General features: G+C 65.8%; 55 protein-coding genes, 2 tRNA genes and 1 other RNA gene (1 of these 58 cut by a window edge). 50 read left to right on the top strand and 8 right to left on the bottom strand.

Annotation, left to right across the window (positions count from 1 at the left end; genetic code table 11):
- Positions 1-668 carry the 5' portion of a glycosyltransferase family 9 protein gene (locus VGM71_RS08470; RefSeq protein WP_331543965.1) on the bottom strand. 412 nt of this gene lie to the left of the window's left edge, so only the first 668 of its 1,080 coding nucleotides appear in the window; its start codon is at positions 666-668; its stop codon lies off the left edge, out of view.
- Between the two features lie 44 nt (positions 669-712).
- Between VGM71_RS08470 and VGM71_RS08465 the strand changes: the two genes are divergently transcribed.
- The 8 genes from VGM71_RS08465 to VGM71_RS08430 all read left to right on the top strand — a co-directional run bounded on the left by VGM71_RS08465 (position 713) and on the right by VGM71_RS08430 (position 5,553).
- Positions 713-1,441: a 3-deoxy-D-manno-octulosonic acid kinase gene (locus VGM71_RS08465; protein ID WP_331543963.1), complete on the top strand. Its 729-nt coding sequence runs from the start codon at positions 713-715 to the stop codon at positions 1,439-1,441.
- The gene (locus VGM71_RS08460; RefSeq protein ID WP_331543961.1) at positions 1,438-2,196 is read left to right on the top strand and encodes an MBL fold metallo-hydrolase; all 759 of its coding nucleotides are present in this window, start codon (positions 1,438-1,440) and stop codon (positions 2,194-2,196) included. The genes VGM71_RS08465 and VGM71_RS08460 overlap by 4 nt, the downstream gene beginning before the upstream one ends.
- 80 nt (positions 2,197-2,276) lie before the next feature.
- Positions 2,277-2,367 (top strand) — tRNA-Ser (locus VGM71_RS08455).
- A gap of 24 nt (positions 2,368-2,391) precedes the next feature.
- Positions 2,392-2,488: signal recognition particle sRNA small type (gene ffs, locus VGM71_RS08450), an RNA gene on the top strand.
- A gap of 76 nt (positions 2,489-2,564) precedes the next feature.
- Positions 2,565-4,250: a DNA polymerase III subunit gamma/tau gene (gene dnaX / locus VGM71_RS08445; RefSeq protein WP_331543959.1), complete on the top strand. Its 1,686-nt coding sequence runs from the start codon at positions 2,565-2,567 to the stop codon at positions 4,248-4,250.
- Positions 4,247-4,570, top strand: a complete 324-nt coding sequence (locus VGM71_RS08440) for a YbaB/EbfC family nucleoid-associated protein (RefSeq protein WP_331543957.1) — start codon at positions 4,247-4,249, stop codon at positions 4,568-4,570. Before dnaX ends, VGM71_RS08440 begins: the two co-directional genes overlap by 4 nt.
- A gap of 16 nt (positions 4,571-4,586) precedes the next feature.
- Complete coding sequence (gene recR / locus VGM71_RS08435) at positions 4,587-5,189, top strand: recombination mediator RecR (protein WP_331543955.1); 603 nt, start codon at positions 4,587-4,589, stop codon at positions 5,187-5,189.
- 19 nt (positions 5,190-5,208) lie between these two features.
- Entirely contained in the window at positions 5,209-5,553 is a 345-nt protein-coding gene (locus VGM71_RS08430; protein WP_331543953.1) for a histidine triad nucleotide-binding protein, read from the top strand.
- Positions 5,554-5,577: 24 nt separating this feature from the next.
- Here the strand turns inward: VGM71_RS08430 and VGM71_RS08425 are convergent, their stop codons facing one another.
- From VGM71_RS08425 to VGM71_RS08410, 4 genes are read right to left on the bottom strand one after another with little or no spacing between them, the layout of a single operon-like run.
- Positions 5,578-6,177, bottom strand: a complete 600-nt coding sequence (locus VGM71_RS08425; RefSeq protein ID WP_331543951.1) for a Slp/YeaY family lipoprotein — start codon at positions 6,175-6,177, stop codon at positions 5,578-5,580.
- A 41-nt stretch (positions 6,178-6,218) separates the two neighbouring features.
- On the bottom strand, positions 6,219-8,213 hold the full coding sequence (locus VGM71_RS08420) for a DUF3488 and transglutaminase-like domain-containing protein (protein ID WP_331543949.1): 1,995 nt from the start codon (positions 8,211-8,213) through the stop codon (positions 6,219-6,221).
- Positions 8,210-9,166, bottom strand: coding sequence for a DUF58 domain-containing protein (locus VGM71_RS08415; protein WP_331543946.1), 957 nt, complete (start codon positions 9,164-9,166; stop codon positions 8,210-8,212). Before VGM71_RS08415 ends, VGM71_RS08420 begins: the two co-directional genes overlap by 4 nt.
- Positions 9,166-10,107 carry an AAA family ATPase gene (locus tag VGM71_RS08410; RefSeq protein WP_331543944.1) on the bottom strand — a complete coding sequence of 314 codons (942 nt, stop codon included), beginning with the start codon at positions 10,105-10,107 and terminating at the stop codon, positions 9,166-9,168. Before VGM71_RS08410 ends, VGM71_RS08415 begins: the two co-directional genes overlap by 1 nt.
- Positions 10,108-10,125: 18 nt before the next feature.
- On the opposite strand from VGM71_RS08410, the gene VGM71_RS08405 reads away from it, so the two are divergent.
- A complete protein-coding gene (locus VGM71_RS08405) occupies positions 10,126-11,715 on the top strand; it encodes a glycosyltransferase family 39 protein (RefSeq protein WP_331543942.1) in 1,590 nt (529 codons plus the stop codon).
- A gap of 185 nt (positions 11,716-11,900) precedes the next feature.
- Here the strand turns inward: VGM71_RS08405 and VGM71_RS08400 are convergent, their stop codons facing one another.
- Both VGM71_RS08400 and VGM71_RS08395 read right to left on the bottom strand, forming a co-directional pair.
- Positions 11,901-12,485 carry a Maf family protein gene (locus VGM71_RS08400; RefSeq protein ID WP_414675109.1) on the bottom strand — a complete coding sequence of 195 codons (585 nt, stop codon included), beginning with the start codon at positions 12,483-12,485 and terminating at the stop codon, positions 11,901-11,903.
- Between the two features lie 2 nt (positions 12,486-12,487).
- The gene (locus VGM71_RS08395; RefSeq protein WP_331543937.1) at positions 12,488-12,904 is read right to left on the bottom strand and encodes a hypothetical protein; all 417 of its coding nucleotides are present in this window, start codon (positions 12,902-12,904) and stop codon (positions 12,488-12,490) included.
- Between the two features lie 211 nt (positions 12,905-13,115).
- Between VGM71_RS08395 and VGM71_RS08390 the strand changes: the two genes are divergently transcribed.
- From VGM71_RS08390 to VGM71_RS08225, 34 genes are all read left to right on the top strand, one after another.
- On the top strand, positions 13,116-13,607 hold the full coding sequence (locus VGM71_RS08390) for a YceD family protein (protein ID WP_331543935.1): 492 nt from the start codon (positions 13,116-13,118) through the stop codon (positions 13,605-13,607).
- An 18-nt stretch (positions 13,608-13,625) separates the two neighbouring features.
- Positions 13,626-13,820 carry a 50S ribosomal protein L32 gene (gene rpmF / locus VGM71_RS08385; protein WP_331543933.1) on the top strand — a complete coding sequence of 65 codons (195 nt, stop codon included), beginning with the start codon at positions 13,626-13,628 and terminating at the stop codon, positions 13,818-13,820.
- Between the two features lie 87 nt (positions 13,821-13,907).
- A complete protein-coding gene (locus tag VGM71_RS08380; protein ID WP_331544007.1) occupies positions 13,908-14,876 on the top strand; it encodes a beta-ketoacyl-ACP synthase III in 969 nt (322 codons plus the stop codon).
- Positions 14,877-15,068: 192 nt separating this feature from the next.
- Positions 15,069-16,019, top strand: a complete 951-nt coding sequence (gene fabD / locus VGM71_RS08375; RefSeq protein WP_331543931.1) for an ACP S-malonyltransferase — start codon at positions 15,069-15,071, stop codon at positions 16,017-16,019.
- A gap of 28 nt (positions 16,020-16,047) precedes the next feature.
- Positions 16,048-16,791: a 3-oxoacyl-ACP reductase FabG gene (gene fabG / locus VGM71_RS08370; RefSeq protein ID WP_331543929.1), complete on the top strand. Its 744-nt coding sequence runs from the start codon at positions 16,048-16,050 to the stop codon at positions 16,789-16,791.
- 170 nt (positions 16,792-16,961) lie between these two features.
- Positions 16,962-17,201, top strand: a complete 240-nt coding sequence (acpP, locus tag VGM71_RS08365) for an acyl carrier protein (RefSeq protein WP_331543927.1) — start codon at positions 16,962-16,964, stop codon at positions 17,199-17,201.
- A gap of 150 nt (positions 17,202-17,351) precedes the next feature.
- Complete coding sequence (fabF, locus tag VGM71_RS08360) at positions 17,352-18,641, top strand: beta-ketoacyl-ACP synthase II (protein WP_331543925.1); 1,290 nt, start codon at positions 17,352-17,354, stop codon at positions 18,639-18,641.
- A 4-nt stretch (positions 18,642-18,645) separates the two neighbouring features.
- Positions 18,646-19,998 (top strand): aminodeoxychorismate synthase component I, encoded by a 1,353-nt coding sequence (locus tag VGM71_RS08355; RefSeq protein WP_414675108.1) that lies wholly within the window; start codon positions 18,646-18,648, stop codon positions 19,996-19,998.
- The gene (pabC, locus tag VGM71_RS08350; protein ID WP_331543923.1) at positions 19,995-20,834 is read left to right on the top strand and encodes an aminodeoxychorismate lyase; all 840 of its coding nucleotides are present in this window, start codon (positions 19,995-19,997) and stop codon (positions 20,832-20,834) included. Before VGM71_RS08355 ends, pabC begins: the two co-directional genes overlap by 4 nt.
- Complete coding sequence (mltG, locus tag VGM71_RS08345) at positions 20,831-21,859, top strand: endolytic transglycosylase MltG (protein WP_331543920.1); 1,029 nt, start codon at positions 20,831-20,833, stop codon at positions 21,857-21,859. Before pabC ends, mltG begins: the two co-directional genes overlap by 4 nt.
- Positions 21,850-22,500 (top strand): dTMP kinase, encoded by a 651-nt coding sequence (gene tmk, locus VGM71_RS08340; RefSeq protein WP_331543918.1) that lies wholly within the window; start codon positions 21,850-21,852, stop codon positions 22,498-22,500. Before mltG ends, tmk begins: the two co-directional genes overlap by 10 nt.
- Entirely contained in the window at positions 22,497-23,432 is a 936-nt protein-coding gene (holB, locus tag VGM71_RS08335) for a DNA polymerase III subunit delta' (RefSeq protein WP_331543916.1), read from the top strand. The genes tmk and holB overlap by 4 nt, the downstream gene beginning before the upstream one ends.
- Before the next feature lie 62 nt (positions 23,433-23,494).
- Positions 23,495-24,457 (top strand): PIG-L family deacetylase, encoded by a 963-nt coding sequence (locus VGM71_RS08330; RefSeq protein ID WP_331543914.1) that lies wholly within the window; start codon positions 23,495-23,497, stop codon positions 24,455-24,457.
- Positions 24,458-24,491: 34 nt separating this feature from the next.
- Entirely contained in the window at positions 24,492-24,851 is a 360-nt protein-coding gene (locus VGM71_RS08325; RefSeq protein ID WP_331543912.1) for a PilZ domain-containing protein, read from the top strand.
- Between the two features lie 301 nt (positions 24,852-25,152).
- The gene (locus VGM71_RS08320) at positions 25,153-25,509 is read left to right on the top strand and encodes an NADH-quinone oxidoreductase subunit A (protein ID WP_331543910.1); all 357 of its coding nucleotides are present in this window, start codon (positions 25,153-25,155) and stop codon (positions 25,507-25,509) included.
- Positions 25,500-26,054, top strand: coding sequence for an NADH-quinone oxidoreductase subunit B family protein (locus tag VGM71_RS08315; protein WP_331543908.1), 555 nt, complete (start codon positions 25,500-25,502; stop codon positions 26,052-26,054). The genes VGM71_RS08320 and VGM71_RS08315 overlap by 10 nt, the downstream gene beginning before the upstream one ends.
- Before the next feature lie 15 nt (positions 26,055-26,069).
- The gene (locus tag VGM71_RS08310) at positions 26,070-26,798 is read left to right on the top strand and encodes an NADH-quinone oxidoreductase subunit C (RefSeq protein ID WP_331543905.1); all 729 of its coding nucleotides are present in this window, start codon (positions 26,070-26,072) and stop codon (positions 26,796-26,798) included.
- 27 nt (positions 26,799-26,825) lie between these two features.
- Positions 26,826-28,055: an NADH-quinone oxidoreductase subunit D gene (locus VGM71_RS08305; protein WP_331544000.1), complete on the top strand. Its 1,230-nt coding sequence runs from the start codon at positions 26,826-26,828 to the stop codon at positions 28,053-28,055.
- Between the two features lie 21 nt (positions 28,056-28,076).
- The gene (gene nuoE, locus VGM71_RS08300; protein ID WP_331543903.1) at positions 28,077-28,604 is read left to right on the top strand and encodes an NADH-quinone oxidoreductase subunit NuoE; all 528 of its coding nucleotides are present in this window, start codon (positions 28,077-28,079) and stop codon (positions 28,602-28,604) included.
- Positions 28,605-28,614: 10 nt separating this feature from the next.
- The gene (nuoF, locus tag VGM71_RS08295; RefSeq protein WP_331543901.1) at positions 28,615-29,958 is read left to right on the top strand and encodes an NADH-quinone oxidoreductase subunit NuoF; all 1,344 of its coding nucleotides are present in this window, start codon (positions 28,615-28,617) and stop codon (positions 29,956-29,958) included.
- Positions 29,955-32,270, top strand: a complete 2,316-nt coding sequence (nuoG, locus tag VGM71_RS08290) for an NADH-quinone oxidoreductase subunit NuoG (protein WP_331543899.1) — start codon at positions 29,955-29,957, stop codon at positions 32,268-32,270. The genes nuoF and nuoG overlap by 4 nt, the downstream gene beginning before the upstream one ends.
- A 2-nt stretch (positions 32,271-32,272) precedes the next feature.
- Positions 32,273-33,295, top strand: a complete 1,023-nt coding sequence (gene nuoH / locus VGM71_RS08285; RefSeq protein WP_331543896.1) for an NADH-quinone oxidoreductase subunit NuoH — start codon at positions 32,273-32,275, stop codon at positions 33,293-33,295.
- Between the two features lie 5 nt (positions 33,296-33,300).
- Positions 33,301-33,792 (top strand): NADH-quinone oxidoreductase subunit NuoI, encoded by a 492-nt coding sequence (gene nuoI, locus VGM71_RS08280; protein ID WP_331543894.1) that lies wholly within the window; start codon positions 33,301-33,303, stop codon positions 33,790-33,792.
- Positions 33,793-33,811: 19 nt separating this feature from the next.
- Complete coding sequence (locus VGM71_RS08275) at positions 33,812-34,465, top strand: NADH-quinone oxidoreductase subunit J (RefSeq protein WP_331543891.1); 654 nt, start codon at positions 33,812-33,814, stop codon at positions 34,463-34,465.
- Entirely contained in the window at positions 34,462-34,767 is a 306-nt protein-coding gene (gene nuoK, locus VGM71_RS08270) for an NADH-quinone oxidoreductase subunit NuoK (RefSeq protein ID WP_036112219.1), read from the top strand. The genes VGM71_RS08275 and nuoK overlap by 4 nt, the downstream gene beginning before the upstream one ends.
- A 4-nt stretch (positions 34,768-34,771) precedes the next feature.
- Positions 34,772-36,817 carry an NADH-quinone oxidoreductase subunit L gene (nuoL, locus tag VGM71_RS08265; protein WP_331543882.1) on the top strand — a complete coding sequence of 682 codons (2,046 nt, stop codon included), beginning with the start codon at positions 34,772-34,774 and terminating at the stop codon, positions 36,815-36,817.
- Positions 36,818-36,831: 14 nt separating this feature from the next.
- Positions 36,832-38,343, top strand: a complete 1,512-nt coding sequence (locus VGM71_RS08260; protein ID WP_331543880.1) for an NADH-quinone oxidoreductase subunit M — start codon at positions 36,832-36,834, stop codon at positions 38,341-38,343.
- Between the two features lie 13 nt (positions 38,344-38,356).
- Entirely contained in the window at positions 38,357-39,817 is a 1,461-nt protein-coding gene (nuoN, locus tag VGM71_RS08255) for an NADH-quinone oxidoreductase subunit NuoN (RefSeq protein ID WP_331543878.1), read from the top strand.
- Between the two features lie 169 nt (positions 39,818-39,986).
- Positions 39,987-40,063, top strand: a tRNA-Met gene (locus tag VGM71_RS08250).
- Positions 40,064-40,126: 63 nt separating this feature from the next.
- Complete coding sequence (locus VGM71_RS08245) at positions 40,127-41,608, top strand: SulP family inorganic anion transporter (RefSeq protein WP_331543876.1); 1,482 nt, start codon at positions 40,127-40,129, stop codon at positions 41,606-41,608.
- Between the two features lie 73 nt (positions 41,609-41,681).
- Complete coding sequence (locus VGM71_RS08240; RefSeq protein ID WP_331543874.1) at positions 41,682-42,143, top strand: YccF domain-containing protein; 462 nt, start codon at positions 41,682-41,684, stop codon at positions 42,141-42,143.
- 281 nt (positions 42,144-42,424) lie between these two features.
- Complete coding sequence (locus tag VGM71_RS08235; RefSeq protein ID WP_331543872.1) at positions 42,425-42,910, top strand: GyrI-like domain-containing protein; 486 nt, start codon at positions 42,425-42,427, stop codon at positions 42,908-42,910.
- 339 nt (positions 42,911-43,249) lie between these two features.
- Entirely contained in the window at positions 43,250-45,742 is a 2,493-nt protein-coding gene (locus VGM71_RS08230; protein ID WP_331543870.1) for a protease pro-enzyme activation domain-containing protein, read from the top strand.
- Positions 45,743-45,885: 143 nt separating this feature from the next.
- Complete coding sequence (locus VGM71_RS08225) at positions 45,886-46,416, top strand: 2'-5' RNA ligase family protein (protein WP_331543868.1); 531 nt, start codon at positions 45,886-45,888, stop codon at positions 46,414-46,416.
- Between the two features lie 19 nt (positions 46,417-46,435).
- On the opposite strand, the gene VGM71_RS08220 is transcribed toward VGM71_RS08225, so the two are convergent.
- A complete protein-coding gene (locus VGM71_RS08220; RefSeq protein ID WP_331543866.1) occupies positions 46,436-47,080 on the bottom strand; it encodes a GIY-YIG nuclease family protein in 645 nt (214 codons plus the stop codon).
- Between the two features lie 306 nt (positions 47,081-47,386).
- Here VGM71_RS08220 and rimP point away from each other — a divergent pair, with 306 nt between their 5' ends.
- The 7 genes from rimP (at position 47,387) to pnp (ending at position 56,368) form a co-directional block, all read left to right on the top strand.
- A complete protein-coding gene (rimP, locus tag VGM71_RS08215) occupies positions 47,387-47,902 on the top strand; it encodes a ribosome maturation factor RimP (RefSeq protein WP_331543998.1) in 516 nt (171 codons plus the stop codon).
- 46 nt (positions 47,903-47,948) lie between these two features.
- Positions 47,949-49,463, top strand: coding sequence for a transcription termination factor NusA (nusA, locus tag VGM71_RS08210; RefSeq protein ID WP_331543864.1), 1,515 nt, complete (start codon positions 47,949-47,951; stop codon positions 49,461-49,463).
- Positions 49,464-49,596: 133 nt separating this feature from the next.
- The gene (infB, locus tag VGM71_RS08205; RefSeq protein WP_331543861.1) at positions 49,597-52,473 is read left to right on the top strand and encodes a translation initiation factor IF-2; all 2,877 of its coding nucleotides are present in this window, start codon (positions 49,597-49,599) and stop codon (positions 52,471-52,473) included.
- Between the two features lie 60 nt (positions 52,474-52,533).
- Positions 52,534-52,902, top strand: coding sequence for a 30S ribosome-binding factor RbfA (gene rbfA / locus VGM71_RS08200; protein WP_331543859.1), 369 nt, complete (start codon positions 52,534-52,536; stop codon positions 52,900-52,902).
- Complete coding sequence (gene truB, locus VGM71_RS08195) at positions 52,902-53,819, top strand: tRNA pseudouridine(55) synthase TruB (RefSeq protein ID WP_331543857.1); 918 nt, start codon at positions 52,902-52,904, stop codon at positions 53,817-53,819. Before rbfA ends, truB begins: the two co-directional genes overlap by 1 nt.
- 143 nt (positions 53,820-53,962) lie before the next feature.
- The gene (gene rpsO / locus VGM71_RS08190) at positions 53,963-54,232 is read left to right on the top strand and encodes a 30S ribosomal protein S15 (protein WP_331543855.1); all 270 of its coding nucleotides are present in this window, start codon (positions 53,963-53,965) and stop codon (positions 54,230-54,232) included.
- Between the two features lie 30 nt (positions 54,233-54,262).
- Positions 54,263-56,368 (top strand): polyribonucleotide nucleotidyltransferase, encoded by a 2,106-nt coding sequence (pnp, locus tag VGM71_RS08185; RefSeq protein WP_331543853.1) that lies wholly within the window; start codon positions 54,263-54,265, stop codon positions 56,366-56,368.
- Positions 56,369-56,641 lie beyond the last annotated feature (273 nt).

The raw sequence follows: 56,641 nt of genomic DNA, 5'->3' as shown, positions 1-56,641 counted from the left end.
GGACCGCCGACTAGCACCACACGCATGCCGCGCGCCGTGGCGTGGTCGATCAGGGCCGCATAGCGCTCGACGCGCCAGTTCCGCACGGCGTGGCTGGACATGGGGCTGACCAGGAGGGTGGCCGCGTCGCCAGGCAGCTGCTCCGCTGCCCATGCATGGGCCTCGTCCGGCACGGGGATGTCCCAGCGCACCTCGGTCTGCTTCAGGGCCAGCGGCTCGATGAAGCTCGCCATGGCATCCAGCACGTGTTCCCCGCTGCGCGCCGGAATCCGTTCGTTGATGAACATACCGTGCAAGTCCTTCGACCGCGCCGGGTCGTAGCCTATCCGTCGATCCGCCTTCACCGCGAGACTGAGGAGGTTGGAGCGCAGGGCCACCTGCATGTGCAGAAGGGCGTCGAAGCGGCGTCCGGCGAGTGCTTCACGCACGGCTTTCACGCCGGCGCGCCCCGCGCTCTTGTCGAATGTGACGAAATCGACGCCGGGAAGGTCGCCGACGAGGCGGCGCTCGAGCTTGCCGACGATCCAGGTGAGCCGCGTTTCCGGCGTCCTGGCCTGCAAGGTGCGGATCAGCGGCACCACATGGGTCACGTCGCCGATGGCGGACGTGCGCAGGATGCAGAGACTGGAATCTCCCGGCGGGAGGGGGCGGCTTGGTAGACTTGGCACGAAAGGGTTACCGGATGGGTGAGGCCGCATCAGGCGGCTGGCAAATGACTGAGCAACGAATAGAGGAGGGCGCGGGCGGCACGATTCTGTTCGACGCGACCCGTGTACCTCAAGTCGACGCCGACTGGTTCTCGCCCCATCGCTGGCGCGAGAAGGGCGGGCTGCGCACCCAGACCGGGGGCCGGGGCGGCGTGGCGATCATCGACACCCCCGCAGGCGAGGCCGTGCTCCGGCATTATCGCCGCGGTGGCATGGTCGCGCGCCTGTTTGGCGACCGCTACCTGTTCACAGGGGGGGAGCGTACCCGCAGCGTCCGTGAATTCCACCTCCTGGCCGAGCTTTCCCGGCGGGGCCTCCCCGTGCCCGCGCCGATCGCCTCGCGTTATGTACGCCATGGCCTTCGTTATTCCGCCGACCTCATCACCGCGTTCATTCCGGATGCCGCCACGCTGGCCGAACGCCTCGCCGACGGCGCCTTCAACGCTGTACTGGCCGGCCGCGTCGGCGCGATGGTCGCCCGCTTCCACCGCGTGGGGGCCTGGCATGCCGACCTCAACGCGCACAATATCCTGGTGGATGGCGAAGCCATCTACCTCATCGATTTCGACCGCGGCCGCCTGCGCAGGCCTGCGGCAGGCTGGCGCAAGGCGAATCTCGCCCGGCTCAAGCGTTCGTTGGTGAAACTCGGCGCGCGCGATGCCGCCGGCGACTCCTTCGACGCCGAGTGGTGGCCCGCGCTGGTCGATCGCTACGAAAGGAGCCTGAGCGAATGAGCTGGAACCTTCATTTCCTCGGCGCCGGTTCGTCGCACGCGATCGAGCTTGGTTCGTCGTCGGTCGTGCTCGAACGCGACGGGCAGCCGGTACTTCTGGTGGACTGTGGGCCCGATACGCTGCACCGCTACGTGGCGGTCTATGGCAGCCTGCCTCCCGCGCTGTATGTCACGCATGCGCATATGGACCACGTGGCCGGCATGGAAGGCCTGTTCCTGCGATCCTGGTTCGACGAGGCCCGGCGCGGGCGCATGAAGGTGTTCATGCATGCGGCTCTCCTGCCTTGGCTGCACGCACGGGTAGCGGACTATCCCGGGGCCCTGGCCGAAGGCGGCGTGAACTACTGGGATGCCTTTCACCTGATTCCATGCACACGCGGGTTCTGGCATGCGGGGCAGTGGTTCGACCTGTTTCCGACCCGCCACCACGTGCACGGCACCTCCTATGGCGTGGCCCTGCGCGGCAGCTTCGTCTTCACCGGCGACACGCGGCCGATTCCCGAGGTGATGGCCATCCACGGCGTCACCGGCGAACTCATCGCGCACGACTGCGGCGTGGTCGGCAACCCGTCGCATACCGGCGTCGACGACCTGGAACGGGAATACGACGAAGAGGTCAGGTTGCGGATGGCGCTCTACCACTACGGCAGTGTCGCGGACGGCGAGACGCTGGTATCGCGCGGCTACCGCATCGCCCGCCCCGGCGAACGCCTGGCCCTGCCGGAGCCGCACCCACCGCGCCCGGCGGCGGGTTAGGAGCTTGTCTCGCCAGCCTCATCCCGTTATTCTTCCGCTTCTTTGCCGGACCGGAAGCCGGGGAAGAGGTTGTACAGTGCGGAGAGGTGTCCGAGTGGTTTAAGGAGCACGCCTGGAAAGTGTGTATACGTTAATAGCGTATCGCGGGTTCGAATCCCGCCCTCTCCGCCATAACACAAGTCTTTATGGTGGCCCTGTCGGTCCCCCCGCGACGATAGTCTGTAAATCCCGCCAGGTCCGGAAGGAAGCAACGGTAGCGGACGATTCGGGTGCCGGGGTGTGGCTGGCAGGGTCATCGCCTTTTCGGGGCGAGCTTTCATGACCCCCCGGTCCTTGGCACAATCCACTGTCGTCCCAAGGTACTACGCATGTCCTATCAGGTCCTCGCACGCAAGTGGCGCCCCCGCAAGTTCGCCGAACTGGTGGGCCAGGAGCACGTGGTCCGCGCGCTCACCAACGCGCTCGACTCCGGGCGCATGCACCATGCCTACCTGTTCACCGGTACGCGTGGCGTCGGCAAGACCACCATCGCGCGCATCTTCGCCAAGTCGCTGAACTGCGAGCGCGGTGAATCGGCCGATCCCTGCGGCGAGTGCGCCGTCTGCACCGCGGTGGACGCCGGTCGCTTCGTCGACCTGCTCGAAATCGACGCAGCCAGCAACACCGGCGTGGACGATGTGCGCGAGGTGATCGAGAACGCGCAGTACGCACCCTCGCGCGGTCGCTTCAAGGTGTACCTGGTCGACGAGGTGCACATGCTCTCGAAGCCGGCGTTCAACGCCTTGCTGAAGACGCTGGAAGAGCCGCCGCCGCACGTGAAGTTCCTGCTCGCCACCACCGACCCGCAGAAGCTGCCGGTCACGGTGTTGTCGCGCTGCCTGAAGTTCAACCTGAAGCGCCTGCTGCCGGAGCAGATCTCCGGGCAGATGCGTCACATCCTCGGCGCCGAGGCCATCGAATACGAAGACGAGGCGATCGCTGAACTCGCGCATGGGGCCGACGGCTCGTTGCGCGATGGCCTGTCGCTGCTCGACCAGGCCATCGCCTACGGTGGTGGCTCGCTGCGCGCGGCCGACGTGCGCGCCATGCTCGGCAGCGTCGAGCGCGGCCAGGTGCTGGGCGTGCTCGAGGCGCTTGCCGGCGGCGACGGCGCGGCACTCATGGCAGAGTCCGATCGCATCGCTTCGTTCTCGCCCGATTTCGGCGGCGTGCTGGACGACCTCGCCACCGTGCTGCACCGCGTGCAGCTGATCCAGCTGGTGCCGGGCTATCGCGGCGAAGAGAGCGACGCGGGTCTCGCCGACCTGGCCGCGCGCCTCGCGCCCGAAGACGTCCAGCTCTACTACCAGATCGCCACTAACGGGCGGCGCGAACTGCCGATGGCGCCCGACGCGCGCATCGGCTTCGAGATGGTGCTGCTGCGCATGCATGCGTTCCGTCCGGCGGAAGCGGGGCAGGGCGCGCCCGCGCCGCGCGCGGCGGCTCCGGCAGCGCAGCCCGCCGCGGCACGCCCGGCACCGGCTGCGCCGGTATCGCGTGCCGCGCCCGCGCCCGCGCCGGCTCCACGTCCCGCGCCTGCACAGGCAGCGCCCGCCCCCGCACCGGCGCCGGCGCCGATCCCTGCACCGGCGGCACCACCGCGTCCCCTCGCGCTCGGCGCGAACGGCCTGCCGGATTGGCACGACGTCGTGGAGCGCGCCAACCTGCGGGGCCCTATCGGCCAGCTGGCGCAGAACTGCTCGCTGCGCGATATCGATGGCGAGAGCATGGTGCTGGCGCTCACGCCTTCGCACATGCACCTGGCCGTGGAACCCCTGACCAGTCAGATGGAAGAAAAGGTCTCGCAGGCCCTCGGCCGCCGTGTCCGCTTCCGCTTCGTCGCCGACCGGGGCAACCTGGGCACACCGGCAGAGCGCAGGGCGCAGGCGGCGAGCGACGCGCAGACCCATGCGGAGGCCTCGATGGAAGCCGACCCGTTCGTACAGACGCTCAAGCGTGAATTCGACGCACGCGTCATCCCGCAATCGATAAAACCCGTGGAGCCAGGAACGTGAAAGGTCAAATCGGTCAGCTGATGCAGCAGGCCCAGCGCATGCAGGACGAGATGAAGCGTGCGCAGGACGAACTCGCCAAGACGGAAATCACTGGCAGCGCCGGGGGTGGCCTCGTTACCGTGACGATGAGCGGCGGCCACGAGGTGCGCTCGGTGCACATCGATCGCCAGGCCTTCGCCGACGATCCGGAGATGGCGGAGGACCTCGTCGCCGCCGCCGTCAACGACGCGGTGAACAAGATCGCCGAACTGAGCCGCAGCCGCCTGGGTGGCGTCACCGCCGGGCTGAACCTGCCGCCCGGCTTCAAGATGCCGTTCTGACGGCTGACCGCCTGCGATGAGTAATGGCTCCCGCCTCCTCGGCGAACTGATCGACGCCTTGCGCTGCCTTCCCGGCGTGGGTGCCAAGAGCGCGCAGCGCATGGCCTTCCACTTGCTGGAGCGCGAGCGCCAGGGGGGTCTGCGCCTGGCCGCGGCGCTGGAATCCGCCATGCGCGACGTGGGTAACTGCACGCGCTGCCGCAACTTCAGCGAAACGCCGGTGTGCTCCCTGTGCGCTAGCGCCAGCCGAGACCGGCAGGTGCTGTGCGTGGTGGAGTCGCCTTCCGATCTCGCGGCGATCGAACAGGCTACCGGTTATCGCGGCCACTACTTCGTGTTGCTGGGCCGGCTATCGCCGCTGGACGGCCTCGGTCCCGATGAGCTGGGCCTGCCCTTGCTGGTAGAGCGGCTTGGTGAAGGCGAGATCGAGGAAATGATCATCGCCACCAACCCGACCGTGGAAGGCGAAGCGACCGCCCATTACATCGGCCAGCTGGCGAAGGCTGCCGGCATCCGCGCCTCACGTCTTGCCCATGGCGTACCGCTGGGTGGCGAACTCGAGTTCGTCGACCGCGGCACGCTGGCCCACGCTTTCGGCAGCCGGCAGTCGCTGGGCTGACCCGATAAAGGATTCCAGGATGACCGACACCCTTTTCGCCAAGATCGTTCGCCGCGAAATCCCGGCCGACATCGTCTACGAAGACGACGACGTGCTGGCCTTCCGCGACCTCAACCCGCAGGCGCCGGTGCATGTGCTGTTCATTCCGAAACGGTCGATCGCCACGCTGGACGACGCGGGTCCCGGCGACGCCGAACTCCTGGGTAAACTGCTTCTGGCAGCCGCGAGCTATGCGCGCGAGCAGGGGCTGGCAAAGGACGGCTACCGCACCGTCATCAATACGAACGCCCACGGCGGCCAGACCGTCTTCCACATCCATGTGCACTTCCTCGCGGGCAGGCAAATGACCTGGCCACCGGGCTGACCCCTTTTCTCGAAGCTTTTTTCCTTACCTATGCGGATGCCCGTGCGGCGCGCCGTGATAGATCGGCCGCGGCACGATGATGGTGCGCGGGCGGTACCAGAACGGATCACCCCATGGACCGTAACCGTACGGACCCCAGCCCGGACCCCAGAACGGGTCGTAGAAGCCTGGCGGGTAACGCGTGACCGGGACGCGCTTCGGCCACAGGTAGACCACGTCGGCCTCCACACGGGGATAGGCGTAGTCGAAGTCGCCTACCTTCTGAGTGACCGCGCCGTGCAGCGTACCGGTTACCGTGATCTCGCGACCGCGGATGAATACTTCCGGATCGTAGAAGCCGTCGCGGCAGGCGACGAAACGGCCCTGGCTTTCGGTCTTGCCGGCGGTGGGCCGCGCCTGGTCGTCCAGCGGTTCGGAGAGGACGAAGAAGCAGGTTTGCTGCGGGCCCGGTTCGGTCTTGATGATCTCACCGCCCCAACGAACCTTGGCGCCCGGCGCGCCACCCTGTTGGGCACCGGCCGTGGATACCTCGTTGAACTGGCCCTGTAGCGGCTGGGGCACCGTCGCGCAGGCGCCGAGTGCGAGAGCCGCCGCGGCGATGGCCAGCGGTTTGTACATGGACATGTCACGTCTCCTGAATACCGGGCACGGCCGATACCATGCCCTTATTTGACCACGCGGCGCGCCTTTAATTCCTTCACCCCGCGTCGGAACCGGAGTACCGATTCAGGCGGCGGTTCGTCATGCCCGTAGCGCGACCGCAAGTAAAGCTCGCTCAACCTTTCCAATGTATTTCTTTGCCCGGGCAGCGCGCGCGCGGCGCGTGCAAGGAAATGCCGGGGTCCCTCACCGGTCCTTCGCGATACGCCGACCTTGGCCAGTTTTCGTTGGAGCCGGTGCATCGACGCGTCCAGGGCATCGCCTTCGCGACGTTGGAACAAGGCCCAACCCAACGCCGCGGCGACCAGCAAGGCACAACCAAGGGCGAAGATCATGGCCAGGTCCGACACTTCGGCGCGGGCGATGCCGAACGGCTGCAGCAGCCCTTGCTGACGTAGCGCGTCGAAACCGATAACGCCGCGGTTCCACCATTGGTTGACGACATCCCAGCGGTCGCGAAGATCGCGCAGCCAGGGGAAGTCGAGCAGGCCTTCGTCACCGCCGTGCCCCGCGTTGGCCGCGGCGGCCCCGAGTTGCACGCGTTCCGGACGAACCGCGGCGGTGGGGTCGAAGCGGACCCAGCCGCGCCCCTCCAGCCATACCTCGGACCAGGCATGCGCATCCGAGCGGCGCACCAGCAGGTAGCTGCCCGTGGTGTTCCAGTAGCCCCCCTGGTAGCCGGTGACCACTCGAGCGGGAAGACCCGCCGCGCGCATGAGGAAGGTGAAGGCGGAGGCGTAGTGTTCGCAGTAGCCCTCGCGGGTCTCAAAGAGGAAGTCGTCGATGCGGTCGCGGCCGAGGGGTTCGGGAGCAAGCGTGTAGGAGAAGTTTGTGTGGAACAGCGCCAACGAGGCCCGGGCGATCGCGGCGCGGTCGTCGCCATAACGTTGAACCCATGACGCGGCAAGCGCCCGCGCGCGCGGGCCGATACCCATCGGCAACTGCAGGTTTTCGCGCCGCACGTCGTCGTCCAGCGTCGGTTCGAGGCGGTAGGTGGTGGCGGCGACGCCGGCGAACGAGGTCACCTCATCGATGCGATGCTTCGCCTGCACGGTATGGTCGGCCCGCATGACCGTATCCGCTGGAGCGGCCGTGGGGAGGTCGAGCAAGGGCACGACGCGATCGTGCGTGGGTTCGAGCGACAACTGGTAGACGACCTGACTACCGTAATCGGCCGGCGAAGGTGGGCGGCGCCCGTTGCGGAAACCGGGACTCCAGCCTTTGCCGTCGAACGACTGCATCGTGTACGCCCGGAAATAGCGGGCGGCGTTCGGCGGCGGATCACCGGCGAAGGTCACGCGCAGCGCCGGCGTGTCGTCGGTCATGAGGTCAAGCATGTCCCCCGGGGACAGCCGGTTCGACAACCCGGTAACGGCCTGGGAACTCTGCGGCGTGCCCCACAGTGGCGTGCTCAGGCGTGGCACGAAGAGGAAGGCGAACAGCGTCAGCGGCACGGCGGCCAGCAGGGCGAGCAATACCGGTGTGAATTCGCGAACCCAGGGCGTGGCCTGCGGCTCCACCTCTTCGAGCGAGCGCAGCGTCGCCAGCGCGGGGAGGATGCCCAGGCAAACGAAGAAGCTTGCCACCAGGCCCTGATCGAACAGCAGGGCGCTCATGAGGGCGAAGCAGGCGAACGCGATGCCTACGCGCGCATCGCGGCGGTGTTCGCTTTCCAGCAGCTTGAGCACGAGCAGGCCCACGGCGAACGCGCTGCCGGGCTCGCGTCCGAACAGCGTGCCGTTCTGCACGATCACGGCACCGAGCAACAGGCCGATGAGAGGCATCTTGAGCCACAGCGGCGCGTTCCGGCCGCCGCTACGGCGCTGGCGCCAGCGTGCGGCGAGGATGATCGCCAGCGCTGCGCTAAGCCACCAGGGCAGGTGTGCCGCATGCACCAGCAGCACGAAGCCCATGGTGAGGCAGAGCAGGTCGAATGGACGCTGGCCCAGTACCGGTTCACTTGACGGCTTGCGCCGCAGGGAAGGACGGAAGCGGGTCATGGACGCAGCGCCAGGGCGGTCATGCAACGGTGATAGTGCTCGTCGCCTTGCGCCACGTCGAAATAGCCGTCCGGAAGGCGGAGGCTCCAGCGCCGTCCCGCTTCCCTCGCCTCGTCGATCCAACGGGCGAGGCGCGCGATGCGCGATTCATCATCGAGCCCGTGCATCGCGTCCCAGTCCAGCCGCCAGTCTTCCTGCGGCGCAGGTTGCTCGAGGTCTTTCACCAGGAGGCCGTGATGGCGCGCACTGAGTTTCCAGGCGATCTGCCGGCGCGGATCGCCTGGACGGTATTCGCGCAACGCCGCCGGCTCGTCGCCGGGGCGCGGTCGGCCGCGGTCGGTATCGCCGCGCGGCTCGAACGGCTTCGGCCCGAGCGCTTCGGGCCGCGGATAGACGAGCACCGAGCGGTCCGGATGCAGCCAGCTCCATACCCGGAACAGGCCCAGCGGCCACCGGCTGTGCACGCGTATGCGCGGCAGGGGCAGCCAGCCGCGGAACTCCGTGGGCAGTTCGAATTCCACGGTCGTCGCGGCGCCGGCGGGAACGACGAACACGAATTCGCGGCCGCCGACGTCGAGCCTTACCGCCATGCGTTCGCGCTGGCTCGCACCGACGTCGAGCGACACGTGGATGGCTTCGCCCGCGCGTGCCGTGCCGGCGCGCACCCCGCCGATGGTGAGTCCGTTCAGCACGCGGAACGCGACGAGCATGCTGCCTGCCGCGGCGGCACCCAGCAGGCAGGTAAGCATCAGTGCCGCGTTGTTCGCGTAGTTCAACGCGCCGACGAGCATCACTGCAAGCAACACGGAGAAGCCGATGCCGAAGCCGGTGGGCACGATGTAGATGCGTCTTCGATGGAGCTGGATCGGCAACGGCTCCGGCCGGCGGTACCGGGTGAGCGAGGGCAGGCGGCGTTCTGCCCAGGCCACCAGCCGCTGGGGTGGCGGCCGCATCAGGGCACCGCGGTCTCGGCCAGGATGGCGCGCGCGATGGCGTCGCGGTGGCTGCCGCGCGCCGGCACCAGGCGATGGGCGGCAGTGGGCACGAACACGGTCTGCAGGTCTTCGGGGATCACATAGTCCCGGCCGCTGAGCAGCGCCCACGCACGGGCCGCGGCGAGCAGGGCAAGGCCAGCGCGTGGCGAGAGGCCCACTCGCACGTCGTTGTGTTTGCGGCTGGCGCTGAGCAGGGCCTGCAGGTAATCGAGCAGGGTTCCGCTGACCTTCACCGCGAAGGCCGCCGCATGCAACTGTCCGATGGATGCGATGTCGAGACGAGGCGTGAGCCCGGCCATCATGTCGCGGCGATCCTCGCCGGTCAGTAGCGCGCGTTCCGCGGCGGGGTCCGGATAATCCAGGCTCAGTCGCAGCATGAAGCGGTCGAGTTGCGAATCGGGCAGGGGGAAGGTACCCGCAAGATCCAGCGGATTCTGTGTGGCCACGACGAAGAACGGTTTCGGCAGTTCGCGGGTTACGCCGTCCACCGTGGTCTGGCCTTCGGCCATCGCTTCGAGCAGCGCGCTCTGCGACTTGGGCGTCGCGCGGTTGATCTCGTCGGCGAGAAGGAGGCTGGTGAAGATGGGCCCGGGGTGGAAACGGAACTCGCCCGTCTCGCGTTCGTACACGCTGACGCCGATAATGTCGGATGGCAGGAGATCGCTGGTGAACTGGATGCGCTGGAATTCGAGATCGAACGTGGCGGCCAGCGCATGCGCCAGCGTGGTCTTGCCCACACCGGGAACGTCCTCGAGCAGCAGGTGGCCGCCGGCGATCAGGCAGGTGAAGGCCAGCTTCACCTGGCGCGGCTTGCCCAGCAGCACGCCGTTGACCTGGGCCAGGGCGGCATCCAGCCGGTGCCGGAGCATTTCATCGTGGAGTGGATTCGTCGCGGACATGATCGATGCGTATGCCCCATGAGTGAGCCTTCGAGTGTAGCCGTGCACGCGCGATCCTGGCGAGGCATCTTTCTCGCCGTGTTCGTCGCGGCATGTCTCGCGAAGCTGGCGATAGCGTGCACCTTGTCGCCTTTCGGTGACGAGGCCTTCTACTGGCAGGAGAGCCTCACGCCGGCGTGGGGCTACAGCGACCTGCCACCACTCACCGCATGGCTGATCGCGCTTTCCGAAGGTCTGTTCGGTCATGGCCTGTTGCCCATGCGCCTGCCGTTCCTGCTCGTCGGCGCGTTACTGCCCTGGCAGGTGGGTGCGATGGCCGCGCGCTACGGCGACGCCGCTGCCCGCTGGCAGGCGGCCACGTTCGTGACACTGCTTCCGCTGGTGGGCAGTCTGGGCGTACTCGCGCTCCCGGACGTACCGCTGACCTTCGCCACCCTGCTCGCGTTCCAGGGCCTGCTGGGGGCCCTCGACCGGAACCGCATGCGCGACTGGTTCCTGCTGGGCGTTGGCCTCGCCATCGCCTGGATGACGCACTACCGTGCGGCGATGCCGATGCTTGGCGGCCTGCTGTTCCTCTCGCTCACGCCGCGCGGAAGGATGCAATGGCGGCGCCCCGGTTTCTGGATGGCGATGGGCGTAGCCGCACTCGGACTGCTGCCGATCGTGCTGTACAACCTGGGCGCGCACGGAGCGGGCGTAGCCTTCCAGCTTGTCGACCGGAATCCCTGGCAGTTTCATGCGGACGCCCTGGTGCAACCGATCGAGCAGGCATTGGCATGCACGCCACTGGCATGGGCGGCGATGTTGTGGGCGATCTGGCGCTCATGGCGCCGTCGCGCGGAATCGCCGTTCGACGTTGTCGCCGTCGTCGCGGGCACCTTTGTCATCGCTTACTTCGTCCTGGGCCTGTTCGCCGACGACCTCCGCTTCCGCGCGCATTGGCCGCTGCCGGGCTACCTCGTGGCGTGCGTGGCGCTTCCGTTGTTCCTGCGTGAGTCCGGGAAGGCGTGGCGGCGCACGGTCTGCGCAGGGTTCGTTCTGGCAGGCCTTGGCCTGGCTGCCGGGCTCGGTTACCTCGGCCTCGCCGCGTCCGCGCATGGCGCAACGACACTTGCCGGCCTGAAGGCGTTTCCCACCAATTTCACTGGATGGCGCGAAAGCGCCACGGCAATGGAAGCGCAACTCGCGACGCAGCCGGACGCCATCCTCGTCGCCGACAACTTCATGCTCGCCGCGGAACTGCGCTTCGCCCTCGGTGCGTCGCACACGGTGTATTCGCTGGACAGCCCGTTGAACGTAAAGCATGGCCGAGCGCCGCAGCTTGCAGCGTGGGGGCTCGACGAGGCCGGGCTTGCGACCCACGCGGGAAGCAAGGTCCTGCTGGTCGTCGACGAGTCGAAACGGCGTGACATCGAGGCACGGAACTGGCTCGGCTCGATCTGCGCACGCGTCGACATCGTGCGGCCGGTAGGGCGCGTGGAGGCGTTCGACAAGCGGCGCAGCTTTGCGTTGTACGAGGGCAGGGCGCGAGTATCTCGCGGTGCTCCGGGCAATCCGGACAATTGCGTCGTCTGGATGGCGGCGTACAAGGCGTCGCTCACTCCCTAAAGCTCCACCCGCGCGTAGGAGCGCGCCTTGCGCGCGACATCTTTTGAGGCCATGGCTAGGAACTGGCGCGAGAAGTTGAAGACTGAGCCGACAAGCTGTCGCGCGCAGGCGCGCTCCTACCCGAAGGTGGCGATACCCGAAGGTGGCGATATCCGAAGGTAGCGATATCCGAAGGTAGGCGATATTCAGGGGAGTTCTACCCCCGCGGCACGAAGCAATCGAGACGTCGCGATCAACGGCAATCCCACCAACGCCGTCGGGTCCTCGTTGTCGATGCGCTCGAACAGCACGATGCCCAGGCCTTCGCACTTGAAGCTACCTGCGCAATCCAGCGGCTGTTCGCGTTCCACATAGCGCACGATGTCCTCGGCCGAGAGTTCGCGGAAGCGGACCCGGGTCTCGTCGACGTGCGTGGTCGCATCCCCCTGCAGGTCGATCACGCAGACTGCCGTATGGAAGATGACGTCACGGCCGGAGCTGGCGGCCAACTGTGCGTGCGCGCCCTGCACGGTGCCCGGCTTGTCCAACACGCGGCCGTCCAGATCGGCCACCTGGTCCGATCCGATGACGATGGCGCCGGGGATACTCGCGGCGACATCCCGGGCCTTGGCCTCGGCCAGACGCGCCGCGCGGGTGGCAGGGTGCTCGTCGTGAAGAGGTGCTTCGTCCGTGCCGGGCGCGGCCTGTTCGAAGTGATCGAGGAGGCGACGCAGCAGGCCGGCCCGGTAGCGTGAGGTGGAGGCGAGGACGACGGTAGGTTGAGGGGACACGCTCAAAAATCCTTGTGGATATGTTCGCGGACGGCGGTGTCCAGGGCGGCCTGCGCATCGTCCAGCGCCCGCAGGCGCGGCTCGAGTTGATGGCGGGCCCGGACCAGGGCGTCCACCGCTTCGTCCAGTTCGCGCTGGGTGGCGCCCGGACCCCGGTCCCGGATCCAGAGGCGTTGCTGGAGCAGGGCCCGAAGGCCCGAATCCACTGCCTGCTGCGCTTCCACCTCGCCGGAAGCGGGGATGTCGGGGCTCACCGACATGACGGCATGTGCGCGCTGGAGCCGGTCGCGGCAGTCCTTTAGATCGGTCTCGAGACGGTCGGCATTGTCCATCAGGTCCTGCAGGGCGTCATGCCGCCGGCGCGACCGCTGATGGCGCAGCGTCCAGGCGCACAGGCCCAAGGCGATCGCGATCGTCACGGCAAGTGCATAATAAGCAAAGGAAAACACGCGGACTCTTCCCCTTTATGGTCGCGTGGCGGCAAACTGCCAGGATGAAAGGGAAGTCTGCCCGAAAGTCGCCACGCCGCGCAAAAGCGCGACGTGGCCGTGCGGCGACTCCTAACCGGTTGACTTCAGGGATGTTGATGCCTACCATTTCCCGATTATGTCCGTGACATTGCCATCGTCCGTGGACGCTTGGCGCGAGGTTCGTGCGCGGCGTTCGTTCCAGGGTCAACTCCCCGTATCGGCGTTTTCGCGCCTGGGTGAGGTGGTCGCGTCCACCGAAGGTGACGTAACCTATACGCTGGATTTCGGCCGCGACGACTTTGGCATCGCCTACGTGGCCGTACGCGCGCAGGCCGCATTGACCGTCATCTGTCAGCGATCGCTGGAGCCCTTCCAGCTGCCGGTGGAGGTCGATGCACGTCTCGGACTGATCGTCGAGGAAAGCGAGGAAGCGTCGCTGCCTCCCGGTTACGAGGCGTTGCTGGTCGAAGAAGACGGCAAGCTCGATCCGGTCGCGACGATCGAGGACGAACTGCTGTTGGCGCTGCCCCTGGTGCCGGTGAACCCGGACTACGAGTTGCCCGACGATGTAAATGGACCCGGCGAGGACGACATGCCCTCGCAGGAAAAATCTGAAAACCCGTTCGCGGCACTCCGCGGACTCATAAAGTAATTTCGCTGGAGATTTGTCATGGCCGTTGCCAAGAGCCGCAAGACCCCGTCCACCCGCGGCATGCGCCGTTCGCACGATGCGCTGAAGACCGTGCAGCTGTCGACCGATCCGACCAGCGGCGAAGTCCACCTGCGTCACCACGTGACCAAGGACGGCTTCTACCGTGGCAAGAAGGTCATCGACACCCGCGGCGCGGTCGACGCCGAGGATTGATCTCCCTGCCATAGGGACGATCGAGACGCAGGCGGCGCGGCAACGCGCCGCTTTGCGTTTGTGGCAATCACAACTGGGGATACGGTTCTGAAATACGCCCGCATCATCGGTACCGGCAGCGCGCTTCCCGAGAAAGTGCTGACCAATGCCGACCTCGAAAAGATCGTCGACACGAGCGACGAGTGGATCCGCACGCGCACGGGCATTACGCAGCGCCACGTCGCGGCGGAAGGTGAAACCACGGGCGATCTCGCCTTCCTCGCCGCGCAGCGCGCGCTCGAGGCAGCCGGCATCAAGGCGTCGGAAATCGATCTCATCGTGCTCGGCACGACCACGCCCGACATCGTCTTCCCGTCCACCGCCTGCCTCGTCCAGCATCGCCTGGGCGCGAACGGTTGTGCCGCGTTCGACGTCAATGCCGCCTGTTCCGGTTTCGTCTACGCCCTCGGCGTGGCCAATGCGTTCATCCGCAGCGGCCAGTCGAAGAAGGCCCTGGTGATCGGCGCCGAAACGCTGACCCGCATGGTCGACTGGACCGAACGCGAAACCTGCGTGCTGTTCGGCGACGGTGCCGGCGCTGTGGTGCTCGATGCCTCGGACGAGCCGGGCATCTTCACCACGCGCATTCGTGCCGACGGCGGCTTCAAGCACCTGCTGTTCAATCCGGTGGGCGTATCCGCCGGTTTCACGGACGAGCCCAACCACGGCGTGCGCATCAACATGCTGGGTCGCGAAGTCTTCAAGGTCGCGGTCAAGACGCTCGATTCCCTCGTGGGCGAGACGCTCGAAGACGCCGGCATGAAGGAAGACGAGATCGACTGGCTGATTCCGCACCAGGCGAACCTGCGCATCATCGAGGCGACGGCCAAGCGGCTGAACATGTCGATGGACCGTGTCATCGTCACCGTGGACAAGCACGCCAACACGTCGTCCGGTTCGGTGCCGCTGGCGCTCGACTACGCGGTGCGTTCGGGCAAGGTCCAGCGCGGCCAGAACCTGCTGCTGGAAGCCTTCGGTGGCGGCTTTACCTGGGCCTCGGCGCTGCTGCGCTACTAAGCAACCGCGGAATCGGTGTAGGAGCGCGCCCTGCGCGCGACAGATTTTCGCGAGGAGCAGCAGGTCCTGCTTCTCACGGCCTCAAAACATGTCGCGCGCAGGGCGCGCTCCTGCCACCAGACGCCCGCGAATGGTGCATTGCCTCCTGCCTTGCGGCACCATTCGCGGTTTGAAGTCCCGGAACCGTCTCGCATGACCTCATCCAGCGCCTCGCTCGCCTTCGTCTTTCCCGGCCAGGGATCGCAGTCCGTCGGCATGCTCGCCGAACTGGCGGCGGCCCATCCCGAAGTCCGCGCCGCCTTCGACGAGGCCTCCGAGGGCGCAGGCGTCGACCTCTGGTCGATCAGCCAGGAGGGGCCGAAGGACGCCCTCGACAGCACCGAGAACACCCAGCCCGCGCTGCTGGCCGCCAGTGTCGCGGCATGGCGTGTATGGGTGAAGCGGGGCGGGCAGGTGCCGGCCTTGCTTTCCGGACACAGCCTGGGCGAATACAGCGCCCTGGTTGCCGCTTCCGCCCTTTCCCTGAAGGACGCCGCCGGCCTCGTGGCCGAGCGTGGACGCCTGATGCAGGCGGCCGTGCCGCCGGGCGTCGGTGCCATGGCCGCCATCCTCGGTGGCGACGATGCCCAGATCGTCCAGGTGTGCGAAGAAGTGGCGCAGGGGCAGGTGGTTTCCCCTGCCAACTACAACTCGCCCGGGCAGCTGGTGATCGCCGGCCACGCCGAAGCCGTCGATCGCGCCCTTGCGCGCCTCGCCGAGCTTGGCGTGAAGAAGGTCGTGAAGCTTGCCGTTTCCGTGCCTTCGCACTGCATGCTCATGCGCGATGCGGCGGATCGCCTCGGTGAACGCATGGCGTCGCTGGACTGGTCGATGCCGTCGATTCCCGTGGTGCAGAACGCCGATGCGAAGGTGCACGCCTCTATCGAGGACATCCGCGGCGCGCTGATGCGCCAGCTTTATCTGCCCGTACGCTGGACCGAATGCATCCAGGCGCTCGCGGCGGCAGGAATCGTCCAGACATTGGAATGCGGTCCGGGCAAGGTGCTCACCGGCCTCATCAAGCGCATCGACAAGTCGATCGAAGGCAAGGCCATCGGCGCGCCGGACGAGCTCGAAGCGGCCCTGGTTCCGGCAGCCGTCTGACTTCCACAAAGCAGTACAGGATATCCCCATGAGCTCATCCCTGAAGGGTGAAATCGCCCTCGTCACCGGCGCCAGCCGCGGCATTGGCGCCGCCATCGCCGACCGTCTCGCCGCACTTGGCGCCACCGTCTACGGCACGGCTACCAGCGAAGGGGGTGCCACGGCCATCGGTGAGCGCCTCGCTCCGCACGGCGGCCATGGCCGCGTGCTGGACGTCACCGATGCCCCCGCGATCGAAACCCTCGTTGATGCCATCGCGAAAGAGGCCGGTGCGGTTTCCATCCTCGTGAACAACGCAGGCATCACGCGCGACCAGCTCCTCATGCGCATGAAGGAGGAGGACTGGAGCGCCATCATCGAAACCAACCTCACGTCCGTCTTCCGCACGTCAAAAGCCGTGATGCGCGGCATGATGAAAGCCCGCAAGGGCCGTATCGTCAGCATCGCGTCCGTGGTCGGCGTCACCGGTAACCCGGGCCAGGCCAATTACGCGGCGGCCAAGGCGGGCATCATCGCCTTCTCGAAATCGCTGGCCCGTGAGATCGGCTCGCGCGGCATCACGGTGAACGTGGTGGCGCCCGGTTTCATCGACACCGACATGACCCGCGCGCTGCCGGAAGAACAGCGCACCGCGCTGCTGTCCGGCATTGCCCTGGGCCACCTGGGCGAGCCCAACGACATCGCCGAGGCGGTGGCCTTCCTGGCCTCGCCGGCCGCCCGCTACATCACGGGCGAGACACTGCACGTCAACGGCGGCATGTACATGCCCTGATCACGCCGGGCAGGTGGCAGTCGCCACCGGCCCGGATTTGAGAGACAATCGTCATTTCGCGCCCTGCCGGCATTCGGCCGGGCGTCATCAACGTGACGGTGGCATGCTGGCGGGCCCGGTCCTTAGCCACTACAATGCCGCCGGATTTTCCCTCGGGAGGTAAAGGCAACATGAGCACCATCGAAGAACGCGTCAAGAAGATCGTCGTCGAGCAGCTGGGCGTCAAGGAAGATGAAGTCACCACCAACGCGTCGTTCGTTGACGATCTGGGCGCCGATTCCCTGGATACGGTCGAGCTCGTGATGGCCCTCGAAGAAGAGTTCGAGTGCGAGATCCCGGACGAGGAAGCTGAGAAGATCACCACGGTTCAGCAGGCGATCGATTACATCAAGTCTCACGTCAAGAGCTGATCGAGCGACTGGTTGTCGATCGGAGGCGCCGCCTCCCGTCGATCTCCGAGCGACACGGAAGCTGCGCCGTCATGGCGCAGTTTTCGTTTGCGTGTAACGCAACCTGCGCCCGCGTATGGTTTGCGCGGAACAAGTGAAGGATGAGAACGCATGAGTAAGCGACGTGTGGTAGTGACCGGCATGGGTATCGTCTCGCCGGTCGGCAACGACCTCGCCACCGCGTGGAAGAATGTCGTCGAGGGGACCAGCGGCATCGGCCTCGTCAGCGACTTCGACGCCACCGCCTACGCGACGAAGATCGCCGGCGAGGTGCGCGACTTCGACCCGGTGGAAGCCTATTTCGTCGGTACCGACGTGGACGACGACCGGAAGCGTGGTATCGCGAAGGACTTCAAGCGGATGGATCCGTTCATCCACTACGGCATCGTCGCGGGTACGCATGCGTTCCGCCAGTCGGGCCTGAAGATCACCGACGAGAACGCGGGCCGCATCGGCGTCGCCGCGGGCGCCGGCATCGGTGGCCTGCACACCATCGAGGCCACGGCGATCGATCTGCGCGACAAGGGGCCGCGCAAGGTGTCGCCATTCTTCGTGCCCAGCTCGATCATCAACATGGTGGCCGGCAACCTGTCGATCTATCACGGCATGAAGGGCCCGAACATCGCGCTGGTATCGGCCTGCACCACGGCCGCGCATAACATCGGCATGGCCATGCGCCTCATCCAGTACGGCGACGCCGACGCGATGCTGGCTGGAGGCGCCGAGTTCGCCACCACGCCGACGGCTATGGCGGGCTTCTGCTCGGCCAAGGCCATGTCCACGCGCAACGACGATCCGACGCATGCCAGCCGTCCGTGGGATGTTGGCCGCGACGGCTTCCTGCTGTCCAACGGCGCGGGCATGCTCATGCTCGAGGAATACGAGTTTGCCAAGGCGCGCGGTGCCACCATCCTCGCCGAACTCATCGGCTTCGGCATGAGCGGCGACGCGTTCCACATCACCGCGCCCAGCGGTGACGGCGCGGAGCTGGCCATGCGCAACGCACTGCGCGATGCCGGCCTGAAGGCGGAAGACGTGCAGTACGTGAACGCGCACGGCACGTCCACGCCTGTGGGCGACCTCGGCGAGGCCAAGGCCATCCGCAACGTGTTCGGTGAGCACGCCACGAAGAAGGGCAAGTTCGCGGTCAGCTCCACCAAGTCGGTCACCGGCCACCTGCTCGGCGCCGCCGGCGGCGTGGAAGCGATCTTCTCGATCCTGGCGTTGCGCGACGGCATCATGCCGCCGACGATGAACCTCGAGAACGTCGATCCCGAGGTCGAGGCGCTCGGTATGGACCTGGTGCCGAACAAGGCGGAAAGGGCCGAACTCAACGTCGTCATGTCGAACTCGTTCGGCTTCGGCGGCACCAACGGCACGCTCGTTTTCCGTCGCGTCTGACGCGTTGGCTTTCGTCACGCGAACCCTGGCTGGCCGGCGCGATCTCCTCGCGCCGGCCGCGTCGTATCCAGAGCGCTATGCGGCATTCCTCGCCAGCGCCGTCACCGGTACGCCGCAGGCACGCTTCGACATCCTCTTCGCCGTGGGCGCCGAATCGCTGACGCTGTCGGCGGACGGTACAACCCGTAACGAACAAGGTGACGCCCAGGCCGGGACCTTCCTCGAAGCGCTCGATGCCGCGTGGTCCGCGCACCATCGACCTCGCGTCGAGGATGGCCTGCCGTTCCATGGGGGCTGGGTGGTTTACCTCGCGTATGAGCTCGCCGGCCAGATCGAGCCGAGCCTGAGCCTGAGCCTGCCGGCGTCGATCGGCATAGCGCCCGTCGCGTTGGCCCTGCGCGCCCCCGCCGCCGCCATTGTCGATCATGTCGAACAGCGTACGGTGCTCGTGGCGGAAGAGGGTGCCGAGGCATGGCTGGATGTACTCGCCGCCGATCTCGATGCGGCCGAGCCCGAAGCGGTGCTTCCCTTGCCGCTCGCGGTCGAAGAGGACGAGCCCGCGCGCTTCCTCGATGGCGTGCGCCGCGTGCAGGATCATCTGCATGCGGGCGACGTGTTCCAGGTGAACCTTTCGCGCCGCTGGACGGCCCATTTCGCCGATGCGCCGGCACCGGCGAGCCTGATGCGCGCCTTGCGCGCGGCAAATCCGGCCCCGTTCGCGGGCCTGCTGCAGCAGCCGGGCTGGGCCATCGTCAGCTCCTCGCCGGAGCGGCTGGTGGAAGCGCGCGACGGCGTAGTGCAGACCCGGCCGATCGCGGGCACGCGTCCACGCGCCGCCGGCGACGATGATGCGGCACGCATGCGCGAACTCATCTCCCATCCGAAGGAGCGCGCGGAGCACGTGATGCTGATCGATCTGGAGCGCAACGACCTCGGCCGCGTGTGCGTGCCGGGCAGCGTCGGGGTCGACGAATTCATGGTGGTGGAAAGCTACGCACACGTGCACCACATCGTTTCGAACGTGCGTGGCCGCGCCTGCGAAGGCGTGACGCCAGGCCAGATCATCGCGGCGACGTTTCCGGGCGGCACCATCACCGGCTGTCCAAAGGTGCGTTGCATGGAGATCATCGGCGCACTCGAGCAGGAGCCGCGCGGCGCCTATACCGGCGCACTTGGTTACCTCGACGACAACGGCGACATGGATCTCAACATCCTGATCCGCACGCTGGCCGTGGAAGGCGCGCGCGTCTCGCTGCGCGCGGGCGCTGGCATCGTCACGGATTCGGTGCCCGAGCGAGAACTGGAAGAAACCCGTGCCAAGGCACGCGGTCTGCTCCGCGTGTTCGGACTGGCATGACGCCGCGCATATCCGTCGATTTCCTCGACACGGACCGTGTGTCCGTGTCGGATCGCGGCTTCACTTACGGCGACGGCCTGTTCGAAACCCTGCGTATCGCGCGCGGAAGGGCGCCGTTGTGGCCGCGCCACGCGGAGCGCCTGCAAGCCGGTTGCGAGCGTTTGCGCATCCCGCCGCCCGACCCGGTGGCGGTTCGGGACGAAGTCCTCCGGCTGGCTGAAGGCCTCGACGATGCCGTGGCGCGCGTCACGCTCACCCGCGGCCCCGGGATGCGTGGCTATGCACCGCCGGTATCCCCGCACCCGACGCTCGTGGTGTCTGTCTCGCCGCTTGTGCTGGATGCCGCTGCAAGTAGCGATGGCATCGCCTTGCGCCTGTGCACGACGCGCCTCGCGACCCAGCCGCTGCTTGCGGGCCTGAAGCACCTCAACCGCCTCGAGCAGGTCATGGCACGCGGCGAGTGGGACAGCCCGGCCATCGGCGAAGGCCTGATGCTCGACACCGATGGCGACCTCGTCTGCGCCACGGCCGCGAACCTCTTCGCCGTGTTCGGTGGCCAGCTGATGACGCCACCGGTGAATCGCTGCGGCGTGGCCGGCGTGGCACGCGCGGAAGTGCTGGCGGTGCGGGAGGTGACGGAGGCGCGCCTGAACCCCGTTCGACTCGAGGACGCCGACGAGGTCTTCCTCACGTCGGCCGTTCGCGGCATTCTCCCGGTCCGGGTTTTCGGAACCCGCTCGTGGCAGCCCGGCCCCGTTACCCGCGCCCTGCAGGCGCACTGGTGCGATATCGGTCTGCCGTCGCCATCAGAGTGTTCCAAGGATTCTGATCGATGAAGATTCGCGGCATCGCCCTGTGGCGAGTCATCCTTCTGGTGCTGCTCATCGCGGTCATCGCCGCGGGGACGTACCTGTGGTTCGACTGGGCGCGCTTCGCCCGCACGCCGCTGGCCGTTCCCGCGACGGGGCAGAGCATCGACGTCGCTCGCGGCGCTTCCTTCAAGGACATCGTGCGCGACCTGCGCGCGCGCAAGGTCACGCGCGCCTCGCCGCTCTACTGGCGGTTGCTGGCCATGGAAATGCGCGCGTCCGGTCGCCTGCACGCGGGCGAATACGCGCTGCGCCCGTCCATGACGCCGCGTGACCTGATTGCCGACATGGCGGCGGGCAAGGTCATGCAACGCAACTTCACCATCGTCGACGGCTGGACCGTCGCCGACCTGCGCCGGGCGCTGGCGGCGGTGGATACGCTGGCACACGACACGGCGGGCGTCGACGACGCGGATCTGATGAAGCGCCTGGGCGCGGAAGGCGACCATCCCGAGGGCCGCTTCCTGCCCGAAACCTATGCGTACGTGAAGGGCGACACCGATTCGAGCGTCCTGAAGCGTGCTTACGCCGCCATGTCGAAGACACTGGATGCGGCCTGGCCCGGCCGCGCGCCGGACCTGCCGCTCGCCACACCGTATGAGGCGCTGATCCTGGCGTCGATCGTGGAGAAGGAGACGGGCAGGGCGGACGAGCGTCCGCGCATCGCCGGCGTCTTCGTGCGGCGCCTGCAGCTGCGCATGCTCCTGCAGACGGATCCGACAGTCATCTACGGCATGGGTGCGGCATATGCGGGCAATATCCACCGCAGCGACCTCACCACGGACAGCCCTTACAATACGTACACACGGGTCGGCCTGCCGCCGACGCCGATCGCCCTGCCGGGGCGTGCGGCGATCCAGGCGGCGCTTCATCCGGCGGAGGGCAAGGATCTGTATTTCGTCGCCCGCGGCGATGGCAGCCACGTCTTCTCGTCGACCCTGGAACAACACAACCGGGCCGTGGCCTGCTACCAGTTGAAGCGATGTCAGTGACGATTTCCCAGCGCGGCCGGTTCATCACCCTCGAAGGCGGCGAAGGCGCCGGCAAGAGCACCTTGCTGCGTGGCCTGGAAACGCACTTGCGCGGGCAGGGCGTGGATCTCCTCGTGACGCGCGAGCCTGGCGGCACCGATGTCGGCGAAGCCGTCCGCACCGTCGTGCTCGATGCCGCGAACAACGAGCTCTGCGCCGAGTCCGAGTTGTTGCTCATGTTCGCCTCGCGCGCGCAGCTGGTGCGCCAGGTAATCCAGCCCGCACTCGCCGCGGGCCGCTGGGTGCTTTGCGATCGCTTTACCGATGCGAGCTACGCCTATCAGGGTGGCGGTCGCGGCCAGCCCCTGGAGCGCATCGCCCAACTGGAGCGCTGGGCCGCCGAAGGGTTGAAGCCCGACCTGACCCTGCTGCTCGACCTGCCGGTCAGCGACGGCCGCGCTCGCGCCGCGGGCCGCGGCGAGGCCGATCGCATCGAAGTGGAAGGCGATGCTTTCTTCGAGCGCGTGCGCGATGCGTATCGCGCCCGTGCCGCCGCGGAGCCGGCGCGCTTCCGCTTGCTGGATGCGACGGCATCGCAGGACGGCGTGCTCGCCCAGGCGATCGCCGGCCTGGCCGGTCTTTTCCCGGAAACGGCATCGTGAGCCCGTTGCCCTGGCACGAAGATGCCTGGTCGCGACTGCAGGCGCGGCGCGAGCGTGGCGCGCTTCCACACGCGCTGCTGCTTGCCGGCCCGGCGGGCCTGGGCAAGCGCGATTTCCTCGCCGCCTTCGTAAAGGGCCTGCTCTGCCAGCGGCCGGTGCAAGGCACGGCCTGCGGCTCCTGCCGCGCGTGCCAACTGATGGATGCGGGCACGCATCCCGATCGGGTCGCGCTGTCGTTCGGGTTGCGCAAGGACGGCGTCACGCGCAGCGAAATCGTCGTGGACCAGGTCCGCGATCTTTCTCAACGCTTGTCGATGGCCAGCCAGTTCGGTGGCTGGCAGGTGGTGACGATCGATCCCGCCGACGCGATGAACGCCGCTGCCGCGAACGCGCTGCTGAAGACGCTCGAGGAACCGACACCTTCGACCCTGCTGGTCCTCGTCGCCGACGAACCTGCGCGGTTGCCCGCGACGATTCGCAGCCGTTGCCAGCGCATCGATTTCCTGGTTCCCTCGCGCGGCATCGCGCTGGACTGGCTGCGCGCTCAGGGCGTGGCCGACGCGGCTGCCGCGCTGGACGCCGCAGGGGGCAACCCCGGCATGGCGCGGGCGTGGGCTGCCAACGGCGCGCTGAAGCAGCGGGGCGAGGTACGCCACGATCTAAAAGCGCTTGCCGCCGGCCGCGGCGATGCGATGGAAGTCGTCAAGCGGTGGCAGACCGCCGATTCCGCGCGGTACCTGTGGTTCGCCGCACAGGCGGCCACCGACGAAATGCGTGCGCGGGCTTCGGGAACGCCGCTTCCGCTGGAGAGCCAGCTGGACGACGAAGCGCTCGACGCCTGGTACGCAAAGGCCAATCGCGCGCGCGACGCGCTGCGCGGTCCGTTGCGGGCCGACCTCGTGCTGCTCGAAGTGCTTGCCGCCTGGCGTTGACGCGCTCTTATCGCAGCTTCGGTCTTAATCGAGCCGACGTTTCGAACCACCAGGAGCCTTCCTTGCAACGCCATCCGGTCATCGACGGCAGCACCCGCCTCCTCGTCGTCGCGCCGCATCCGGACGACGAGTCGCTGGCCGCAGGCATGCTGATCCAGAGCACGCTGGCCGCGGGCGGGCGTGCCGACGTGCTGCTGTTGACCGACGGCGACGACAATCCCTGGCCGCAACGCTGGCTGGAGCGCCGCCTGGTCGTGGGCGCCGACGCGCGGGCGCGCTGGGGCGCGAGGCGTCGGGGCGAGGTGGCCGCCGCGCTGGGCCGGCTTGGCGTGGGTGCCGACCATCTGCATGCCCTCGGCTGGCATGACATGCAGGTAACGAGCGAATTGCGCCTCCGCCATGGCCAGGCCCTCGGTGCCGTCCGGCGGGTGCTGGAGCGTGTGCGGCCGAACCTCGTCGTCATTCCCGACCTTGGCGATACCCATCCGGACCACGGCTCCGCCCATGTCCTGGTGCGGCTGGCGATGGCCACGGCCGGCTCCATGGCCGACGTACTTACCTACATGGTCCACGGAACAGAGCGGTCCGCGCCGGAAGACCTGCTCGTGCCGGACCTCGATCCGGAACGCCAGGCGACCAAACGGTGCGCCGTGCTGGAACACGCGACCCAGATGGCCCTCAGCCGGACCCGGATGCTCCGGATCGCCTCGCGGCCCGAGCGCTTCGACCGGCCGCCGCCGGCCCCCGGCACGGGAGCGTTGCGCCTGCCGTGGCGGCCGGGGCCATTCGCCCGCACCCGTCTTCGGGTGGTGCTGGCGGATGGGCAGGGCGTGGTCGTGTGGCCGTGGCGCAAAGCGCCGGTGGAGCGGGCAGGCGGGGATTGGATATTGCCCCTCCGCGACGCGCCTGGCCCAGCCTTCGTGAAGCTCACCGCCGACCTGTCCACGCCCTGGATCTACGATCGCTATGGTTGGGCAGGGCAGGATCCGGAACCGGTCGGGCTTGTCGCCCGGCCCGCCGGCTAGCTAGCATGCGGTCAACCAAGGGAATCCGATGTCCATGAACGCCACCAGCTCGTCGCCGCGACAGGGCATCCTTTCGCTGAAGATCAAGGACGTGAACTCCCTGTACATCTCGTACATGCCCTACCTGAAGACGGGCGGCCTGTTCGCGCCGACGGCCCAGCGCTACAGCCTTGGCGACGAGGTGGCCCTCCTGGTCACCCTGATCGACGAGAACGAGCGCATTTCCGTGGCTGGCAGGGTGGTCTGGATCACGCCCGTTGGCGCCCAGGGCAACCGGACGGCCGGGGTAGGCGTCCAGTTCAACGAATCGCCGGAAAGCGAGGCCGCCCGGCAGCGGATCGAGGGCCTGCTGGCAGGAACCCTCTCATCGGAACGTCCGACCCAGACCATGTGACCCGTCGGCGCGGGTTCTGCACCCTGCGTCAGTCTGCCAGGGGTGAAAACCTTGCGAATCCACCCTCGCGAGGCAGTTTCCCGTCATTAAGGCTTGTCGGCATACCGGCACGCACTGGTACAATAGATCGGTTCCCCAACGTGAGATTGTGGATATCCGGAGTCGTTGGCGCGTTTATTGCGCCGGCACGGATCGAACCGTTTGGATCGATTCGATAAAAGCTCCGGCGACACTAGCCGGACCGCTCGTCCCCGCCGACGGTCACTGATGCGCCCAGCGAGGCGCGGAGGTACGCAGCATCGTGCTTGCCCAATACTGGCCCGTCCTGTTGTTCATCGCCGCAGCAATCGGCCTTGGCATCGCCCTCCTGGTGATCGGCATGCTCGCCGGTCCGAAGCGTCCGGACGCGGAGAAGCTCGCTCCGTACGAGTGCGGCTTCGAGGCCTTCGAGGACGCGCGCATGAAATTCGACGTGCGCTACTACCTCATCGCCATCCTCTTCATCATCTTCGACCTCGAAATCGCCTTCCTTTTCCCGTGGGCGGTGGTCTTCGACAAGATCGGCCTGATCGCCCTCGTCGAAATGGCGCTGTTCCTCGCGCTGCTGGTGGTCGGTTTCGCTTACGTCTGGAAGAAGGGAGCGCTCGAATGGGAGTGATGACCAGCATCGACCGGGTGATGCACAACCCGGAACCGCTGAACCTCGTCGACGACATCCTGCGTCCGAACGGCGACGCCCCGGTCGTGAACCGCGGCTTCGGCGTCACCAGCGTCGACGCGTTGATGAACTGGGCGCGCACCGGCTCCATGTGGCCGATGACCTTCGGTCTCGCCTGCTGTGCCGTCGAAATGATGCACGCGGGCGCCGCGCGCCTCGATCTCGACCGCTACGGCGTGATCTTCCGCCCCAGCCCCCGCCAGTCCGACGTGATGATCGTGGCCGGCACGCTGGTCAACAAGATGGCCCCCGCGCTGCGCAAGGTCTACGACCAGATGCCTGACCCGAAGTGGGTCATCTCGATGGGTTCGTGCGCCAACGGCGGCGGCTATTACCACTATTCCTATTCGGTCGTGCGTGGCTGCGATCGCATCGTTCCGGTCGACATCTACGTGCCGGGTTGCCCGCCGACGGCCGAAGCGCTGATCCACGGCATCCTGCAGCTGCAGAAGAAGATCCGCCGCACCCACACGATCGCGCGCTAACAGGGCCAGGGCATCATGAGCGTTACTAACGAGACCTCGCTGGTCGAACGGCTCGCCGCGCGCTTCGGCGACATGCTGAGCGTGAAGGTGGAGCGCAACGAAGTCACCGCCGAGGTGGCTCCGCGGGACCTTATTTCCGTCGCCACTGCTTTGCGCGACGAGGCAGGCTTCCGCTTCGGCACCATCATCGACGTTTGTGGCGTCGACTACTTCGGTTATGGCATGACCGAATGGGACACCGATACCGCGCAGGGTGAGAGCTTCTCGCGCGGCGTGGAAGGCGAGGCCATGGGCCGCTTCACCTGGGCAGAGCGTCCGCGCCAGGTCGAGCAGCAGCGCCGATTCGCCGCGGTGATCCACCTGCTGTCGATCGAACTCAACCAGCGCATCCGCCTGCGCGCGTCCTGCGATGACGACGCGTTCCCGGTCGTGCCGTCGATCACGCCGATCTGGCCGGGCGCCGACTGGTTCGAGCGCGAGACATTCGACATGTACGGCATCATCTTCGACGGCCACCCCGACCTTCGCCGCATCCTCACGGATTACGGCTTCGTCGGCCATCCGTTCCGCAAGGACTTCCCGCTGATCGGCAACGTCGAGGTCCGCTACGACCCCGAGCAGAAGCGCGTGGTGTACGAACCGGTCTCGATCGAGCCGCGCGTGCTGGTGCCGCGCACGATCCGCAACGACGCCGACCTCGATCAGGCCAGGGCGGAATCCGCCGACCACTGGCGGGAGAATTAAGCCGTGGAAGAAATTCGCAATTACACGATGAACTTCGGCCCGCAGCATCCCGCTGCGCACGGCGTGCTGCGCCTGGTGCTGGAGATGGACGGCGAGACGATCGTCCGCGCCGATCCGCACATCGGCCTGCTGCACCGTGGTACCGAGAAGCTGGCCGAGTCCAAGCCGTTCAACCAGTCCATCGGTTACATGGATCGCCTCGACTACGTATCGATGATGTGCAACGAGCACGCCTACGTGCGCGCCATCGAGAACCTCATGGGTATCGAGGCGCCGATCCGTGCGCAGTACATCCGCACGATGTTCGACGAGATCACCCGCATCCTGAACCACCTCATGTGGGTGGGTTCGAACGCGCTCGACCTCGGCGCCATGGCCGTCTTCCTCTACGCTTTCCGCGAGCGCGAGGAACTGATGGACGTTTACGAGGCGGTGTCGGGCGCGCGCATGCACGCCACGTACTACCGTCCGGGCGGCGTGTTCCGCGACCTGCCGGAGCAGATGTCGAAGTACCGCGAGTCGCCGTGGCACAAGGGCGGCGACCTGAAGCGCCTGAACGCATGGCGCGAAGGCTCGATGCTGGACTACCTCACGGAGTTCACCAACGACTTCCCGGCGCGCATCGACGAATACGAAGCGCTGCTCACCAATAACCGTATCTGGAAGCAGCGCACGGTCGGCATCGGCGTCATCTCGGCCGACCAGGCCCAGGCATGGGGCATGACCGGCGCGATGCTGCGCGGCTCGGGCATCGCCTGGGACCTGCGCAAGAAGCAGCCGTACGCCGCCTATGCGGACATGGACTTCGACATTCCGGTGGGCGTGAATGGCGACTGCTACGACCGCTACCTCGTGCGCGTCGAGGAAATGCGCCAGTCCAACCGCATCGTCCAGCAGTGCGTGGCGTGGCTGAAGGCCAATCCGGGCCCGGTGATGGTGCAGAACTACAAGGTCGCACCGCCCAGTCGTGAAGAAATGAAAAACGACATGGAAGCGCTGATCCACCACTTCAAGCTCTTCACCGAAGGCTATGGCGTGCCTGCGGGCGAGACCTATGCCGCGGTCGAAGCGCCCAAGGGCGAGTTCGGCTGCTACCTGGTGTCCGACGGTGCGAACAAGCCTTTCCGCGTGCACCTGCGCGCGCCCGGCTTCGCGCACCTGTCCTCGATCGACGCCATCGTGAGGGGCCACATGCTCGCCGACGTCGTCGCGATGATCGGCACCTACGATCTCGTCTTCGGCGAAGTCGACCGCTAAGTCGACGGAGTGAACTGAATCATGAAAGCCACCGGTCATTTCGAGCAGGTCAAGGACGTCGATCCCCTCGTCGTGCTCAACGATCACACGCGTGCCAACATCGACCACTGGGTGTCCAAGTTCCCGCCGGATCGCAAGCGCTCGGCGCTGATCCAGGGCTTGATGGGTGCGCAGGAACAGAACCAGGGCTACCTCACGGACGCCCTGATCACCGCGGTCGCAAAGTACCTCGACCTGCCGGCTATCTGGGCCTACGAGATCGCGAGCTTCTACTCGATGTTCGAGACTTCGCCCGTCGGTCGCAACAACGTCGCCATCTGCACCAACATTTCCTGTTGGCTCAACGGCGCCGAAGGCCTCGTGCGCCATTGCGAGAAGAAGCTGGGCATCAAGACCGGCGAGAGCACGGCCGACGGCCGCATCTACCTCAAACAGGAAGAGGAGTGCCTGGCCGCATGCGCCGGCGCGCCGATGATGGTCGTCAACGGTCACTACCACGAGAAGCTGACGACCGAATCGGTCGACGCGATCCTCGACGGTCTGAAGTGAGGTAAGGGCAATGGCTAGCACCACCGGTCCGGTCGGACCCGCACCGCAGGAACACCAGGTCGTCTATACGACCCTTCATTTCGAAAAGCCCTGGGCCCTCGACAGCTACGAGAAGGTCGACGGCTACAAGGCCTGGCGCAAGATCCTCGCCGAGAAGCCCGATCCCGCCGCCCTGATCGAAGAGATCAAGAAGAGCGCGCTGCGCGGTCGCGGCGGCGCCGGCTTCCCCACGGGCCTGAAGTGGTCCTTCATGCCGCGCACGGCGCCGGGGCAGAAGTACATCCTGTGCAACTCGGACGAATCCGAGCCGGGCACCTGCAAGGACCGTGACATCCTGCGCTTCAACCCGCATTCGGTCATCGAAGGCTTGGCGATCGCCTGCTACTGCACCGGCTCGACCGTCGCCTACAACTACCTGCGCGGCGAGTTCCACCACGAGCCGTTCGAGCACATCGAGGAAGCCCTGAAGGAAGCCTATGCGGCCGGCCTGCTCGGCAAGGACATCGGCGGTTCGGGCATCGACGTGGACATCTACAACGCCCTGGGTGCCGGCGCGTACATCTGCGGCGAAGAAACCGCGATGATGGAATCGCTGGAAGGCAAGAAGGGCATGCCGCGCTTCAAGCCGCCGTTCCCGGCCGGCTTCGGCCTCTACGGCCGACCGACCACGATCAACAACACCGAAACCTATGCCTCGGTGCCGGCGATCCTGCGCAACGGCGCGGAGTGGTTCCTCAACCTCGGCAAGCCGAACAACGGCGGACCGAAGATCTTCTCGGTGTCGGGGCACGTGAACAACCCGGGCAACTTCGAGATCAGGCTGGGCACCTCGTTCGCCGACCTGCTGCAGATGGCCGGTGGCGTGCGCAAGGGCAACAAGCTGAAGGCGTGCATTCCCGGCGGTTCGTCGATGAAGGTGCTGCCAGCCGAAAAGATCATGGAGTGCACGATGGATTACGACTCGCTGCAGAAGGCGGGTTCGGGCCTGGGATCGGGCGCCGTGATCGTGATGGACGACACCACCTGCATGGTGCGTGTCTGCCAACGCATCGCCCGTTTCTACATGGCCGAGTCGTGCGGCCAGTGCACCCCGTGCCGCGAAGGCACCGGCTGGATGTACCGCGTGCTGTCGCGCATCGTCGAAGGCCAGGGCACGGAGGACGACCTGCACCGCCTGAAGGCTGTCGCCGGCCAGATCGAAGGCCACACCATCTGCGCCTTCGGTGAAGCCGCCGCGTGGCCGGTGCAAGGCTTGCTTTACCACTTCTGGCACGAATTCGAATACTTCGTAAAGCATGGCCGTTCGATCGTGGACGGGCCGGCTGATACGGTCACCACTGGAGTCGCTGCATGAGTGCGCAGCCCGTAGCCAACGCCGCGCCGGACCTCGTCAATATCGAGATCGACGGCGTTCCGGTGCAGGTAGCCAAGGGGTCGATGATCATCCAGGCGGCCGATGCCGTCGGTATTCCCATCCCGCGCTTCTGCTACCACCGCAAGCTCCCGATCGCCGCCAACTGCCGCATGTGCCTGGTGGAAATCGAGAAGATGCCGAAGCCCGCGCCGGCCTGCGCCACGCCGGTGGGCGAGGGCATGAAGGTCTTCACGCGTTCGGACAAGGCGCTCAAGTCGCAGCGCAACGTGATGGAGTTCCTGCTCATCAACCATCCGCTCGACTGCCCCATCTGCGACCAGGGCGGCGAGTGCGAATTGCAGGACGTCTCGCTCGGTTACGGCCGTTCGGTGTCGCGCTTCAACGAGCGCAAGCGCACCGTGGCCGACGAGAATCTCGGCCCGTTGATCGCCACCGAGATGACCCGCTGCATCCAGTGCACGCGCTGCGTCCGCTTCACCAGCGAGATCGCCGGCACGTACGAACTCGGCGGCATGAGCCGCGGCGAAGACCTGGAGATCGGCACCTATATCGGCAAGACGATCGAAAGCGAACTGTCGGGCAACATCATCGACGTGTGCCCGGTCGGCGCGCTGACCAACAAGCCGTTCCGGTTCCAGGCCCGCGCCTGGGAACTGATCGCGCGCCCGTCGGTCGGCTACCACGATGCACTGGGCTCCAACCTGTGGATGCACACGCGCCGCGGTGAAGTGCTGCGCAACGTGCCGCGCGACAACGAAACCATCAACGAATGCTGGCTCTCGGATCGCGACCGTTACAGCCACCAGGGCCTGTACGCCGCCGATCGCGTGAAGTCGCCGATGGTCAAGCGCAACGGCCAGTGGTCGGCAACGACCTGGGACGATGCGCTGTCGGTCGCCCGCGAGGCGCTGAAGAGCGTGGCCGGCTCCGACCTTGGCGTGCTCGTGCACGGCGCCACGTCGAACGAGGAGGGCGAACTGCTTGTCCGCCTCGCCCGTGGCCTGGGCAGCGCCCACATCGACCATCGCCTGCGTCAGCTCGACTTCGCCGACAACGCGTTCGCCCGCCCGTTCGCCTCGACCATCGCGTCGTTCGACAAGGTGAAGTCCGCGCTGCTGGTCGGTTCGGACCTGCGTCATGAAGTCCCGCTGCTCAACCACCGCCTCCGCCAGGCGGTGATGAAGGGCGCGAAGGTCTACGCGGTCAACCCGGCCCATTTCAACTTCAACTACCCGCTGGCAGGCGAGTCCGTCGCGGCACCGCACGCGCTCGTGAACGAGCTGCTGGTGCTGGCCAAAGCCGCCGGCGAGAACGGCGCGGCCGTGCCGGAATCGCTGGCTTCCGCGGTGCAGGGCGTGGCAACCACCGATACCCACCGCGACGCCTTCAAGGCGCTGTCGACGGATGGCGCGGTGGTGGTCTTCGGTCATGCCGCGGCCACGCATCCGGAAGCGTCCTGGCTGCGCGCCATCGCCCGCTTCATCGCGCAGGCCGCCGGTGCCGCCTACAACGAGATCCCGGTCGGCGCGAATGCGATCGGCCTGTCCTCGGTCGGCGTCCTGCCGAGCGCGGGCGGTCTCGACGCGCGCGCCATGCTGGCGCAGCCGCGCAAGGGTTACGTGCTCTACAACGTGGAGCCGCCGCACGACTTCGCGGACGGCGGGCTCGCGCAGCAGGCGATGCATTCGGCGCAGACCGTGGTGGCCTTCGCCGCCTACGCAAGCGATGCGCTCAAGGATTCGGCGGACGTGATCCTGCCGATCGGCCTCACGCCGGAAATCGACGCCACGCTGGTCAACGTCGAGGGCAACGCGCAGGTCGTGCTCGCTGGCGCGAAGGCACCGGGCGACGCGCGTCCGGGCTGGAAGGTGCTGCGTGCCCTCGGTGGCGCGCTGGACCTGCCGGGCTTCGAGTTCGACGACCTTGCCGGCCTGCGCGATGGGCTGACCGAGCGCGCCGTGGAAACCCGCCCGCAACTCGCGCAGCGTGGCGCGGGCGTGAGCTTCTCGCGCCTCGCCACCACGCCGATCTATCGCGGTGACGCGGTGCTCCGCCGCGCCGGTGCGCTCAACGCGCATCCGCTGAATCGTCCGGCCGCCATCCGCATCAATGCGGACGACGCCGGCACGCTCGGCCTTTCCGATGGCGCGAATGCCCGCATCGGCGATGCCGTGCTGCCGGTCGCGATCGATGCCGCGGTGCCCCCGGGCGCCGCGTGGATCGAAGCCGCGCATTCCGAAACCGCCATGCTGCCCCCGTACGGCGCGGCCATCACCCTGAGCAAGGCATGACCATGGCCGATCAACTCATCCACCACCTGTTGATCCCCCTGCTGTTCATCGCGGCGATCATGCTGCCGCTGATCATCGGCGTGGCGATGTTCGTGTACTGGGAACGCAAGGTCATCGGCTGGATGCATGTGCGCATGGGGCCGAACAAGATCGGTCCCCTCGGCATGCTCCAGGCCTTTGCGGACGTGGTCAAACTGCTGCTTAAGGAAGTGATCCTTCCGACCAACGCGAACAAGTTCCTGTACTACCTCGCGCCGATGCTGGCCCTCGTGCCGGCCCTGGCGGCGTGGGCGGTGATCCCGTTCGGTCCCGAGACCGTGCTGGCCAACGTCAACGCGGGCGTGCTGTACCTGCTCGCGATGACCTCGATGGGCGTGTACGGCATCATCCTCGCGGGCTGGGCCTCCAACTCGCGCTACGCGATGCTTGGCGCCATGCGCGCGGCGGCGCAGGTCATCTCCTACGAACTGTCGATGGGCATGTCCATCGTGTGCGTGCTGGTGCTGACCGGTAGCCTGAACCTCACGGCGATCGTCAACGCGCAGAGCGGCAACTTCTTCGACTGGTTCTGGCTGCCGCTATTGCCCGTGTTCGTCATCTACTTCATCTCCGGCGTGGCCGAAACCAACCGTGCGCCGTTCGACGTGGCGGAAGGCGAATCGGAGATCGTGGCCGGCTTCCACGTGGAGTACTCCGGTTCCGCGTTCGCCATCTTCTTCCTGGCCGAATACGCCAACATGATCCTGGTGAGCTTCCTCGCCTCGATCCTGTTCATGGGCGGCTGGTTGTCGCCGTTCCCGGAATCCTGGGGCCTGATCGGTCACGGGGGCTTCCACTGGCTGTTCATCAAGGCCTTCTTCTTCGCCTTCCTGTTCCTGTGGTTCCGCGCCAGCTTCCCGCGCTATCGCTACGACCAGATCATGCGCCTCGGCTGGAAGGTCTTCATCCCCATCACCATCGTCTGGGTCCTCGTCGCCGGGTGCATGAAGTACTTCGGCTGGGTCCACCTCGGCACGGGAGCCTGAAAGCCATGACCCGCGTTACCCATTACTTCAAGAGCCTGCTGCTCATCGAGCTGTTCCAGGGCATGGCGCTGACCATGCGCTACATGTTCAAGCCGAAGTACACGATGCGCTACCCGATGGAGCACATCCCCAAGTCGAACCGCTTCCGCGGACTGCATGCCCTTCGCCGTTATGCCAACGGTGAGGAACGCTGCATTGCGTGCAAGCTGTGCGAGGCGGTGTGTCCGGCACTGGCGATCACGATCGATTCGGCCCCGCGCGCGGAGGACGGCCAGCGCCGTACCACGCGCTACGACATCGACCTGTTCAAGTGCATCTTCTGCGGTTTCTGCGAAGAAAGCTGCCCGGTCGACTCGATCGTGGAGACGCACGTGCACGAGTACCACTTCGAGCATCGTGGCGAGAACGTGGTGACGAAGGCCCAGCTGCTGGCCATCGGCGACCGTTTCGAGCAGGACATCGCCGACGCCCGCGCTCAGGACGCGGCGTACCGCTGAGCGCCCGGAGACCCATGCGATGAATACCGACCTGCTCCAACTCATCTGTTTCTACTTCTTCGGCGCCGTGGCCGTCCTCGGCGGCCTGATGGTCATCACCGTGAAGAACTCGGTCCATGCCGTGCTCTCGCTGGTGCTGACCTTCTTCAGCATGGCCTGCGTCTGGCTGCTGGCCGAAGCCGAATTCCTCGCCATTGCCCTGGTGGTCGTCTACGTGGGCGCCGTGATGGTGCTGTTCCTCTTCGTGGTGATGATGCTCGACATCAAGCAGGAGGCGGTCCGCGAGGGCTTCATCCGCTACCTGCCGGTGGGCATCATCGTCGCGGTGGTCATGCTGGCCGAAATGCTGGCGATGATCGGCGTGAAGGCCATGCACGCGCACACCCTCGGTCCGAACCCCGCCGGTGACTCCAACGTCGCGTGGCTGGGCCAGGCGCTCTACACCGAGTTCCTGCTGCCGTTCGAGATCGCCGCGCTGATCCTCACCGTGGGCATCGTGGCCGCGGTGGCCCTGACCCTGCGCCAGCGCCTGGGCTCGCGCCACCAGTCCGCGGCACAGCAGGTGGCCGTGAATGCCGCCGACCGCGTCCGCGTCGTGAAGGTTGCCGTCGAGCAGCCGGCGTCGGTGAAGCCGGCTCCGGTCGCCGTGCCCCCGCAGGAGAACGCCCCGTGATCACGCTTTCCCATTACATCGTCCTCGGCGCGATCCTGTTCTGCATCGCTGTCGCCGGCCTGTTCATCAACCGCAAGAACGTGATCGTGCTGCTCATGGCGATCGAGCTGATGCTGCTTGCGGTGAACACCAACTTCGTGGCCTTCTCGCGCTTCTTCGGCGACGTGGGCGGCCAGGTGTTCGTGTTCTTCATCCTCACCGTGGCCGCGGCGGAATCCGCCATCGGCCTGGCGATCCTGGTCCTGCTGTTCCGTAACCGCAGCACGATCAATGTCGCCGAAATCGACAGCATGAAGGGTTGATCCGATGAGTCTCTCGCTTTCAATCCTGCTGACGATCGCGCTCGCACCGCTCGTGGGGGCGATCCTTGCCGGCCTGTTCGGCAAGCTGATCGGCCGGGCAGGGGCGCACACCGCGACCATCCTCGGCGTGGCGATCTCCTGCGGCCTGTCGTTCTACGTGCTGTACCAGCTGGTCTGGGGCAGTGCGCAGAACTTCAACCAGGATGTCTACACCTGGTTCCAGATCGGCCACTTCCACGCCTCGGTAGGCTTCATGGTCGACCGCCTCACCGCCATGATGATGGTGGTGGTCACCTTCGTGTCGCTGCTGGTGCACCTGTACACCATCGGCTACATGGCGGACGACCCGGGCTACCAGCGCTTCTTCAGCTACATCTCGCTGTTCACCTTCTCGATGTTGATGCTCGTCATGAGCAACAACTTCATGCAGCTGTTCTTCGGCTGGGAAGCGGTGGGCCTCGTGTCGTACCTGCTGATCGGCTTCTGGTACAAGCGCCCCACGGCGATCTTCGCCAACCTCAAGGCCTTCCTGGTCAACCGCGTGGGCGACTTCGGTTTCCTGCTAGGCATCTCGGCGATCCTGTATTTCCTGGGCACGCTGGACTACCAGACGGCCTTCGACCACGCCCCCGACCTGATCGGCAAGACCCTGCAGATCACGCAGAACCATGCGTGGGACGCCGCCACGGTGATCGGCGTGCTGCTGTTCATCGGTGCCATGGGCAAGTCGGCCCAGGTGCCGCTGCACGTGTGGCTGCCCGATTCGATGGAAGGTCCGACGCCCATCTCGGCGCTGATCCATGCGGCCACGATGGTGACCGCGGGTATCTTCATGGTCGCCCGCATGTCGCCGCTGTTCGAACTGACTGATGCCGCGCTGTCGTTCGTCCTCGTGATCGGCTCGACCACGGCGCTGTTCACCGGCCTGATCGGCATCGTCCAGAACGACATCAAGCGCGTCATCGCGTACTCGACGCTTTCACAGCTCGGCTACATGACCGTCGCGCTCGGCGTATCCGCCTATAGCGGCGCCGTGTTCCACCTGATGACCCACGCCTTCTTCAAGGCGCTTCTGTTCCTCGGCGCGGGTTCGGTCATCATCGGCATGCACCACGAGCAGGACATGCGCTACATGGGCGGCCTGCGCAAGTACATGCCGATCACCTGGATCACGATGTGGATCGGTTCGCTGGCCCTGGCCGGTACGCCGTTCTTCGCGGGCTTCTACTCGAAGGACGCCATCATCGAGGCTGTCGGCGAGTCGCATCGCTGGGGCGCCGGTTACGCGTACTTCTGCGTGCTGGGCGGTGTGTTCGTCACGTCGCTTTATAGCTTCCGCCTGCTTTACATGACCTTCCACGGGAAGGAGCGCTTCACGGTGGAGCACAAGGCGCACGGCCATGGCCACGATGCACACGACGACCATCACGACGACGACCACGGCCACGGTAAGCCGGGCGTGCTCGAGCATGCGCCGCACGAATCGCCCTGGGTGGTGACCGTGCCGCTGGTCCTGCTGGCGATCCCGTCGCTCCTCATCGGCTTCTTCACCGTCGGCCCGATGCTTTACGGCAACTGGTTCGGCAAGGCCATCCACGTGAACGAGGCCAACGACGTGCTGGGCGAGCTCGCCCACGAGTTCCACGGCGCGCTCGCCATGGGCCTGCACGGCTTCGCCGCCGCGCCGTTCTGGCTGGCCCTCGCGGGTTTCGCCGTGGCCACCTATGTGTACCTGTTCAATCCGTCGATCGCCGATAAGGCGAAGAACGCGCTGAAGCCGGTGTACCAACTGCTCGACCGCAAGTACTGGATCGATGAACTCTACTTCGCTGTGTTCGCGAAGGGTGGCGTGAAGCTGGGCGAAGGCCTGTCGAAGGTGGGCGATGCCGCCATCATCGACGGCGCCATCGTCAACGGTTCCGCCAGCCTGGTACAGCGCATCGCCAGCGGCACCCGCCGCCTGCAATCCGGATTCCTCTTCCACTACGCGTTCGCCATGATCCTCGGTCTTATCCTGCTCCTCGGCGGGTACTGGCTGATCGGGCAATAAGGGAAACGAGCTCTATGTCGAATCACTTGCTCAGCCTGCTGATCTGGCTCCCGGTCGTCGGCGCCATCCCGGTGCTGCTCGCCGGCACCAGCCGGCCCGGCCTTGCCCGATGGATCTCGCTGCTGGTCGCGGTCGCCACCTTCGCCGCCAGTCTGGCCCTCCTGCCTGCGTACGACGCCAGCACGGGCACGCTCCAGCTCACCGAATCGATGAGCTGGATCCCGTCCCTCGGCATCAACTACTCGCTGGCCGTCGACGGCATCTCGATCGCCCTGATCATCCTCACGACCCTCGTCCAGATCCTGGTGATCGTGGGCGCATGGGAAATCATCCAGAACAAGCCGCACCAGTACATGGCCGCGATGCTGATTCTGGAAGGCATGATGATCGGTGTGTTCTGCGCCACGGACGCGTTGCTGTTCTACGTGTTCTTCGAGGCCATGCTGATCCCGATGTTCGTCCTCATCGGTATCTGGGGTGGTCCGCGCCGCGTCTATGCCACGCTGAAGTTCTTCATCTACACGTTCTTCGGCTCGATCTTCATGTTGATCGGTCTGATTTACCTGTACCACAAGACGGGCGGCAGCTTCGCCATCGCCGACATGGCCAGCGTCCACCTGACGCTTACCGAGCAAAGCTGGCTGTTCTTCGCCTTCCTGCTGGGCTTCGCGATCAAGGTGCCGATGGTGCCGGTGCACACCTGGTTGCCCGACGCCCACGTGGAAGCACCCACCGGCGGTTCGGTGGTGCTGGCGGCGGTGATGCTGAAGATCGGCGGCTACGGTTTCCTGCGCTTCAGCCTGCCCATCACACCGGATGCCTCGCACCAGTTCGCCTGGCTGGTGATCGTGCTAAGCCTCATCGCGGTCTGCTACATCGGTTATATCGCGCTGGTGCAGCAGGACATGAAGAAGCTGGTGGCCTATTCGTCGATCGCCCACATGGGCTTCGTCACGATGGGTATCTTCATCGGCTTCCTGCTGGTTCGCGAATCGAACAACCCGGATGCCGCACGCCTGGGCATGCAGGGTGCGATGGTGCAGATGATTTCGCACGGCTTCATCTCCGGCGCGATGTTTACCTGCATCGGCGTGCTCTACGACCGCATGCATACGCGCCAGATCAAGGACTACGGCGGCGTCATCAACGTCATGCCGATCTTCGCGCCGTTCTTCGTGCTGTTCGCCATGGCCAACAGCGGCCTGCCGGGCACCAGTGGCTTCGTCGGCGAGTTCATGGTCATCCTGGCCTCGTTCAGTGCCAACCCGTGGATCGCGCTATTCGGCGCCTTCACCCTGGTCATCGGCGCCGCCTACACGTTGTGGATGGTGAAGCGTGTGCTCTGGGGCGACATCAAGAATAAGCACGTGGCGGAACTGACGGACGTCAACGGTCGCGAGATCTTCGTGCTGGGCGCCTTCGCGGCCGGCGTGCTGGTCCTCGGTATCTGGCCGGAGCCGCTGGTCCACCTGATGGATGCGTCGGTTGCTCGGATCGTCGAGCAGCTGGCCATCACCAAAGTCTGAGCAGGAACTATCCATGCCGAGTATCAACGACATCCTGATCCTGCTCCCCGAGGTTTACCTCGTGCTGGCAGCTTGCGTGCTGCTCCTTCTGGATGCGTACCTGAAGCCGGCCCAGAAGGGCACCGTTCACTGGCTTTCCATCCTGGTGGTGCTGGTCGGCGCCTACCTCGTCGTCAGCGGCCAGCCGCCCAGCACGGTCACAGCCTTCAGCGGCATGTTCGTCCGCGACGGCGTGGCCGAGGTGCTGAAGCTGTTCTCACTGCTTATCATGGCGGTGATCTTCGTCTACGCGCGTCCTTACCTTAAGGAGCGGGCGATCCCCTTCGGCGAGTTCTACACGCTGTCGATCTTCGCCACCGTGGGCCTCATGTTCCTGGTCTCGGCCGGCAGCCTGGTCACGGTGTACCTGGGCCTCGAGCTGCTCACGCTGTCCTCGTACGCACTGGTCGCCTTGAACCGCGATTCGCAGCTCTCCTCGGAAGCGGCGATCAAGTACTTCGTGCTGGGTGCGCTGGCCTCGGGCATGCTGCTGTACGGCATGTCGATGATCTACGGCGCCACCCACAGCCTCGACCTGCACACGATCCACGCCGCCATCGTCGGTGCGGAATGGAAGACCCTGCTGCTGTTCGGCCTGGTCTTCATGATCGTCGGCATCGGTTTCAAGCTGGGCGCTGCGCCGTTTCACATGTGGATCCCGGACGTCTACCAAGGCTCGCCGACCGCCGTCACCATCTTCATCGGTTCGGCGCAGAAGCTGGCTGCTTTCGGCATGGCGTATCGGCTGCTGTCCACCGGCATGGGCGATATCGCCGGTGGCGCGACGGGCCTGGCGCCGCAGTGGCAGATGATGCTGGCGGTGCTGGCGGTGCTCTCCCTGGCCATCGGCAACCTCGTGGCCATCGTGCAGTCGAACCTGAAGCGCCTGCTGGCTTATTCGACCATCTCGCACATGGGCTACCTGCTGGTGGGCCTGGTGAACGCGGGTCCAGAGGGCTATTCGGCCTCGATGTTCTACGCGGTGAGCTACGCGATCACCAGCGCCGCAGCTTTCGGCATGATCCTGGTGCTGTCGCGCTCGGGCTTCGAATGCGAAGAGATCGAAGATCTGCGTGGTCTGAATCAGCGTTCGCCGTGGTTCGCTTTCATGATGCTGCTGGTGATGTTCTCGCTGGCCGGCGTGCCGCCGCTGTTCGGTTTCTTCGGCAAGCTGCTGGTGCTGAAGGCGGCCATCGACGCGGGCATGCTGTGGCTGGCCATCGTGGGCGCCGTGTTCGCCATCATCGGTCTGTACTACTACCTGCGCGTGGTGAAGGTGATGTACTTCGACGCGCCGGTGGAAGGCAAGGACGTCCGCGCCACCGCCGATGCCCCGGCCCGCTGGGTACTGTCGATCAACGCGCTTGCGCTGCTGGTGCTGGGCTTTACGTGGGCGCCGCTGCTGGCCTGGTGCCAGCGCGCTTTCGCGGTGTAGGAGCGCGCCCTGCGCGCGTTGATCTTTATTGTGAAGAGCTAAAGGCCCTGTGGCTCATCGCCCCAAAAGATGTCGCGCGCAGGGCGCGCTCCTACGGAAATTTTTTCACATGATCGTAAGAAAAGTACTTGCAAGAATCCGGCCACATCCATATACTTACTGACTCTGATGCGGGGTGGAGCAGTCTGGCAGCTCGTCGGGCTCATAACCCGAAGGTCGTAGGTTCGAATCCTACCCCCGCTACCAGTTTTTCAAAGGCGCAAACCTCACGGTTTGCGCCTTTCTTTTTTTTGCGGGGGAATCATGGCAATGTCATCGCGCCTGGGCCGTGAGTGGTTCGGCAATATTCGTGGCGACGTGCTTTCCGGGCTCGTCGTCGCCCTCGCACTGATTCCCGAGGCGATCGCGTTCTCGATCATCGCCGGCGTGGATCCGAAGGTAGGCCTCTACGCGTCGTTTTCCATGGCGGTGACTATCGCCTTCTTCGGGGGCCGTCCAGCCATGATTTCGGCGGCCACGGGTGCGATGGCCTTGCTGATGGTGGGCATGGTCAAGGAGCACGGGTTGCAATACCTGTTCCTGACGACGATCGCGACGGGTATGTTCCAGTTGCTGATCGGTGCGTTGAAGCTGGGCTCGCTGATGCGCTTCGTGTCGCGTTCGGTGGTGACCGGCTTCGTCAATGCCCTGGCCATTCTGATCTTCATGGCGCAACTGCCCGAGCTGATCGGCGTTTCCTGGATGGTCTATCCGATGACCGCCGCCGGCCTTGCCATCATCTATCTGTTTCCCTATGTGACGCGCGCTGTGCCCGCGCCGCTGGTGTCGATCATCGTCCTGACCATCGTCGCGGTGGTATTCCATATGGACATCCATCGCGTAGGTGACATGGGTGCCTTGCCGGATTCGCTGCCGCACTTCCTCATCCCGGACGTGCCCTGGACGTGGGAGACGGCGAAAATCGTGCTTCCCACCGCCGCCACGTTGTCGGTGGTGGGTCTGCTGGAATCGATGATGACGCTGCAGATCGTCAACGACATGACCGACACCCGCGCCGACAAGAATCGTGAGTGCATGGGCCAGGGCGTGGCGAACATCGCCACTGGCTTCATCGGCGGCATGGCGGGTTGCGCGATGATCGGCCAGTCGGTGATCAACGTGAAATCCGGTGGTCGCGGCAGACTGTCGACCTTCATTGCCGGTACCGTGCTGCTCATCCTCGTGGTGTTCGGCGCGCCGTGGGTCGGCAAGATCCCGATGGCGGCCCTGGTGGCGGTGATGATCATGGTGTCGTTGAGCACCTTCAACTGGCGTTCCATCCGGAATCTCAGGACGCATCCGACCGTGTCGAGCGTGGTGATGCTGGGCACGGTGACGGTCACGGTGGCAACGCATGATCTTGCCAAGGGCGTGATCACGGGCGTGCTCCTTTCCGCCGTGTTCTTCGCCCGGAAGGTCGGCAAGTCGCTGGACGTGGACAGCTCGGTCAGCGAGGACGGAGCGGTGCGCACCTATACGATCAGCGGGCAGGTGTTTTTCGCGTCGTCGGAAGCGTTCGCCGAACTCTTCGATTTCATCGAGGACGACATCGAGGCGGTGCACATCGACGTGACAGCCGCGCACTTCTGGGACCTCACGGCCGTGGGCGCGCTGGACAAGGTGGTGTTCAAGTTCCGCAAGGCCGGCAAGCGGGTCGAGGTGCTCGGTTTGAACGAGGCCAGTGCCACCCTGGTGGACAGGCTGGGGACGCATCGCCGCGGCGGTGCAGATGCGCCGGCCGGAGCTCACTGAGCTAGGTCTACCGGCACTGGTTCCCCCCAGGGGCTGGCATTACGGTCGCCATAAGTCCACAAGGAGTAGCGGTATGCGAACGATCATGAACGTGCTGTGGTTCGTCTTCGGCGGCTTGATGATGGGGCTGGGCTGGTGGCTGGCGGGGCTGGTCGCGATGATCACCATCGTCGGCATTCCCTGGGCACGCTCCTGCTTCGTCATCGGCACGTTCGCCTTCTTCCCGTTCGGCAAGGAGGCCGTCGATCGCGAGCAGCTTTCCGGCCGGGGTGACATCGGCACCAGCGTGTTCGGCACGCTGGGCAACATCATCTGGTTCGTCTTCGCCGGCATCTGGCTCGCGATCGGCCACGTCTGCTCCGCCATCGCCTGCTTCGTGACGATCATCGGCATTCCCTTCGGCATCCAGCACCTCAAGCTGGCCGGCATCGCCCTCGCACCCATCGGCAAGACCGTGGTCAGCTGCGACGTGGCTGCGGCCTCGCGCCGGTTCAGCGCCGATGCGGCGGTGCAGCGGATGCGCGGAGTCGCCTGACCTTCCTCCCGCGCCACAAACGTGTTGATGGCCTCCGCCCCCGCATAGGCGAGGACGGAGGCATCCGTCGAGCTACTGCACGATATCCGCCGCGACGTGATACACGCGCCCGCCCCAACCGTCGTTGGGGAAGGTATCCGAGACCTTGCGGCCACGATGGCGGCACATAGAGCGTTTGTTGGGGGCCGACCTTCCAGGCGGCGATGTCATCGGTGATACCTGGTCAAAGGTGCTCGCGCTACGCTTATCACCAGGCCAATCGCATCGATAAGGAGCTCCACATGCCCGCAGGACATCAGCACGACGACGTACGGATCGTCGATTTCCCCGAAACCGTCGTTGCATGCCTTTCGCATGTGGGACCGCCCGAGCACATCGGCGAGACCATCCGGCGCTTCATCGCCTGGCGGCGTGCCAACGGTCTGCCGCCGTCGAAAAACGCCACCTGGAACATCCTCTACGGCGACCCCGAAACGACCCCGCCCGACAGCTTCCGGCTGGACCTATGCGTGTCCTGCGTCGACGTGGCACCGAACGACGAGGGCGTGGTTCCCGGGCGTTTGCCGGGGGGGCGCTGTGCCGTGCTTCGCCATGCCGGCTCCGACGCCCTCCTGGGCGACGCCATCCGCTTTCTCTACAGCGAGTGGCTGACGGTTAGCGGCGAGGTGCCGGGCGACGTGCCATTGTTCCTCCGCCGGGTCGCTTTCTCCCCTGACGTCCCGGAGCATGAGGCAGTGACCGATATCTATCTTCCGCTCATGCAATAAATTGCGAATAGGTCGGCCCTGACGAATCGGCCCTTAGTGACTCCAAATCAGCTGCTGCCGATTCTGCATCGTCTTATTTTGCGTGCCACGTCACGGACTTCCGTTTCTTCCCCGGCCGTTCGAACTTCCCGAAAGCCTCGCGAAAGATGGCGGGGCCATTGCTCAAGCGACAGGGGAGCAAGGGGCGGGAAGGGTGGGGTAGCGCAATTTCCTGCGAAAAGACATGCGGCCGGTGGATCCACCGGCCGGCGGGGATGGTGACGCTCGATCCAGAACGCCTGCAGTGTCAGGGCTTCCGCCTTGGCGGAAGCAATCTACGGGCTAATGGAAGGATCAATCATGAAGATCGATGCTTTTGCTTCTGGGATCTCTCGCAAGACAGTAATGACGGCGGCGATCGCGCTGGCGATGTCCACCCTTTCCGTGCATGCGGAAGACGCCTGGGTGTCCACGCGCACGCAGGCCGCGATGTTACCCGTCGCCGGTACGCAACCCCTCGCCGCCGCGTCCACCACGGGCACGCCGGTAGCCCCGGGCTACGCGCTGAACATGACCGGCTCCCCGCATATCGATGGCGCGGCCGTCACGGCGATGGCGGCCGACAAGCCGTTGCACATCTCGGTCAGCCTCAAGCTGCGCAATCCCGACCAGCTCCAGTCGTTCCTTGCCGACGTGACCACGCCGGGCAATCCGCTGCACGGCAAGTTCCTCACGCCCGGCCAGTTCAAGGCGCGTTTCGCGCCTACGCAGGCGCAAGTGGATGCGGTGGTGGCACACCTGCAGCAGGCGGGCTTCAACCATATCGAAGTAGCTCCCAATAACCTGCTGGTCTCGGCGGACGGCAACGTCGGTGCCGCGACCAACGGTTTCCATACCTCGATCAAGCGTTTCACCGCGAATGGTCGCGAGTACTTCGCGAACGATACGCCAGCCCTCGTGCCTGCCGCGCTCGGCGATTCCGTGCTGTCGGTGCTTGGCTTGCAGAACGTGTCGGTGAAGCGTCCACTCAACCACGTGTACAAGCCCGCGGACGTCACCGTGCCGGGCTCGTCCATGACCACGCAGGCCGCCACCGCGGTCACATCGCATCACCCGCAGGACTTCGCCCCGATCTACGGCGCCAGCGGCGTGCCGACCGCAAGCAACACGACGGTTGCCGTCATCGCCTGGGGTTCGATCACGCAGACCGTGACCGATCTCAACAGCTTCACGGCCAGCGCTGGCCTGCCCACGGTGAACTCCACGATCACCAAGGTCGGCAGCGGCACATTCGCGAACGATCCCGATTCGAACGTCGAGTGGTCGCTGGACAGCCAGGATATCGTGGGCATCGCGGGCGGCGTGCAGCACCTGATCTTCTACACGTCAGCCAACGGCAACTCGAGTTCCGGCGGCATCACCAACGCGGGCATCACCGCCACCTTCAATCGCGCGGTGACCGACAACCAGGCGAAGCTGATCAACGTCTCGCTCGGCGAAGACGAAACCGCCGCGGAGCAGTCCGGCACGCAGGCGGCAGACGACGCGATCTTCCAGCAGGCCGTCGCACAAGGCCAGACCTTCTCGGTGGCTTCCGGCGATGCCGGTGTCTACCAGTGGTCGACCGATCCGCAAACCGGTTCGCCCGGCTATGTCGCCAACTCCGCCGGTACCGTGAAGATCGACCTCAACCACTATTCGGTCAGCGAACCGGCGAGTTCGCCCTATGTGATCCAGGTCGGCGGCACGACGCTTTCCACCAGCGGCAGCAGCTGGACCGGCGAAACGGTGTGGAACGAAGGACTCTCGGCCGTTTCTCCGCCCACCTACAACAACCAGCGCCTCTGGGCCACCGGCGGCGGCACGAGCCTGTACGAGACCGCTCCGTCGTGGCAGACATCGGTCAGGAGTTCGACCAGGCGCGTGGGCCCGGATGTCTCCTTCGACGCCGCGTCGTCGTCCGGTGCGCTCATCGTCGCGAACGGTTCGACCTATCAGGTGGGTGGCACCAGCCTTGCTTCGCCGCTGTTCGTGGGGGCGTTCGCGCGCATCGAATCGGCGGCGAACAACGCCATCGGTTTTCCGGCCTCGAAGTTCTTCCAGGACTTCCCGGCCCACGCCTCGCTGCTGCACGACGTGACCTCAGGCAACAACGGTTACCAGAACCATGGGTATACAGCGTCGAGCGGCTTCGACGAAGCCACTGGCTTCGGCAGCTTCAACATCGGGGCGCTGAACACCTACGCCCAGGCGAACTGGGTAAGCGGCGGTGGCGGCACCAACACACCGCCGGCAGCGAACTTCAGTTCCACCACCAGCGGCCTGACCGCCAGCTTCACGGACAACTCCACGGACAGCGACGGCAGCATCGTCTCGCATTCCTGGAGCTTCGGTGACAGTGGCACGTCCACCGCCACTAACCCGAGCCACACCTACGCATCCGCCGGTAGTTACACGGTGAGCGAAACGGTAACTGACAACGACGGTGGCACCAACACCAAGTCCTCGACGGTGACGGTGAGTTCGGGTGGAGGTGGCGGCAACGTGTTGCAGAACGGCGTGGCGGTGACCGGGCTCTCGGCGCCCCATAACGGTCAGCTCAATTACACGGTCGCGGTTCCGTCCGGTGCACACAACCTGAAAATCGCGATATCAGGTGGCAGCGGCGACGCGGACCTGTATGTGAGGCTTGGCGCGGCCCCGACGTTATCGACCTTCGACTGCCGTCCGTACGTCACGGGCAACACGGAAAGCTGCACGGCCACCGCGCCAACGCCGGGTACGTATTACGTGATGCTCAATGCGTACGCCGCATTCTCCGGCGTGACGTTGAAGGCAACCTGGACCAACTGAGGTAGATCCACCGGAAGGGCGCCGGCGAGGGTCGGCGCCCTTTCATAGGATGGCGTGAAGTGTCCGGCCGGCATCCCGGCCAGGCCAGGCCTGCCCACTTGCCAGCGACGGCTGCCCAAGGATGCGCGCCACGGTATAAGCTCATGAGCATGAGCCGCACCCTGCTGGCACTCATGGTCCCCGAGGCCGAACCTCTGGTCGGCGATCTGCGCGCGCGCCTCGATCCCGCCGCGAAGCTGGGCCTCGGCGCGCACATAACCCTGGTCTACCCCTTCCTCGACAGCGAACGCATCACCCATGCCGTCGCGGACCGGCTGCGGACCGTGGCCGCGGCGCGGCAGCCGCTGGCATTCCACCTGGATGCGGTGCGCATGTTTCCGTCGACGGTGTGGCTCGCTCCCTCGCCCGCGGCCGCGATCGGATCGCTCGCGGCGGCGTTGCAACTGGCGTTCCCCGAGCGCCCGCGTCGCGACCGAGAGTTTCCTGACTACGTGCCCCATGTGTCCGTCGCCAGGGAAGTGCGCCGCGACCGTGGCGCCATCGCGGCCACGCTCGAGGAGCGGCTGCACGCCAGTGGCCCGGTGCCTTGCATGGTGCGGCATGTGCATGTCATGGAGCGCGCGCCGGAAGGCTGGCAGACGCGGCTGGTCGTGGAACTGGGTGGCCCATCGTAGGAGCGTGCAGGGCGCGCTCCTACGGTCGCTCGGCGTCCTGGAACAGGCGGCGATGCTCGCCGTGTTCGTACCACTGGCTGACGGACGCCGGCACGTGCGCGTGCACGTCGATGCCGGCGGCTTCGAACATCGCCCAGGTGTCGAGCAACGCGCGGGCCAGGCGAGCCGCGTCTGGATCGCCGGGTGCGTTGTTCCGGCCCCAGTCGAGGGTGTCCACGATGCGCAGGGACCAGTCGTGGAGCAGGTCGGCGCGGGTGATGAGGTGTTCACGGAGCCATGGCCGCAGGCCCTCTTGCAGGGGCAGGGCCTCGTCCCCGGCGATGCGTCTCAGTAAGCTGGCGACTTCGGCGTAGGCACCGCGGTACAACTCGGTATGGCCTCCGGCGGCTGCCCGGACCACCAGCGGGGCCATGGCATGGTGTTCCGTGAAACTCTCGATCAACCGCCGTTCGATCCGCCGGGCCGCCGCCACCCGCTCCGCATCCACCAGCAGGCCCCGGTCGAGGTCGAAGAATTCGTAAAACCGGCGGTGCAGGGTGCTGAACCGGGTGAACGGATCGCGCGAGAAGCCCAGCTTCAGGAGGTCTTCGTCCCGGCACGGCACCACGTATACGAAGGCCCGGCCTCGGGTTGCGAATCGGGGGTAGGGAACCTCTTCCGTCATGCGGACAGTATTCGCCTCGAACTTGCATGAAGCTACAAATTTACGATAGAATCCGTGAATCTTAAGCGGCGTTCGTGACGGCCAAGGCCTGTGGCGACCACCACTTCAGGAACTTTCTTTTTACAAGAAAGCCTCCTTGTGAGGCTTTTTTGTTGGGCGCACGGAGGTGCCCTGCGACACAACTGTGAGCGCCGTCAAGGCATCGCGTGGGCGCTGGAGGAGAGTGTCGGGATACATCGGCGACGAAAGGAATGGGCCGTTCGCGCCCTTTTTTTGTTTCTGGCGACCAGAAAAACCGCAGGTAACGTGGATACCAACGCACTTTCACAGCGATTCACCGACATCTTGGCCGATCTGGGCCTCGACGTGCTGGGCATCGAGTTCCTCCCGTCCGGCGGGCAAAGCACCTTGCGCGTCTACCTCGACGTGTCTGGCGGCGAGCGCGAGGTCACGGTCGAAGACTGCGAGGCCGCGAGCCGCGAGTTCTCGGCCTTCCTGGACGTTGAAGATCCGATCCCCGGCAACTATGTACTGGAAGTTTCCTCTCCCGGCATCGACCGCCCCCTGTTCACGGCGCAGCAGTTCGCGCGTGTGAACGGCCAGGAGGTCAAGGTGCTGCTGAAGGCCCCGATCGAGGGTCGCAGGCGACTCAAGGGCAACGTCGTTGAAGTAAACGGCGAGCACATTGTGGTTGAGGGCGAGGCCGGCAGATTCGAATTCGAGCATGCGGACGTCGAAAGCGCCCGCGTGGTTCCCGACTGGGTGGCCCTCGGCTATGCGCCGCAGCCGAAGCCCACGCCGGGCGGCAAGAAATCCAAATAACGTAACCATGGGATGCCGCGAGGCATCCTCACGGGAGTAGCGGCAGATGAGCAAAGAACTTTTGCTGGTAGTCGACGCGGTAGCCAACGAGAAGGGCGTGCCGCGCGAAGTCATTTTCGACGCCATGGAAGCGGCGCTGGCCTCGGCCGCTAAGAAGCGCTACCCCGATGAAGATCCAGACATCCGGGTCGAGATCGACCGCAACAGCGGCGATTACGAAACCTTCCGTCGCTGGGAGATCATCGCCGACGATGGCGAGATGGAGGATCCGTCCTTCCAGATCCGCCTGATGGACGCCCAGGACGAAGCGGGCGAAGACGAGGTTGCCGAGGTCGGTGGCTGGATCGAACACCAGATCGAGAACGCCGAGTTTGGCCGCATCGCCGCGCAGGCCGCGAAGCAGGTCATCGTGCAGCGCGTGCGCGAAGCCGAGCGCCAGCAGGTGGTCGACGCTTTCCGCGATCGCGTGGGCGAACTGGTCACCGGTATCGTCAAGCGCGTGGAGCGCGGCAACGTCTACCTCGACCTGGGCAGCAATGCCGAGGCGTTCATTCCGCGCGACAAGACGATTCCACGCGAATCGGCCCGCGTGGGCGATCGCGTGCGCGGCTACCTCTATGAGGTGAAGTCGGAAGTCCGCGGTCCGCAGTTGTTCGTGTCGCGCAGCGCGCCGGAATTCATGATCGAGCTGTTCAAGCTCGAGGTGCCGGAAGTCGGCCAGGGCCTGGTGGAGATCAAGGGCTGTGCCCGCGATCCGGGCGACCGCGCCAAGATCGCCGTGGTGGCACACGACAGCCGCACCGATCCCATCGGCGCGTGCATCGGCATGCGCGGTTCGCGCGTGCAGGCCGTGTCAAACGAACTCAACGGCGAGCGCGTCGACATCATCCTGTGGCACGAGAACCAGGCCCAGTACGTCATCAATGCGATGGCGCCGGCCGAAGTCCAGTCGATCATCATGGATGAAGAGAAGCACTCGATGGACATCGCGGTTGCCGAGGACAAACTGTCCCAGGCCATCGGCCGCGGTGGCCAGAACGTGCGCCTCGCCAGCAAGCTCACCGGCTGGCAGCTCAACGTGATGACGCAGGACCAGGTCACGGCGAAGTCCGAGGCCGAGCAGCAGGCGGCGCTCAACCTGTTCATGGAACGCCTGGAAGTCGACCAGGAAATCGCGAGCATCCTCGTCCAGGAGGGTTTCTCCTCCGTCGAGGAAATCGCGTACGTGCCCAGCGCCGAGCTGCTGGCGGTCGAAGGCTTCGACGAGGACATCGTCGAGGAACTTCGCGCCCGTGCCCGCGACTCACTGCTCACCGAGGCCCTTGCGGTCGAGGAAGGCATCGACGAAAACGGCCCTTCCGCCGAATTGCTCGAGATGGAAGGCATGGACGAACCCACCGCCTTCGCGCTCGCCGAGCGCAACGTGAAGACGCTCGACGACCTGGGCGACCTTGCCGTCGACGAGTTGATCGATATCGAAGGCATGACCGAGGAGCGCGCATCGCAGCTGATCATGGCTGCGCGAGCTCCGATGATCGCCCGATTGGAGAAGGGCGGCTAAGCGCGAGTCCGGAAGCGCCCTGGAGGGGCGCCCCGAGGGAAACCGCGAGGTTTCCCGCCAAGGATGGAGGCAGCCGTACGGGTCATCGACGGCACGTAAGGTTACGCGCGGGAACGGCGGAGAATAAAGAACGATGTCGGACGTCACTATCAAACAACTGGCCCAGGTCCTGGAGATGCCAGTCGAGAAGCTCCTCGGGCAGCTCGACCAGGCCGGGATGAAATTCAACAATGCGGATCAGGTCATCAGCAGCACCGAAAAGGTGAAGCTGCTCGGTTTCCTGCGCCGCACGCACGGCAAGAACGAAGCCGCCCCCGAAGCGGACGACGCGGCCCCGCGCCAGATCACCTTGAAGCGCCGCACCGTCGGCGAGTTGAAGGTGAACTCAGGCAGCGGCCGTGGCGCCGGTCCGGCCAAGACGGTGAACGTCGAGGTCCGTGCGAAGCGCACCTACGTCAAGCGCAGCGCGATCGCTGAAGATGCCTCGCACGACCCCGACCGTGAGGACGCCGCGCGCAAGCTGGCCGAATCGCAGGCACAGCGCGAGCACGAGGAAACCCAGCGCCAGGAGGAGGCCGAGCGCCGCCGTCAGGCCGAGGAGGCCCGTCAGCACGCCGAGGCCGAAGCCCGCCGCCAGGAAGAGGTCGCCGTTGAGGCGCGCCGCCAGGCGGAAGAGGCAGCGGCCGAGCATGCCCGCGCCGCGGAATCCCGTGCCGAGACGCCGGTGGCTGCTGTCGAAACCGAAACCCAACCCCAGGCACCGGTCCAGGCCGCGGGCGACGATGGCATCGGCCACCAGACGGCGAAGCTCGATAACCGTTCGCTCGGCATGATCCTGCCGCGCATCCACGAGCCGCGTAAGCGCGAGCGCGTGGTGTCCAAGCCCGTTCCGCCTCCGGCTCCGGCCCCCGCGCCAGCGCCTGCACCGGTGGCTTCCACGCCGTCGGCGCGTCCGGCCGCTCCGTCCGCCGCGCGTCCGGCGCCGTCGTCCACGCCGTCGTCGAACGACTCCCGTGGTGCGGCGCGTCCGAAGCACGGCGGTGGTGGCGGTTCCGGCGGCGGCCGTGGTAACGATCGCGACGCGGGTGGCAAGCGCTTCGCCGCCGGCGAGATGCACCTGTCCGACGCCGACCGCGCGCGCCGCTCCAGCAGCAACCGCCGCGGCGGCAAGGTCAGGGGTCGCTCCGAGGCGCCGCGTGGCGCCGCATCGTCCGGTCCGCACGGCTTCACGCGTCCCACCGCCGCGGTCGTACGCGACGTGGTGATCGGCGACAACAACCTCGTCACCGAGCTGGCCCAGAAGATGGCCGTGAAGGGTGCCGAGGTGGTGAAGGCGCTGTTCAAGATGGGCGTCATGGCCACGATCAACCAGACCATCGATCACGACACCGCCGCTCTCGTCGTGGAGGAACTGGGCCACAACCCGGTTCGCGCCACCGAGAACGATGCGGAAGCCGCGCTGGCCTCGCACACCCAGAGCGTGGAGCTCGAAGGCGAGAAGGTCACGCGTCCGCCGGTCGTCACGATCATGGGTCACGTCGACCACGGCAAGACCTCGCTGCTCGATTACATCCGCCGCACCAAGGTCGCTTCGGGCGAAGCGGGTGGCATCACGCAGCACATCGGCGCGTACCACGTCGAGACCAGCCGCGGCGTGATCACCTTCCTCGATACGCCGGGCCATGCCGCGTTCACGTCGATGCGTGCCCGCGGTGCGCAGTCCACGGATATCGTGGTGCTGGTGGTTGCCGCCGACGACGGCGTCATGCCGCAGACGGTCGAAGCCGTGAAGCACGCGCGCGCCGCCAAGGTGCCGCTGATCGTCGCGCTCAACAAGATGGACAAGGCCGACGCCAATCCAGACCACGTGAAGCAGGGTCTCGGTAACCTCGAGGTCATTCCGGAAGAGTGGGGCGGCGACACGCCATTCATCCCGCTTTCGGCGAAGACCGGCGATGGCGTGGACGCTCTGCTCGACGCGATCTCCATCCAGGCCGAAATCATGGAGCTCAAGGCAGTGGCCGATGGCCGCGCCTCGGGTGTCGTGATCGAATCCAGTCTCGATCGCGGTCGTGGTCCGGTGGCTACGGTGCTGGTCCAGCAGGGCACGTTGAAGAAGGGCGACTTCGTCGTCTGCGGCGTCGAATATGGCCGCATGCGCGCGCTCGTCGACGAAACCGGCAAGCAGGTCAACGAAGCCGGCCCCTCGATTCCGGTGCAGGTGCTGGGTCTGTCCGGCGTGCCGGAATCGGGTGACGACTTCGTCGCCGTGAAGGACGAGCGCCTGGCTCGCGAAGTGGCTGCGGAGCGTCTGCTCAAGCGTCGCGAAACCCGCCTTGTCAGCAAGTCGAACCGTCTGGAAGACATCATGGCCCAGATGGGTCAGGGCCAAGGCCAGCAGACCCTCAACATCCTGGTCAAGGCCGATGTGCAGGGTTCGGTGGAAGCGCTGCGCGATTCGCTCACCCAGATCGGCAACGACCTGGTGAAGGTCAACGTGATCTCGTCCGGCGTGGGCGGCATCACCGAGTCGGAAGCCACGCTGGCGGCGGCCTCGAAGGCGCTGATCATCGGCTTCAACGTCCGTGCCGACGCCTCGGCGCGCAAGGTGATCGACACCAACGGCCTCGACGTCCGTTATTTCTCGATCATCTACGACGTCATCGACCAGGTGAAGCAGGCCGCTTCGGGCCTTCTCGGCGTGGAGATTCGCGAGGAAATCATCGGTATCGCACAGGTGCGCGACGTGTTCCGCTCGTCGAAGTTCGGGGCGGTCGCGGGCTGCATGGTCACCGAGGGCTTCGTCAAGCGCTCCAAGCCGATCCGAGTGCTGCGCGATAACGTGGTGGTGTTCCAGGGCGAACTGGAATCGCTGCGCCGCTTCAAGGAACTCGTGGACGAAGTCCGCAACGGCATGGAATGCGGTATCGCCGTGAAGCAGTACAACGACGTGAAGGTCGGCGACCAGATCGAGTGCTTTGAGCGCATCGAAGTCCCCCGCACGCTCTGACAGGAAGCAACGCGCCTCCCCGGTTCGCTGGGGAGGCTTTATTCGTTTCAGGAGGCAGATATGCCGTCCCGTGATTTCAAGCGCACCGACCGCGTGTCCGCCGAACTCCGCCGCGAGATCGGCCTCCTCGTGCACGCTGCCGTGCGCGACCATGCCCTGCCGTCGGTGAGCGTGTCCGACGTGGAAACCACCAAGGACCTGGACTGGGCCACCGTGTGGGTCACCGCGCTGATGCCCGAGCAGTCCGCGATAGCGATGAAGGCGCTCAAGGAACTCGCGCCCGAGTTCCGCCACAGCCTCTCGCGCTCGATGCGTCTGCGCCGAGTGCCTGAGCTGCGCTTCAAGTACGACGAATCGGTGGACCAGGGCGAACGCATCGAGCGCCTTCTGCGCGACAATCCCGTCCCGCCGGCCGATGCCGGGGACTGATGGGCGGCCGGACCTTCCGTGACATCCACGGCATCCTCCTGCTCGACAAGCCGCTGGGCCTGAGTTCCAACCAGGCTCTGCAGGCAGCGCGGCGCCTGGTGGGCGCGGCCAAGGGTGGCCATACCGGCAGCCTCGATCCGCTCGCGACGGGCCTGCTGCCACTCTGCTTCGGCGAGGCGACCAAGCTTGCCGGCTGGCTGCTTGGTTCGCGCAAGGCCTATGAGGCCGAGGTGAAGCTTGGCGTGACCACCACGACGGCCGACCTCGAGGGCGAGGTGGTCGAAACGCGCGCCGTACCGACGCTGGACAACGTCACGCTGGAAGTGGCCCTGGCACCCTTGCGTGGCCACATCGTGCAAATTCCGCCAGTCTATTCGGCGATCAAACAGGACGGCGTACCCCTTTACGTGAAGGCGCGCCGGGGCGAGGTCGTGGACGTGCCTGCCCGGGAGGTCGACGTCTATCGGCTCGACGTGATCGGGCGCAGCGGCGACACGATCCGCCTGCACGTCGAGTGCGGCTCCGGCACCTATGTGCGCAGCCTTGCTGTCGACCTCGGCGAGAACCTGGGCTGCGGCGCTCACCTGACCGGCCTGCGCCGGCTCTGGGTCGAACCCTTCCTGGCGCCTGCCATGATCACCCTCGATCAGCTGCGCGATGCCGCCGAGACCGGCCCGGACCCGTTGGACGCCTGCCTGCTGCCCGTGGAAGCGGGCCTGGCGCATATTCCCCGGGTGGATCTCGATCCCGGGCAGACCCGGGTGCTGGGATTCGGCCAGCCGGTGCCGCTGGGGCAGGGCGCGAACCCGGGCCGTTGCTGCGTTCACGGCGCCGACGGGCGTCTGCTGGCCCTGGGTGAGGTCGATGGAGAGGGCACGCTCAGGGTGCTCCGGGGATTCAATCTGCCGCCCGTCTGAACGGGCTTGTTGCCACTACGCGCAGGACGTTACAATTACGTGCTCGTTTAACAGCTTTCATCATAAAGCGAGGCTTGCGCAACTTCACCGGTAGCCGTTGAGGTTGCGCAAGTCTCGCATCCGCTTTTAAGGAATCGATACACATGTCGCTCACCGTCGAACAGACCAGCCAGATCATCAAAGACTACGGTCGCAAGGAAAACGACACCGGCTCGACCGAAGTCCAGGTCGCCCTGCTGTCCGCCAACATCACCGCGCTGCAGGACCATTTCCAGGCGCACAAGCAGGATCATCACTCGCGTCGCGGCCTGCTGAAGATGGTCAACAAGCGCAAGACGCTGCTGGCCTATCTCAAGAAGAGCGATCTCGGTCGCTATCAGACCCTGATCGAACGCCTCGGCCTGCGCCGCTAAATCACCGGAACAGGACGAGGAGAGATCGAAGTGGCGAAAGTAACCAAGTCATTCCAGTACGGTACTCACGAGGTCACACTGGAGACGGGCGAAATCGCCCGGCAGGCCTCCGGTGCGGTCATGGTCAGCATGGGCGGCACCGTCGTCCTGGTCACGGTCGTCGCAGCCCCCAAGGCGCGCGAAGGCCAGGACTTCTTCCCGCTCACGGTCGACTACATGGAGAAGTTCTACTCCGCGGGTCGCATCCCCGGTGGCTTCTTCAAGCGCGAAGGCCGCCCGACGGAGAAGGAGACGCTCACCTCCCGCCTCATCGATCGTCCGCTCCGTCCGCTGTTCCCGGAAGAGTTCCGCAACGAGATCCAGGTCATCGCACAGGTCGTGTCGCTGAACCCGGACGTCGACGGTGACATCCCGGCGCTCATCGGCGCCTCGGCCGCGATGACGCTCGCCGGCGTGCCCTTCAAGGGCCCGATCGGCGCGGCCCGCGTCGGTTATGCCAACGGCCAGTACATCCTGAACCCGACAGCTACCCAGCTGAAGACCTCCGACCTCGACCTCGTCGTGGCTGGCACGTCCAGCGCGGTGATGATGGTCGAGTCGGAAGCGAAGCTGCTCAGCGAAGACGTCATGCTCGGCGCGGTGGTCTTTGGCCACCAGCAGATGCAGGCTGCCATCGACACGATCAACGCCTTCGTCGCCGAAGCCGGCGCCAAGACGTTCAAGTGGGAAGCCCCGGTCACCAAGACGGCACTGTACGACGCGGTCAAGGCCGCCGTCGGCACCCGTTTCGCCGAAGCCTTCCAGATCCGCGACAAGCTGGCTCGCCGCGACGTCATCTCCGCGCTGAAGACCGAGGTCAAGACGGCCATCGCCGCGCAGGCCGAAGCCAATGCCTGGACCGATGGCGACATCGGCGTCGCCTTCGGTGAAGTGGAATACCGCACCCTGCGCGACGGCGTGCTCAGCACGAAGGTCCGCATCGACGGTCGCCAGCTCGACGATGTCCGCCCGATCTCGATGCGCGTCGGCGTCCTGCCGCGCACGCACGGCTCGGCGCTGTTCACCCGCGGCGAAACGCAGGCGCTGGTCGTCGCCACGCTGGGTACCACCCGCGACTCGCAGATCATCGACGCGCCGGAAGGCGAGTGGAAGGACACGTTCCTCTTCCATTACAACTTCCCTCCGTTCTCGGTGGGCGAAACCGGCCGTGTCGGCAGCCCGAAGCGTCGCGAAATCGGCCACGGCCGCCTCGCCAAGCGCGGCGTGCAGGCCGTCAAGCCCACGATCGAAGAGTTCCCGTACGTGGTCCGCGTCGTCTCGGAAATCACCGAGTCGAACGGTTCGTCGTCGATGGCGTCGGTCTGCGGCTCGTCGCTCGCGATGATGGACGCGGGCGTGCCTCTCAAGGCAGCCGTGGCCGGTATCGCCATGGGCCTGGTCAAGGAAGGCAACGACTTCGTCGTGCTCTCCGACATCCTGGGTGACGAAGACCACCTCGGCGACATGGACTTCAAGGTGGCCGGTACCGCCGATGGCGTGTCCGCGCTGCAGATGGACATCAAGGTCGACGGCATCACCGAAGAAATCATGCGCACGGCGCTGGCCCAGGCCAAGCGTGGTCGCCTGCATATCCTCGGCGAAATGGCCAAGTGCATCACTGAAGCCCGCTCGGAAATGAGCGAGTTCGCGCCGCGCCTGCTCACGATCAAGATCCACCCGGACAAGATCCGCGAAGTGATCGGCAAGGGTGGCGCCACCATCCGCTCGATCACGGAAGAGACCGGCACCACGATCGACATCACCGACGACGGCAACGTGGTCATCGCCTCGGTCAACCGCGAAGCCGCCGAAGCCGCGCGCAAGCGCATCGAGCAGATCGTCTCGGACGTCGAGCCGGGCCGCATCTACGAGGGCAAGGTTGCCAAGCTGATGGACTTCGGCGCGTTCGTCACGATCATGCCGGGCAAGGACGGCCTCGTGCACGTCTCGCAGATTTCCAGCGAGCGCGTCGAGAAGGTGTCCGACAAGCTGAAGGAAGGCGACATCGTGAAGGTCAAGGTCCTGGAGGTCGACAAGCAGGGCCGCATCCGCCTGTCGATGAAGGCCGTTACCGAAGAAGAAAGCGCCGCTAGCTAAGTCCTTAGCTCACGCGTCCGAAGAGCCCGGCATCGCGAGATGCCGGGTTTTTTTTTGGTTCTTCACGGAAGTCCGGGGACGCTGCATGGATACATCGGTTCATTCGCCAGGCGAATGCATGTTTCCAGCGGTTCGGACGGTGAGGCGCAGAGCCTTCGGTGCCCACCCTCGCTGCTCAGACAGGTCCTCCGCGTTCGATAGGGAGGGCCGCTTGCGCGGCCCGTGTGCTCATATGGCCTCCGGCCGCTCTCTTGTGCGGAACTCGCCTCGAGG

This window comes from Luteibacter sp. (assembly GCF_036499525.1).
GTDB lineage: Bacteria > Pseudomonadota > Gammaproteobacteria > Xanthomonadales > Rhodanobacteraceae > Luteibacter.
This window is presented reverse-complemented; position numbering and strand designations above follow the sequence as displayed.

What these genes read in the sequence shown, in the direction of transcription:
- VGM71_RS08465 (WP_331543963.1), top strand. Translation starts at nt 713, where the DNA reads ATGACTGAGCAACGAATAGAGGAGGGCGCGGGCGGCACGATTCTGTTC.
- VGM71_RS08460 (WP_331543961.1), top strand. Translation starts at nt 1,438, where the DNA reads ATGAGCTGGAACCTTCATTTCCTCGGCGCCGGTTCGTCGCACGCGATC.
- dnaX (WP_331543959.1), top strand. Translation starts at nt 2,565, where the DNA reads ATGTCCTATCAGGTCCTCGCACGCAAGTGGCGCCCCCGCAAGTTCGCC.
- recR (WP_331543955.1), top strand. Translation starts at nt 4,587, where the DNA reads ATGAGTAATGGCTCCCGCCTCCTCGGCGAACTGATCGACGCCTTGCGC.
- VGM71_RS08430 (WP_331543953.1), top strand. Translation starts at nt 5,209, where the DNA reads ATGACCGACACCCTTTTCGCCAAGATCGTTCGCCGCGAAATCCCGGCC.
- VGM71_RS08425 (WP_331543951.1), bottom strand. Translation starts at nt 6,177, where the DNA reads ATGTCCATGTACAAACCGCTGGCCATCGCCGCGGCGGCTCTCGCACTC.
- VGM71_RS08420 (WP_331543949.1), bottom strand. Translation starts at nt 8,213, where the DNA reads ATGACCCGCTTCCGTCCTTCCCTGCGGCGCAAGCCGTCAAGTGAACCG.
- VGM71_RS08415 (WP_331543946.1), bottom strand. Translation starts at nt 9,166, where the DNA reads ATGCGGCCGCCACCCCAGCGGCTGGTGGCCTGGGCAGAACGCCGCCTG.
- VGM71_RS08410 (WP_331543944.1), bottom strand. Translation starts at nt 10,107, where the DNA reads ATGTCCGCGACGAATCCACTCCACGATGAAATGCTCCGGCACCGGCTG.
- VGM71_RS08405 (WP_331543942.1), top strand. Translation starts at nt 10,126, where the DNA reads ATGAGTGAGCCTTCGAGTGTAGCCGTGCACGCGCGATCCTGGCGAGGC.
- rpmF (WP_331543933.1), top strand. Translation starts at nt 13,626, where the DNA reads ATGGCCGTTGCCAAGAGCCGCAAGACCCCGTCCACCCGCGGCATGCGC.
- fabD (WP_331543931.1), top strand. Translation starts at nt 15,069, where the DNA reads ATGACCTCATCCAGCGCCTCGCTCGCCTTCGTCTTTCCCGGCCAGGGA.
- fabG (WP_331543929.1), top strand. Translation starts at nt 16,048, where the DNA reads ATGAGCTCATCCCTGAAGGGTGAAATCGCCCTCGTCACCGGCGCCAGC.
- acpP (WP_331543927.1), top strand. Translation starts at nt 16,962, where the DNA reads ATGAGCACCATCGAAGAACGCGTCAAGAAGATCGTCGTCGAGCAGCTG.
- fabF (WP_331543925.1), top strand. Translation starts at nt 17,352, where the DNA reads ATGAGTAAGCGACGTGTGGTAGTGACCGGCATGGGTATCGTCTCGCCG.
- pabC (WP_331543923.1), top strand. Translation starts at nt 19,995, where the DNA reads ATGACGCCGCGCATATCCGTCGATTTCCTCGACACGGACCGTGTGTCC.
- mltG (WP_331543920.1), top strand. Translation starts at nt 20,831, where the DNA reads ATGAAGATTCGCGGCATCGCCCTGTGGCGAGTCATCCTTCTGGTGCTG.
- tmk (WP_331543918.1), top strand. Translation starts at nt 21,850, where the DNA reads ATGTCAGTGACGATTTCCCAGCGCGGCCGGTTCATCACCCTCGAAGGC.
- VGM71_RS08325 (WP_331543912.1), top strand. Translation starts at nt 24,492, where the DNA reads ATGAACGCCACCAGCTCGTCGCCGCGACAGGGCATCCTTTCGCTGAAG.
- VGM71_RS08315 (WP_331543908.1), top strand. Translation starts at nt 25,500, where the DNA reads ATGGGAGTGATGACCAGCATCGACCGGGTGATGCACAACCCGGAACCG.
- VGM71_RS08310 (WP_331543905.1), top strand. Translation starts at nt 26,070, where the DNA reads ATGAGCGTTACTAACGAGACCTCGCTGGTCGAACGGCTCGCCGCGCGC.
- VGM71_RS08305 (WP_331544000.1), top strand. Translation starts at nt 26,826, where the DNA reads ATGAACTTCGGCCCGCAGCATCCCGCTGCGCACGGCGTGCTGCGCCTG.
- nuoE (WP_331543903.1), top strand. Translation starts at nt 28,077, where the DNA reads ATGAAAGCCACCGGTCATTTCGAGCAGGTCAAGGACGTCGATCCCCTC.
- nuoF (WP_331543901.1), top strand. Translation starts at nt 28,615, where the DNA reads ATGGCTAGCACCACCGGTCCGGTCGGACCCGCACCGCAGGAACACCAG.
- nuoG (WP_331543899.1), top strand. Translation starts at nt 29,955, where the DNA reads ATGAGTGCGCAGCCCGTAGCCAACGCCGCGCCGGACCTCGTCAATATC.
- nuoH (WP_331543896.1), top strand. Translation starts at nt 32,273, where the DNA reads ATGGCCGATCAACTCATCCACCACCTGTTGATCCCCCTGCTGTTCATC.
- nuoI (WP_331543894.1), top strand. Translation starts at nt 33,301, where the DNA reads ATGACCCGCGTTACCCATTACTTCAAGAGCCTGCTGCTCATCGAGCTG.
- VGM71_RS08275 (WP_331543891.1), top strand. Translation starts at nt 33,812, where the DNA reads ATGAATACCGACCTGCTCCAACTCATCTGTTTCTACTTCTTCGGCGCC.
- nuoL (WP_331543882.1), top strand. Translation starts at nt 34,772, where the DNA reads ATGAGTCTCTCGCTTTCAATCCTGCTGACGATCGCGCTCGCACCGCTC.
- VGM71_RS08260 (WP_331543880.1), top strand. Translation starts at nt 36,832, where the DNA reads ATGTCGAATCACTTGCTCAGCCTGCTGATCTGGCTCCCGGTCGTCGGC.
- nuoN (WP_331543878.1), top strand. Translation starts at nt 38,357, where the DNA reads ATGCCGAGTATCAACGACATCCTGATCCTGCTCCCCGAGGTTTACCTC.
- VGM71_RS08245 (WP_331543876.1), top strand. Translation starts at nt 40,127, where the DNA reads ATGTCATCGCGCCTGGGCCGTGAGTGGTTCGGCAATATTCGTGGCGAC.
- VGM71_RS08240 (WP_331543874.1), top strand. Translation starts at nt 41,682, where the DNA reads ATGCGAACGATCATGAACGTGCTGTGGTTCGTCTTCGGCGGCTTGATG.
- VGM71_RS08235 (WP_331543872.1), top strand. Translation starts at nt 42,425, where the DNA reads ATGCCCGCAGGACATCAGCACGACGACGTACGGATCGTCGATTTCCCC.
- VGM71_RS08230 (WP_331543870.1), top strand. Translation starts at nt 43,250, where the DNA reads ATGAAGATCGATGCTTTTGCTTCTGGGATCTCTCGCAAGACAGTAATG.
- VGM71_RS08225 (WP_331543868.1), top strand. Translation starts at nt 45,886, where the DNA reads ATGAGCATGAGCCGCACCCTGCTGGCACTCATGGTCCCCGAGGCCGAA.
- VGM71_RS08220 (WP_331543866.1), bottom strand. Translation starts at nt 47,080, where the DNA reads ATGACGGAAGAGGTTCCCTACCCCCGATTCGCAACCCGAGGCCGGGCC.
- nusA (WP_331543864.1), top strand. Translation starts at nt 47,949, where the DNA reads ATGAGCAAAGAACTTTTGCTGGTAGTCGACGCGGTAGCCAACGAGAAG.
- infB (WP_331543861.1), top strand. Translation starts at nt 49,597, where the DNA reads ATGTCGGACGTCACTATCAAACAACTGGCCCAGGTCCTGGAGATGCCA.
- rbfA (WP_331543859.1), top strand. Translation starts at nt 52,534, where the DNA reads ATGCCGTCCCGTGATTTCAAGCGCACCGACCGCGTGTCCGCCGAACTC.
- truB (WP_331543857.1), top strand. Translation starts at nt 52,902, where the DNA reads ATGGGCGGCCGGACCTTCCGTGACATCCACGGCATCCTCCTGCTCGAC.
- rpsO (WP_331543855.1), top strand. Translation starts at nt 53,963, where the DNA reads ATGTCGCTCACCGTCGAACAGACCAGCCAGATCATCAAAGACTACGGT.